This window comes from Lentzea sp. NPDC060358, from assembly GCF_042725365.1.
In the GTDB taxonomy this organism is placed as follows: Bacteria; Actinomycetota; Actinomycetes; order Mycobacteriales; family Pseudonocardiaceae; genus Lentzea.
Window position 1 is genome coordinate 1 of the sequence record NZ_JBHXCW010000042.1, and the last position, 44,199, is coordinate 44,199.

Here is a 44,199-nt window from a genome sequence, read left to right on the forward strand (position 1 = left end):
GGCGTCCTGTGGTCCAAGGCGCTCGCGCGGACCGTCGCGGCGGACGGCGTCACCGTCAACTGCGTGGCCCCCGGCCGGATCGACAGCGAACAGGTCCGGCTCGCGTACCCGACCGAGGAGTCACGCGCCGCCCTGGTCCGCGACCGCATCCCCGCCGGCCGGTTCGGCAGGCCGGAGGAGGCCGCCGCCCTCGTCGCCTTCCTGGCCTCCGGCCCCGCTTCCTACGTGACCGGCGAGTCGTTCAGCGTCGACGGCGGCATGCGCCGGTCCATCTGAGACCGGGTCAGCCGCCGACGATCTCGAAGTAGCGCCGCATGTCCTTCTCGTAGTTCTCGTCGCCGATGCGCGGCGAGACCACGACCTCGTCGATGCCGATCCTCATCGCCTCCTCGATGTAGGCGCGGTCGTCCTCCCAGTCCTTCTCCGTCTTGCCCTTGCTGCGCCGCCCGACCTTGAGCGACAGCTCGGACATGTCGCGGCCCGCGGCCTCCATCAGCACCGACAGCTTGTCGATGAAGACCTTGATGTCCTCGTGGGTGCGGCTGTACCCGGCCCAGCCGTCGCCGTAGGCCACGATCCGCTCCAGGGTGGCCTTGCTGTTGCCGCCGACGATCACCGGCAACCGCGGCTGCGCCGGCTTCGGGAAGCAGTACAGCGGCTCGAACTCCACGAACTCGCTGGAGAACGAGGTTTCTTCCTCTTCGGACCACAGGGCGCGCATCGCCCCGAGGTAGGCGTCCATCCGCGCGCCTCTGCGCTCGAACGGCACGTCCAGCGCGGCGTACTCCTCCTCCGACCAGCCGACCCCGACGCCGAGCTGGAACCGGCCGCCGGACAACCGGTCGACGCTCGACACCTGGCGCGCCGTGACGATCGGGTTGCGTTGCGGCACGACGAGGACGTACGTGCCGATCCGCAACGTCGTCGTCACCGCGGCGATCGAGCCCGCGAGCACGAGCGGGTCGTACACCCCCAGCGTCTTGTGCACCTCCTGCGCGCCACCGGACTCGTAGGGGTACTGCGAGGAGTAACTCGGGAAGAAGACGACGTGCTCGGGCAGCCACACCGAGTTGTAGCCGATCTCCTCGATCAGCGCCGCGGCGTCCATCGACCACCGCCCGTCGCGCGGCCCGGCCGCGGGGAACAGCTCACTGATGCCCAGCTTCACCGCTGGCCTCCTGTCGTGTCGATCGAGTCGGCCACCTGCTCCTTGAGCACGTGCTTCATCACCTTCATGGCCGCGTTGCGGGGCAGCGCGCCCAGGAAGAACAGGTGCACGGGCTTCTTGAACCCGGCGAGCTGGGACCGGGCGAACTCCCGGACCTCGTCGGCGGTCGTGGTGGCGCCCGGTCGCAGGACCACGGCCGCGGAGACCGCCTCGCCCCAGCGCTCGTCCGGCAGCCCGAACACCGCCGCCTCCACGACGTCGTCCATCAGCAGCAGGACGCGCTCCACCTCGGCCGGGTAGACGTTGGCGCCCCCGGTGACGATCAGCTCCTGCGCCCGGCCCGTGAGGTAGAAGTAGCCCGCCTTGTCGCGGTAGCCGAGGTCGCCGGTGTGGTAGGCGCCGTCGCGCAACGCCTCGGCCGTCTTGTCCGGGGCGTTGTGGTAGCCGGAGAACATCGTGTCGGCCTCGATGACCAGCTCGCCGATCTCCCCCGCCGGCAACGGTGTCCCGTCCGCGCCGGCGACCCACATCGACGACGTCGGCAACGGCCTGCCGACGGAGGCGAAGATGTCGTCCGCCTCGCCGCCCCCGCGCCAGTCCGCGCGGTTGGTGATCGTGATCGGCCCGACCACCTCGGTCATGCCGTAGGTCTCGACGAGCCGGTCGTCGATCAGCGCGACCAGGTCGGCGGCCAGTTCCGGCGGCAGCGGGCCGCCGGAGTGCAGCACCGACTGCAACGTGTCGAGGGCGGCCGGGTGCGCGCGCAACGCCGCCATCAGGCCGGGGATGAGCGGTGTGAGGCCGAGGGTGAACGTCGCCTTGTGCTCCACCATGTGCCTGCCCCACTCGTCGGGGGTGGCGCCGGGGATGAACGCGACCGTGCTGCCGGTGTAGAAGTGCGGGAAGATCACGCCCCACAGGCCGGACACGAAGGACCAGCCGCCGGGGAACGCGGCGTGCCCCCGCAGCGGGAACCGGTACGCGTACGGGACGAGCTTGATGCAGTTGACGACGGCGCGGTGGCTGACCAGGACGCCCTTCGGGAACCCGGTGGTGCCGCTGGTGTAGCCGACCAGCGCGGTGTCCTCAGGGAAGACGTCGGTGCGCACGGGCTCGGGGGACGCGGCCGACAGCGCCGCGGCGTAGGACTCGGCCCCCGCGGGCGGGTCGCCGCCGATCGCGAACCAGGCGGTGAGGCCCGCGGTCGTGGTGGCGGCCGCGGCCACCGCGGCGGGACCGTCGGTGTGCACGAGCGCGACCGCGCCCGAGTCGGACACGACGTGGTCGACCTCGGGCGGGGTCAGCCGGTCGTTGACGTGCACGGCGGTGTAGCCGCCGAGCGCGAGCCCGACGTAGACCTCGAGCGACTCGACGCGGTTCGCCCCGAGCATCGCGGCGACGGACGACCCCGGCTCGACGCCGCGGTCGCGCAGCGCGTGCACGAGCCGCCACCCCTGCTCGACCACCTCGCCGAAGGTCCGGCTCTGCCCGCCGGCCAGCACGGCGACGCTGTCGTGGAAGCGCCTGCCGGCGTTGGCGAAGAGGGTTCCCAGCACGTCGCTCATGCGAACTCCTTCAGATCGAACAGCCGAACCGCGTTGCCCGCGAGGAAGAGCTCCAGCTCCTCGCCGCTGAAGACCGCGGCGTCGCCCTGGTACGGGGAAGCCAGGTCGCGCACCATGCCGAGGAACCGCGCCAGGTCGGTCCCCTCGGGGTCCTCCCGCGGGCCCCGGCAGATGTCGGACCCGAAGATCAGCCGGTGGGCCCCGATCTGAGCGCGCATCATCCGCACCCTCCGCCGGAACTCACGGTAGTCCACAGTGGCCAGACGCTGCCACAGCGACAGTTCCAGATAGGCGTGCTGCCAGCCAGTCGCGCAGTCGAGCGCCTCGCTCCACCACGCCTCGATGCCCGCGTGGGCGAAGGAGACCCGCAGCGTCGGGTACGACGCCAGCACGGCGGCGACCTCGGCGGGCCGGCAGCGCACCACCTGCAGCGGGTCGCCGCCGAGCGGGCTGCAGTGCACGACGGCGGGCAGGTCGCGCTCCACCAGCTCCTCGAACAACCACGCGTGCGCGGGGTCGCGCAGGTCCCAGCCCGCGGCCGGGTAGAGCTTGAACCCGCGGCAGTGCGGGTGCGATGCCGCCTCCTCGAACAAGGTCCTGGCGTCGGGGTGCCGCGGGTCGAGGCCCGCCGCGAAGTAGAGCCGGCCCTCGTTGCGCGCGCAGATCTCCTCGTACCGGGCGTTGAGCGCAGCGATCGGCAGGTGCTCGCCGGCCGGGGCGCCCACGATGGTCCAGTCGACGACCGGGATCAGGCCGGCCGCGACGCCGACGCGGTCGAACGCCGCGATCGTCAGGCCCGCGTCCGGGTCGCTCTGGCCCACGGCGACGTGGCCGAGGACGTCCTCCGGGTCCCGCTCCGGCAGCCGCCGTCCCGCGCCCTGCCGGGCCCAGGCGCGCCGCAGCCCCTCCGGGAGCCAGGTGGCGTCCCACACGTGCATGTGGGCGTCTATGACGAGATCGGACACCGTCACCCCTTCCCGAGCACGTGCACGCTCGACACGGCGGTCAGCCAGTCGACGACACCGCCGCCGATCTGGACCACCGCCCGGCGCGGGCCGTCCAGTTGCAGGTCGCCCGCCTCGCCGCGCAGCTGCTGGACCACGTCGTGGACCTGGGCGAGACCGCTGGCACCGAGGGCGTGACCGCGGCCGACCAGCCCGCCGGACCGGTTGACCGGCATCGCGCCGTCCGCCGCCGTGACGCCGTTCATCGCCCAGCGCTGTTCCTCGCCCGGTACGCAGAGACCGACGTCGGTCCACGCCATCAGCTCGTACGCGACCGACGCGTCGTGCACCTCGGCCAGGTCCATGTCCTGCGGCCCGAGACCCGCCTGCTCGAACGCCGCACGCGCCGACGCCTCGACCGCGTTGGGGGCGTCGGGCCGGTCCGCGGGAGGACGGGTGGCCATCCGGGAGGCGAGGACGTCGACCGATCGGGCCGTGGGCTTGCTGGTCACCACCACGGCGGCGGCGCCGTCGCTGACCGGCGAGCTCATCAGCACGGTCAGCGGCTCGACCACCACGCGGGCGTTGAGCACGTCCTCGGGGGTGCCGCCGAACCGCCGGTGCGCGAACGGGTTGAGCCGCGCGCTCTCGAGCGACCGCGAGGTGACCCTGGCCAGCCCCTCCATCGTCACGCCGCGCTCGTCGAACAGCGTGGCGGCCAGGCGCGCCTGCCGGTCGACGAACGGGCTGCGTTCCTGTCCCGCGCCGTCGCCGGTCGCGAAGCCCTGCTCGACGTCCATGCCCGCCGCGTACGCGCTGAACGTGCGTTGCCGGTCCTCGTGGTTCGCCTTCTCGACGCCGAGGGCGAGCACCGTGTCGTACATGCCGGACGCGACGGCCATCCACGCGAGGTGCAGGGCGTTGCCGCCGGACGCGCAGGCGTTCTCGACGTTGTGGATCGGGATGCCGGCGAGCCCGAGCGGGTAGCCGACGACCTCTCCCCGGATGCACTCCTGACCGGTGATCAGCCCGGCGAGAGCGTTGGAGAAGAACATCGCCTGGACGTCCCCCACCGCGATGCCGGCGTCCGCGAGCGCGGCGTCGACCGCCACCTTGCCGAGGTCCTTCATGGACCTGTCGAGGAACTTCCCGAACGGGCTCATCCCGACGCCACTGACGACGACCTTGGTCATCTGCTGCTCCTGTTCACGAGAGGACCGGCGGAACGGGCCAGGCGGCGCTCACGCCGCCGTCCACGAGCAGGCTCTGCCCGGTCACGTACCCGGCGTCGTCGCTCACGAGGAAGGCGACCGCGCCGGCGGCCTCCTCCGGGCGGCCCTCCCGCCGCATGGGCACGACCGCCGCGCGGGCACCGCCGGGCGCGTCCCCGAACTCGCGGCGCACCAGCGCCGAGTCGATGTTGCCGAGCACCACCGCGTTGGCCCGGATGCCGCGGTCGGCGTACCGGACGGCGACGTGCCGCATCACGGCGAGCTGCGCCGCTTTCGTCGCCTCGTAGGACAGGGAACGCCTGCTGCTGTAGACCCCGGCCGTGGAGCCGACGAACGCGAACGCCCCGGACCCCTGCGCCAGCATGGGTCCGAGCGCCGCCTGCGCGGTCAGCCAGTGCGAGCGGACGTTGACGTCCGAGGAGAACTCCCAGTCCTCCAGGCTCTGCACCTTCAGCGGTTCCCGGCCGGACAGGCCGACGTTGCACACGACGACGTCGAGCCGGCCGCCGAACTCGGCCGCGGCGGCCACCGCGGCCCGGCAGGAGGCGGGATCGACGGCGTCGACCTCGACGGCGAGGCCGGGGACGGCGAGGTGCTCGACCGTCGCCTCGGCCCGTGCGAGCACCTTGTCGCCGACGACGACCGTCGCGCCCTCGGCCGCGAGGCGCAGGGCGATCGCGCGCCCGTTGCCCATCGGCAGGGCCTCACCCGGCCGCGCGGGGCCGTCGCTGCCGCCGCCGAGCACGTAGGCCACCCGCCCTTCGAGGCGGCGCTGTCCCGGTGCCATCAGTAGCTCCGCGGCAGGCCGAGCACCTGCTGGGCGATGAAGTTGAGCGACATCTCCTGGCTGATCGGCGCGAGCCGCATGATCCGGGCCTCCCGCCAGTAGCGCTCCACGTGGTACTCCTGCGCGTAGCCGAGCCCGCCGTGGGTCTGCACCGCGCGGTCGGCCGCGTCGTAGCCGGCCTCGGCCGCGAGGTACTTGGCCATGTTGGCCTCCGCACCGCAGGACAGCCCCGCGTCGTACCGGGCGGCAGCGATCATCGTCATCTCCCAGGCGGCTTCGAGCCGGGCGTAGGAGTCGGCGAGCGGGTGCGACAGCGCCTGGTTGCTGCCGATCGGGCGGTCGAACACCCGGCGCACCTTGGCGTAGTCGGTGGCCCGGCGCAGCGCGGCCTGCCCGATGCCGGTCGCCTCGGCGGCGATCAGGATCCGCTCGGGGTTGAGGCCCGCCAGGAGGTGCTTGAAGCCCTTGCCCTCCTCGCCGACGAGCCGCCAGCCCTCGACCGGGAGGTCGTCGTAGAACGTCTCGCAGGTGGCGACCGCGTTGCGGCCGGCCTTCGCGATGGGCTGGATGGCCACGTGGGCCGGGTCGAGGTCGACGAGGAAGAGGCTGAGCCCGTCGAAACGGCCGCGCTCGGTGTCGGGGGCGGGCGCGGTGCGGGCGAGCAGCAGCGCCACCGACGACTCGAGCGCCTTGCTGGTCCAGATCTTCTGGCCGCTGATCCGCCAGCCGTCGCCGTCGCGCACGGCACGGGTCTTGATCCGGGACGTGTCCGTGCCCGCGTCCGGCTCGGTGACGGCGAACGCGACGTGCAGCTCCCCCGCCGCGGCGGGCGGCAGGAACGTCTCCTTGAGACGGTCGTTGCCGTACTTGATGACCGGCTGGAGGCCGAACACGTTCATGTGCAGGGCGGTGCAGCCGTTCATGGCCGCGCCGGACGCCGCGATCTCGCGCAGCAGGATCGCCGCCTCGGTCACGCCGCGCCCGCCGCCGCCGTACTCCTCGGGGATGGCGAGCCCGACCCACCCGCCCTCCGCCAGCGCGGTGAAGAACTCCCAGGGGAACCGGTGGTCGCGGTCGCACGCCGCCCAGTACTCGTCGTCGAACTCGGCGACGCGCTCACGGATCGCCTTGGCGATGAGCTCGTGCTCGGGATCGCGCAGCTCACGCATCGTCGTCACCCCACAAAGGAAAGTCCATCTGAAATCTAGCGTTTGCTTTACTCATCTGACAGGTCCCCGCACCCCGGGAGGGTGCCGGGGTGACTCAGGCGTCGGCGCGGTCCGCGTCCAGCAGTCCGACGAGGACACTCATCTCCTGCTGGAAGGTCGTCATCACCTCGGCCGTCGCGGGGTCGTTCACCTCGTCCCAGCTGTCGCGCAGAGCCTCCGGCGTGACGTCACGGGAGAAGTAGCCGGGGGTCTGGGCGATCACGACCCTGGCCACCCGGCCGCCGCCCACGTTGTAGACCTCGCCGGTCGTCGCGCACTCCTGCGCGGCCAGCCAGAGCACGACCGGGGACACCAGACCCGGGTCGAGGCGGTCGGCCAGGTCGCCGAGCAGGTTCTCGGTCATCCGCGTGCGGGCACCGGGCTCGATCGCGTTGACCTGGATGCCGTTGCGGGCGCCCTCGATCGCGAGGGTCTTGGTGACGCCCCAGATCCCGGCCTTGGCGGCGGCGTAGTTGGTCTGACCGAAGTTGCCGAACAGGCCGGCCGCCGACGTCGTGTTGATGATCCGGCCGTACCCCTGCCCGACCATGACGGGCCAGGCGGCCTTGCTCATCCAGATGGTGCCACCGAGGTGCACGTCGAGGACCGGGCCGACCTCCTCGGGCGTCAGCTTCGCCATCGAGCGGTCGCGCAGGATGCCCGCGTTGTTCACGAGGACGTCGAGCCGGCCGAAGTTCTCGGTCGCCGTCGCGACGACCGCGGCCGCGTTCTCCGGGGTGCTGACGTCGTTGGTGTCGACGACCGCCTTCCCGCCCGCGGCCCGGATCTCCTCGGCCACCTGCTCGGCGGGCGAGGCCTCGCCGTCCGCGCCGCCGAGGTCGTTCACGACGACCGCGGCACCACGGGCGCCGAGCAGCAGTGCGTGCTCGCGGCCGAGTCCGCGTCCGGCGCCGGTGACGACGGCGACCCGTCCGTCCAGCCTGATCTCGCTCATGGTGGGTGGGCTCCTTCTGGTTCAGCCGGGTGGTTCAGCCGAAGAGGGCGGACATGACTTCCTCGCGGCCGCGCACGGCGTCCGCGGTGCCGTCGGTGACGATCCGGCCGCGCTGCATCACGTAGACGCGTTCGCTGACGGCCAGGGCGAGCTCGGCGTTCTGCTCGACGAGCAGGATCGTGGCCCCGCCGGTGTGCAGGGTCTCGATGGTCTGGAACAGGACGTCGACGATCGCCGGGGCGAGGCCCATCGACGGTTCGTCGAGCAGCAGCACCTTCGGGCGGGTCATCAGCGCACGCCCGAAGGCGAGCATCTGCTGCTCGCCGCCGCTCATCGACGCCGCGAGCTGACCGCGCCGGTCGGCGAGCCGGGGGAAGAGCTCGAAGACCTCCGCGAGCTGCTGCCGTTGCTGGGCCTTGGTGGCGCGCCCGCTGTACGCGGACAGCTCGAGGTTCTCCAGCACGGTCAGCGGTGGTGCCACCTGACGTCCCTCGGCGACCAGCGCGACCCCGCCCCGGACCACCTTGTGGCACGGCCACCCGGTGATGTCCCGGCCGTCCACGGTCACCGAGCCGCCCGCGGGCTTGTGCAGGCCCGCGATCGTGTTCAGCGTGGTGGTCTTGCCGGCGCCGTTCGAGCCGATGAGGGCGACCAGGGTGCCCTGGGCGACCTCGATGTCGACCTCACGCACCGCCTGGACCGCACCGTGCGCGGCGGAGAGTCGCGATACGCGCAGCATCGGATCGCTTGCCAAAGTAGGCCTCCTTGACCTCGTCCTGCTCCAGGCACCACGTCGGCGCGCCCTCGGCGAGCAGGGCGCCGGAGTTCATCACCGAGACGGTTTCGCAGTAGTCCTCGACGAGCCGCATGTTGTGCTCGATGAGGATGAGCGTCAGGCCGAGGTCGCGCAGCTCGACCAGCAACCGGCCGACCTCCTGGGACTCGGCGTCGTTCATGCCCGCGGTCGGTTCGTCGAGCAGCAGCACCCGCGGGTTGGTCGCCAGCGCCCTCGCGATCTCGACCCGGCGCTGGTCGCCGTAGGACAACGTCTCGGCCAGCGCCGAGTGCGACGCCCGGCAGCCGACCCGGTCGAGCAGCTCGGCGGCGCGTTCCCGGGACTCCCGGCGCTCCCGCCGTTCGGCCGGGTTCAGCAGCAGGGCGCCCGCGATCGTCGACCTGCGCTGCGCGTAGGCGCCCGCCACCACGGTCTCCAGCACGGTCAGGCCGGGGAACAGGCGGATGTTCTGGTAGGTCCGCCCGACGCCCTGCTGCGCGATGCGGAACGGCTGCATCCGGGTGATGTCCTGCCCGAACACCTCGATCCGGCCGGAGTCGGCCTGGATGAAGCCGCTCACCATGTTGAGCACGGTGGTCTTGCCTGCGCCGTTCGGGCCGAGGATGCCGTGGATGCGGCCGGGCGGAACCTGGATCGTGACGTCGTCGACGGCCTTGAGACCGCCGAACGCCTTGGTGAGGCCGGTGATGCCGACCGCCGTCCCGCTCACGAGTTCACCTCCGCACGCGCGGCGGGCCGGGAGTCCGGCTCGCCCTGTTCCGGGTCACCGCGCCGCCAGCGCGAGCGCGCCAGCCGCAGGCGCCGCACGTCGACCAGGCCTCGCGGCATGTAGATGATGATCACGACGAGGAGGACACCGGTGACGACGCCGTCGTACTCCCCCATCGGTTCCCGCAGCAGCTCCGGCAGGATCGTGAAGACGATCGCGCCGACGATCGGCCCGAGCCAGTGGAACGCACCGCCCAGCACGACCGCCGCGAGCGTGACGAAGCCCAGGTGGGTGTAGAAGGTGTCCGGCCCGATGTAGCGCAGGAAGCTCGACTGCAGGATGCCGGCGGCGCCGCCGAGGGCACCGGAGATCACCATGCCGACGAACTGGATGCGGCGCGGCGAGATCGCGAGCGTCTCCGCGACGGCGGGGTCCTCGCGGACCGCGTCGGCGGCGAGCCCGAAGCGCGAGCCGGCGAGCCGGGCCAGCACGTAGGCGGCGAGGACCAGGGTCCCGATCAGCCAAGCCCACGTGCCGAGGTCTCCCGGCACGAGGGTGCCGGTCGCGCCACCGGTCTGCTCCGGCAGGTTGAGGATCAGGACCCGCCCGATCAGCACCATGGCGATGGTGGCCATGGCGAGGTAGTGGCTGTCGAGCCGGATCAGCAGGCCCGCCGTCACGGCGCCGAGGGCGGCGCCCATCACGGCACCGAGCAGCAGGCCGAGCAGCGGCGGCATGCCCAGCACCCCGGCGAAGTAGCCGAACGTGAACGAGCTGACCGCACCGAAGAAGACCGGTGCGAGGCTCAGGACGCCCGTCCACAGCGAGGCGTAGACCGCCAGCGCGAAGAGCGCGTTGACCCCCGCGAACTGCAGGGTGGTCATCCAGGCAGTGATGCTCATGAGTCGTCTCCCCTCGCTCAGGCTCGGACGAGCTGTCGTTCGCCGAAGATGCCCTGGGGCCGGAACACCAGGACGATCAGCAGGACGCCGAAGGTGATCGCGTCCCGGAAGCCGGACGAGATGTACTGCGCGCTCATCACCTCGATCACGCCGATGCCGACACCGAGCAGCGCGGCACCGCGGATGTCGCCGTAGCCGCCGACGACGACCGCGGCGAACCCCTTGAGCAGCAGGGCCTCACCGATGCCGAACGACACGTTGTTGTCCGACAGCGCGGCGAGGACACCGGCCAGCCCGGCGATCGCGGCGGCGAGGAACGCGACCGCGATCAGCACCAGACGGGCGTTGACGCCGACGATGGTCGCCGAGCGCGGGTCCACCGAGACGGCGCGGACGGCCGCGCCGAACCGGCTGCGGGTGAGCAGGAGGTGCACTCCCGTCACGACCACCACGAGGGCGACCACGCTGATCAGCTGCGCGGGCAACAGCAGCAGCCCGGCGACCTGGATGCGCTCGGCGGGCACCGCCTCGGCCGGGTAGCCGGTGGCCGTGGGGCCCGCGAAGGCCTCGGCGAGGGTGAGCAGCACGATCCAGATGCCGATGCTCGCGATGATCGGGGCGAACGTGCCCGCGTTGCGCTTGCGCAGCGGCTCGAAGGCGACCAGGTCGGCGGCCACGCCCAGCGCTCCCGCGAAGACGACGCCGGCCACGAGCGCGAGCCAGAAGCTCAGCCCCAGTTCGGTCACCAGCCAGTACGACGACAGGGCGCCCCACGTCGCGAACGTGCCGTGGGCGACGTTCAGGATGCCCATCTTGGCGAGGATCAGTGAGAACCCGACCGCGAAGAGTGCGTAGATCGCCCCGAGCGCGATGCCGTTGAGCAGCTGTTGCATCAGCAGTTGCACGGAACGGTCCTCCTTTGGACGAGCGACGCCGGACCGGCCCTGTGCTGAATCAAGCGCTCGCTTTAAGCGAGTAACGCACTTCACAGCACGCCGTGTCAATGAGGTAAATCAAGCATTTGCTTAAATTGTCGGCAGAGGTTACGTTCGCCGCACGACCGCGCACGCAGGGGCAGCCGACGTGCACTTTCCGTGGCTGCGCCCGCACAGCGCGGCACCGTCCGACCAGGAGGTGATCTCGTGCCGCTGCCCTCCACCACCACACCGGGTGACGCCGTGCGCCGCGTTCCGCCCGGTGCCGCGATCGTCGCGTCACCCGGATGTGGGACGCCCGAGACGCTGCTGACGCACCTCGCGGCCGCCGCGGACCTGCTCGGCGGGCCGACCCTCTACTCCGGACTGCAGCTCGGCGCCTACCCGTTCCTCGGCGCCGCGGCCGAGGGGCTGCTCCGCTACCGCACCTGGCACCCCTACGGGCCCGCACGGGCGGCGCTGTCCCCCGGCCGGGTGGACTACGTCCCGGCCCGCGCGTCCGCCGTCCCGCGCCTGCTCGACCAGTGGGAGACGTCGGTCGCGCTCGTGCGGGTGTCCCCGCCGGACCGCAACGGCTGGTGCAGCCTCGGGCCGTCCGCCAGCTACGTGTGCCACGCGGTCGCGCGGGCGGCGCTGGTGATCGCCGAAGTCGACCCGGGCACCCCGCGCACGACCGGCGACTCGATGCTGCACGTGACGCAGCTCGACGTGCTGGTGGACGCGGACACGCCGATGTGCGAGTTCCCCGCCGCCGCCCGCGACGAGGTGAGCGACCGGGTGGCCGCGCACGTGCTCGGCCTGCTGCCGCCGGAACCGACGCTGCAGCTGGGCATCGGGGCCGTCCCGGAGGCGATCACCGCGTTCCTCGCCGAACGCGGCGCCGGGCCGGTGCGGGTGGTCGGCATGGCCAACGACGCGATGGTGGACCTCTTCACGCGCGGGCTGCTGCGGTGGACCGACGTCGGCGAGCACCCCGCGATCCGCGCCGCCGAGCTGATGGGGACGCGCAAGCTCATGGAGTTCGCCGACGGCAACCCCGCGGTGGTGCTGCGGGACAGCCGCTCCGCGCACGACCCGCGGGTGCTGGGCAGGATCCCCCGGCTGGTGACCGTGAACTCGGCGGTCGAGGTGGACCTCGCCGGCCAGGTCGGGTCCGAGCTGGTGCGCGGCCGCCAGGTGTCCGGCATCGGCGGTGGCGCCGACTTCGCCGAGGCGGGGTTCGCCTCGGACGGCGGCCTGTCGATCATCGCGCTGCCCTCGGCCACCCCGGACGGCCGGCACAGCCGCATCGTGCGCCGGCTCGGCGCCGACGTCGTGTCGCTCGCCCGCCACACCCCGGACGCCGTGGTGACCGAGCACGGCGTCGCCTGGCTCCGGGGCCGCACCGAGACCGAACGCGCCGAGGCCCTCGCCGCCGTCGCGCACCCCGGCCACCGCGCCGGCCTCACCGATCCCGAGGAGACCCCATGACCGTCCACACGCGACGCGGCCGCTACTACGAGGAGATGGTCCCCGGCGACGTGTTCAAGCACGAGCCGGGCCGCACGATCACCGAGGCGGACAACGTCCTGTTCTGCAGCATCACCCTCAACACCCAGACGCTGCACCTCGACGCGGTGAAGTCGGCCGAGTCCGAGTTCGGCCAGCGCCTGGTGAACAGCCTGCTCACGCTGGGCATCGTGTGCAGCATCGGCGTTCCCGACCTCACCCAGAAGACGACGATCGCCAACCTGGGCTTCGACAGGATCGCGTTCCCCGCCCCGGTGTTCATCGGCGACACGCTCTACTGCGAGACCGAGATCAAGGACCGCAGGCCGTCGAAGTCCCGGCCGGGGCAGGGCATCGTGACGCTCGAGCACCGCGGCCTCAACCAGGACGGCGTGCTGGTGTGCTCGGCGGTCCGCTCCGCCCTCGTGCGGTTCCTGCCCGAGGGCGAGACCGCCCTCCCCTGACCACGACGTGAGGCCGGCCATCCCGCGCAGGGGTGGCCGGCCTCGTGCTCGCCGGGGTCAGAGGGTGGCGGCGCTGCCCAGGACCAGGGTGCCGGAGCTCATGAACATGCCGCCGACACCCGTGCACACGCTCACGTCGACACCGTCCACCTGGGCCGGAGCGGTGCCGCGGACCTGCCGGACCGACTCCTGGATGGCGAACATGCCGTACATGCCGGTGTGCGTGTAGGACAGGCCGCCGCCGTTGGTGTTCATCGGCAGCCGGCCGCCGGGAGCGGTGTTGCCGTCCGCGATGAACGCCGGTGCCTCGCCGCGCCCGACGAACCCGAGGTCCTCCAGGCCGTAGATCGGGACGTGGGCGAAGGCGTCGTAGATCATCAGGTGGTCCACGTCCGCGTGCGCCAGGCCGGACTGGGCGAAGGCGCGTTCACCACCGATGCGGATCGCCCGCGACGACGTGAGGCTCTCCAGCCCGGAGACCACGGAGGACTCGCTGGACTCCCCCGCCCCCAGCACGTACACCGGCGGCGCCGGCAGGTCGAGCGACCGGGCGCGTTCGGCGGAGGTGAGCACCAGCGCGCCGCCGCCGTCGGTGACGAGGCAGCAGTGCAACAGGTGCACCGGGTCGGCGATCACGGGCGAGGCGAACACGTCCTCGACGGTGATGGGGTCGCGCAGCTTGGCCCGCGGGTTCCTGGCGGCCCACTGCCGTTGCACCACCGGCACCATCGCGAGCTGCTCGCGGGTCATGCCGTACTCGGCCATGTACCGCCGCACGCCCATCGGGAACAGCGACGGCGCGCCGACAGGGCCGTGCGGCACCTCCAGCTGCGCCATGAACGACTGCGGCGCCGGCGCCCACGGCACCATGCCCACCCGCGACCGCCCGGACTCGCCGTGGGTCACGAGCACGGTCTCGCACAGGCCGGCGCTGATCGCGGCCATCGCGTGCCGCACGTGCAGCATGTACGACGAGCCGCCGACGTTCGTGCCGTCCAGGTACTCCGGGACGATGCCCAGGTAGTCGGCGACGTCGACGGGCATCTCCCCCGCCGACGCGACGCCGTCGACGTCGGCCGGGGTCAGCCCGCAGTCGGCGAGCGCGTTGAGCGCGGCGTCGACGTGCAGCTGCAGGGCGGACATGTGCGGGATCTTGCCCAGTTCGGTGCTCTCGGCGGCACCGATGATCGCGACGGCTCCACGCAGGCTCACTCGGCCACCTCGAAGCAGACGACGCGGCGCTCGCCGCGTTCCTCGAACGCCACCCGCACCGCCGCGTCGACCTCCAGCGACTCGGGCCGGTCGGTGCGGATCAGGGCGGTCAGGTGCGGTCCCTCCGCGAGCCGCACGACGCCCAGCGCGTAGGGGGCCTCGAACCCGGCCGGGGCGCGGTGGTTGACCACGAACGACAGCAGCACGCCGTCACCCGCCGCCGGGACCAGCTCCACCGAGCGCGCACCGCACCGGGGACAACTGCTGCGCGGGTAGAGGAAGAACGACGCGCAGGCCGTGCACCGCGGCACCGTCAGCTCGCCGGCGTCGATGCGGTCGAACCACTCGCGGGTGTCCGGAGTGGACGTTGGAACGGGTTTCACGGGGTCCCTTCCCGGACGAGATCGGGCAGCAGGTGCTTGCGGAGCTTGCCGTTGGCACCGCGCGGCAGCTCGGCCACGACCTGGTACCGGCGCGGCAGCTTGAAGCGCGCGAGGCGCTCGGCGAGGAACGGCGCGAGCAGCGCGGCGACGTCCCCGGTCCACAGTGGAGAGCCGGGCGCGACCTGGAGGACCGCGCACGCCCGCTGTCCCCATTCGGGGTCGGGCAGGCCGACCACTCCGGCGTCCTGGACGTCGGGGTGCTCGAGCAGCGCGGCCTCGACCTCGGCGGGGTAGATGTTCACCCCGCCGCTCACGATCACCTCGGCGGTGCGGCCGAGCAGGTACAGGTACCCGTCCTCGTCGAGGTGGCCGAGGTCCCCGACCGTGACGAAGTCGCCGACGCGGGAAGCCCGGGTCTTGGCGTCGTCGCCGCGGTAGGAGAAGGCGTGCGCGCCCATCCGCAGGAACACGCGCCCGGTCTGCCCGGCCGGCACCTGCTCGCCGTTCGCGTCGAGCACGCGCACCTCGGCACCGGGCTGCGGACGGCCCACGCTGCCGGGGCGGTCCAGCCACTCGGCGCTGGTGATCGCGGTACCCGCCGCCTCGGTCGCGCCGTAGTACTCCCACACCACCGGCCCGAACCACGCGATGACCTCGCGCTTCACCGACTCCGGGCACGGTCCCGCGCCGTGCACGAGGTTGCGCATGCTCGACACGTCGTGCGCCGCGCGGACGTCCCCGGGCAGGCGCAGCAGCCGGTGCAGCTGCGTCGGCACCATGTGGGTGGTGGTGACGCGGTGCTCCTCGATCAGCCGCAGCACGCGCTCGGCCTCGAAGTGGTCCATCAGCACGACCGCGTGCCCGAAGTGCAGCGACGTGACCGCCAGCCCGCTCACCGCGGTGTGGCTCAGCGGTGACGTCACCAGGTGCACGCCGTCGTCGAGCGGCGTGATGCCGAACATGCCGAGCTGCCAGGCGGCACCGGCGGCGAACACGTCGTCCGGGTCGCCCTCCGGCAGCTTCCGCAGCACGCCCTTGGGCCTGCCGGTCGTGCCGGAGGTGTAGCCGAGGTACGAGCCCGGCGACCGGTCCTCGAGCGGACCCGCCGGCAGCCCGGCGATCTCGGCGGTGAGGTCGCGGAACCCCTCGGCGGGCCCGAACGAGAACCGCCGGTCCGCCGGGAAAGCAGCCGCGCGCAAGGTGTCCGCGTGTGCCCGCGAGCAGAAGACGGCCACCGGGGCGGCGTCCTCGACGATGTAGCCGACCTCGGCCGTGGTCAGCGCGGTGTTGACCGGCACGTAGTAGGCGCCGATCTGCTGGCAGGCGAGGACGAGCGCGAGCGCCCACGACTCGTTGGCGACCACCCCGACCACGCGGTCGCCCCGCTCCAGGCCCAGCCCGCGCAACAGGCGGGCGGTCGCGTTGGCGCGGGCCAGCAGCTCGCCGCGGGTGGTGCGGGTGCCGTCCGGTTCGACGACGGCCAGGGCGTCGGGTGTGGTGACGGCCAGCCGCCAGAACCCCAGCCCGCTCATCCGCGCCGCTCCTCGGTCACCCGCGCGAGCAGCTCGCGCGCCAGGTCGCGGCGCAACGCCTTCGTCGTGCCGTAGGACGCGGCGAGGCCCATGACCCGCTTGAGCCAGATGTGCAGGTGGTACTCCCAGGTGAAGCCGATCCCGCCGTGCAGCTGCAACGCGGTGACGTTCGCCCTCGCGGCCGCGTCACCGGCGTAGGCCTTGGCGGCCGCCGCACGGCGTGGTCCGTCCGGCTCGTCGACGGCGTCGAACGCGGACAGCGCCGCGGCCGTGGCCATGTCGACCACCACCGCCAGGTCGGCGGCCTTGTGCTTCACGGCCTGGAACGACCCGACCGGCCGGCCGAACTGCTCGCGGACGCCCACGTACTCGACGGTGAGGTCCAGCAGTCGTTGCGCGGCGCCCGCGAGCATGCACGCGGCACCGGCGATGGCGAGCGTCCGCGTCCTGGCCACGACCGCGCTGTTCTGACCCAGCGGTGTTCCCGAGCCGACGAGAACGACCCTCGCGAGTGGACGCAGCGGGTCCTGTGCGGGAACGGGGTCGACCTCGATCTCCTCGCGGGTGAACGCCCGGACGACGCCGTCCTCGGCGAGGTCCAGCAGCAGGTCGGCGTCGGCCGCGTACGGGAGGAACGGGGTCAGCGCGCCGAGTCGGACGACGGCGATCGCGTCGCCCGCGGCGATCCGGCCGAGCCACTCGTCCGCCACCGGTACCGGCAGCGCTCCCAGCACGGACGTGGCGAGCACGGCCGTCTCCAGGAACGGCTCGGGCACGGCGTGCCGCCCGAGGCTGTGCAGCACACCGGACAGGTGCGCCGGGGACAGTCCCGCACCGCCGTGCTCCTCGGCGACGAGCGCGGAGACGAGGCCCGTCTCGGTGAGCCTGCCCCACAACGCGGCGGTGTGCGCCGTGCCGTCGGCGAGTTGGGCCCGCAGGTGGTCGAGCCCGCAGTGGGCCGTGAGCACGTCGCCGGTGAGCTCGTCGAGCTGGCGGCGGTCCTGGTCCAGGGTGTCGGTCATCGTCGCGGCTCCATCGGCAGGCCCAGCACGCGTTCGCTGATGATGTTGCGCTGGATCTCGTTCGTGCCGCCGAAGATCATGGCGGCGCGGGCGTACCAGTAGCGGTGGTGCCACCGCGACCACGCGCGCAGCGTGGCGGGGTCGGCGTCCGGCAGCGCGCCCGGATCGCCGACGACGGCGCCGTCCTCGGCGAGCAGCCGGATGCCGGTGTCGAAGATGTCGTGCTGCATCTCGGTCCAGAAGACCTTGTTGATGCTGGCCGTGCTGTCGAGCTCGCCGCCGGCCTCGGCCCGCGCGGCCAGCCGGTGGACGTTGGCCCGGTAGACCTCGGTCTGCACCAGGACCCGGCCCAGCTCGTCGAGTGCCTGCGCGTCGTCGTCGAGGCCGCGGGCCGCGATGAGCGCGGCCAGGTCCGCGACGTCGCCGGAGAACTTGGCGTGGTCGCCGAACACGGCGCCGCGCTCGAACCCGAGCGTCGACATCGCGACCGCCCAGCCGTTGTCGACGCCCCCGACGACGTTCCCGACCGGGACGCGGACGTCGGTGAAGAAGACCTCCGCGAACCCGCGGGTGCCGTCGACCATCGTCAGCGGCCGGACCTCCACCCCCGGTGAGCGCAGGTCGATGCACAGGAACGAGATGCCGCGGTGCTTGCGCTCGCGGCCCGCCTCGGGGTCGGTGCGCACCAGCGCGAAGATCCAGTCGGCGAAGCCGCCCATCGAGATCCAGATCTTCTGGCCGTTGACCACGAACTCGTCGCCGTCGCGCACCGCGGACGTCCGCAGCGAGGCGAGGTCGGAGCCGGAGCCGGGTTCGCTGAAGCCCTGGCACCAGATCGTGCGGCAGGCCAGCAGGTCGGGGATCCACCGGGCGCACTGCTCGGGCGTGCCCCACTGCATCAGCACCGGCCCCAGCAGGTAGAGCCCGCCCATGTTGATCCGCTCCGGCGCACCGGCGCGGTAGTACTCCTCGGCGAACGCGATCGACCGGCTCAGACTCGCGTCGCGGCCGCCGTACTCCGACGGCCAGTCGACGGCGGCGTACCCGCCCTCGAAGAGCCTGCCCTCCCAGGCGCGGTGCAGGTCGAACCCCTCCTGCCCGGTCCACGCCGGCAGCGGTTCGGCCGGCACGTTCTCCGCGAGCCAGGCGCGGACCTCGGCGCGGAACTCCTCGACGCCGCCCGCGTCGGCGGCGCTCATGCCGCGAGTCCCAGCGCGTCGGAGACGGACTTCATGGTGTCGGCGTAGTCGTGCACCTGCATCCTCAGCGAGATGTTGACGCCGTCGGCACCGAGCTCGCGGTACCGGTCGACGACGGCCGGCAGCGCGGCCATCTCGCCGGTGAACCGGAGTCCGGCGATCACGTGCTGTTCCTCCCTGTCCTTCCCGGCCGCGTCGAGGTGCTCGCGGTAGGTCCGGTGGTGCTCGGCGAACTGCGACGGGGTGAGGTTCCAGGGGTACCAGCCGGTCGCGACCGTCGCGGCCCGGCGCAGCGCGGCGGGCGAGTGCCCGCCGACGAGCACCCTCGGCATCGGTGCGGGGGTGCGCGGGTAGACGCCGTCGGGGTCGTCCCACAGCCGGGTGAGCTCGGCGATGCCCTCGCCGCAGCGGCGGCCGCGGGTCTTGAAGTCCGTCTGGCAGGCCGCGAACTCCTCGGCCGACCAGCCCACGCCGACCCCGAGGTCGATCCGGCCGTCCGTCAGCTCGACCGCGGTCATCAGGTCCCTCGCGAACAGCCGCGGGTTGCGCAGCGGCAGCAGCAGGACCGAGCTGCCGATCCGCAGCCGGGTGGTCGCCGCGCAGACCTCCGCGGCGGCCTGGAGCACGTCGATCAGCCCCTGGTCCGCCGCGGCCTCCACGCGGGCCGTGCCGTCCACGGTCTTGTTGTGCCGCTCGACCTTCTCGGGATCGGTCGCGGACGGTGCCTCCGGGTACGGGTACGCGGAGGTGTACTCGTCGAAGAACACGATGTGCTCCGGCAACCAGATGCCGGTGAACCCCAGCTCCTCGGCCGTGCGGCCCAGCTGGGCCATGAAGTCCGGGTTCCTCTCGGGGCTGCCGTCGAACAGGTCGACCAGACCGATCTCCACGCCGTCCTCCTCTCGCGGCTCAGGCGAACGCCGCGATGGCGGCGATCTCGTCGTCGGTGGGCAGGTGGTCGAGCTCGGCGACGAGTTCGTCGACCCTCACCGGGAGCACGTCGACCGCCTCCCTGGCGGCGGGCAGGTCGGCGACCGGCACGCACCAGGTGCGGCGCACCCCGCCGGCGGCGTCGCCGAGCACGCCGGCGAGCACCGCGGCGGAGGCCACCAGGCCGGCGGCACCCTCGCGCCAGGTCAGCCAGCCGGCCGGCGCGCCGCAGGCGGCGACGTACCGCTCCAGGGCCTCGGTGGTCGTCGCGCGGAGGTGGGTGGCGGGCACCCGGTCCCCCGCGGGCTTCGGCAGCGCGATCGCGCCGTTGAACTGGACGTGCTCGCCCTGGTGCGATGCGCGCCGCTGCGTCCACAACGCGCGCATCGCACCGAGGTTGTCCAGTCCGCGGCCGAGGTGGTCGCCGGTGTCGCGGAACGGGTCGGCGAGGACGGCGGGCGGAGCGGCGAGGTCGAGCCCCAGCTCCAGCCGGCCGCCGGCGAACCAGTCGAGGCTCGCGATCTGCTTGGCCCTGACCGCCGCGCTGTGCAGGGCGAGGAGCTCACCGGACAGGCCGAGCCGGATCCGGCCGGTCGCCCCGGCCACCCGCTGCATTCCCAGCACCGGGTCGTGGGCCCGGTCCGCGGCGGCCTCGCGGTCACCGTGCGCCCACCAGGAGGCGAGACCCGCCTCCTCGGCGGACGCGGCGGCCCGCGTGATCGCCGCGCCGAGCGGCTGCCCGCCCGTTGTCCGGAAACCGCAGGCGATTCCGATGTCCATCGACGTCCTCTCCCTCATGCGGCGGTGGTCAGCGCTTCCACTCCACGAGCACGCCGTCCTTGCTCCACTCCAGGTACGCGCCCTTGCCGCTCAGGCTCGCCTGACCGTTCTTGTAGGACAGTTCGCCGTAGACGGTGTCCTGCTTGCTCACCTTCTGCAGCGCGTCCGCGACCTTGGACGGGTCCTTGTCGCCGGCCTGCTTGATCGCCTCGGCCATCAGCCACATCGCGGTGTAGCCCTGCGCCCCGTACATGTCGGGGTCCTTCTGGTACTCCGCCTTGTAGTCCGCGGTGAACTTGGTGGCGCGCTCGTTGGTCGTGAAGCCCGCCTGGAACGGCACCGCGAACAGGGCGCCCGCGAGACCGCCGCCGGAGGACTTGAACAGCTCGGCGCTGTCGACGCCGTAGCTCGTGAGGATGCGCTTGCCGTAGTCGCGCTCGCGCAACGACTTCGACAGCAGCGCGGCCGGGGTGCCGAGCATGCTGGCGACCACCGCGTCCGGGTTGAGCGACTGCACCTCGGTCGCGGCCTGCGTGTAGTTGGTGTCGGCCGCCGAGGTGTTGATCGTGCGGACCACGTTCACGCCGTTGCGCTCGAGCGCGGCCTTCCAGACCTTGGCGTCACCGACCATGCCGTCGTTGTCGGAGGTGACCACCATGACCGCGGTCTTGATGCCCTCCTTCGGCACGACCGTGTCGACGAACTGGTCGTAGAGGCCACCCGACTCCGCCGGCAGGACCACCGGGCGGTAGACGTAGGGCGGCTCGGCGAGGCCCGCGAGGATCGCGGAGGACACGATCGCGGGGACCTTGCTCTGCTTGATCATCGGGGCGAGCGCGCCGGCCTCGGAGGAGAGCCCGCAGCACAGGACGCCGGAGGCGCCGTCCGCGACGTACTGCCGGTAGAGCGCGATGGCCTTCGCCGGATCGCCCTTGATGTCGTCGATCTTGAGGTCGACGGTCTTGCCGTCGCCGAGGTAGCCGCTCGCGTTGATCTCCTTCACCGCGAGCTTGGCGCCCTCGGTGATCGGCACGCCCGCGAAGGCGGCGGGCCCGGAGAGCAGAGCGGGGAAGCCGACGAGGTACTTGGTGCCGGCACCCGCGTCCGCGGCGCCGCCGCATCCCGAGAGCGCGACGAGTGCGGCAGTGGTGGTGATCGCCGCTGTGACCGTGCGGAACCGGCGCCACTGCCGGCTGGTGGTGAGTCGAGACACGGGCGTCCCTTTCTGACCAACGGGTCAAGCAAGCGCTTGAGCCAAGTAAAGCAAGTGCTTGATATTAGGCACGGTGACTCCGGTCACGCAATGGTCTGAGCTGCATTTCCGCATTTCCGGACCGGTCGGTGACACACCGTCATGCAGTGCGGAGCCCGAACCTCCCGCGGTCGACGACCGCGTCGCCGGCCGGGGTCAGGACGCGGAACACGCCCGTGCCGCCGTCGTTCCACACGACCAGGCGCAGGGGGTCGCCGGGCAGGACGGGCCGGGTGAAGCGGCCAGCCATGGACCGCAGGCCGCTCGCGTCGCCGCCGGCGAGGTGGTTGACCAGCAGCCGGGTGACCCAGCCGTAGGTGCACATGCCGTGCAGGATCGGGCGGGCGAACCCGCCGCGGGCCGCGAAGGCCGGGTCGGCGTGCAGCGGGTTGCGGTCCCCCGTGAGCCGGTACAGCAGCGCCTGGTCCGGCCTGCTGGCGAAGTCGATCTCGAGGTCCGGCGCCCGGTCCGGCGCCGTCCACGCGGGGCTGGGGCCGCGGTCGCCGCCGAACCCGCCGGCACCGCCGAAGAACCCGCCGAGGCGGCTGCGCATCAGCCGCCGGCCGGTCTCCGCGTCGACCAGCTCCGACTCGGTCCACAGCAGCGCGTGCGGGTCCTTGTCCCAGATCTCGGTCACCGTCGTCGTCACGTGCGCCGTGCCCGCCGCCGGGATCGGTCCGTCCACTTCGAACTCCTGCTCGGCGTGCACCGCCCGCGCCGGGTCGAAGTCGCCGACGTCGGGCAGCCCGTCCGCCACGCTCAGCACCACGCCGAAGGACGGGATCACCTGCTGGGCGACGCCTTCGCTGTTCTCGGTGGTGTAGGCCAGCTCGGCGAGCGGGTCGTCCTGGCCCGCGCCGACGGCGAGCGCGTAGAGCAGCGAGTCCCGGTCGGTCCAGGTGACGGTGCGCGGTCCGGTGACCGTGCCGACGCGGGTCGGGTCGAGTGGCATCGCGGTTTTCCTTCGCTGGAGGGGTCAGGCGGACAGGCGGGTGCGCGGACCCGCCTTGAGCACCCTGGACGGCAGCTCCCGGCCGACGAGGCGCTGCGCGAGCGCGGCGACGCCGAGGAGGCGGTCCAGGTCGACACCGGTCTCGACGCCGAGCTCCTGCAGCAGGTACACCGCTTCCTCGGTCGCGATGTTGCCGCTCGCGCCGGGCGCGTACGGGCAGCCGCCGAGGCCGCCGACGCTCGCGTCGAACCGCTCCACACCCATCTCCAGGCCCGCCACGAGGTTCGCCATGCCGGTGCCGCGGGTGTCGTGCAGGTGCAGGGCGAGCGGCGCGCCGGCGTCGAGGTCGCGGAACCGGCCGACGAGGCGGCGGACCCTGGGCGGCGAGCCCATGCCGGTGGTGTCTCCGAAGCAGATGCTGTCCGCGCCGTCGCGGCGGGCCCTGGCGGCGTACGACGCGACGACGTCCTCGGCGATCTCGCCCTCGTAGGGGCATCCGAACGCGGTCGCGACGATCACCTGGCAGGTCGCCCCCGCCGCGTGCGCCAGGTCGATGACCTCGGCGATGCCGTCGAGCGACTGCTCCGGGGTGCGGTTGAGGTTGCGCAGGTTGTGGGTGGCCGACGCCGAGACGACGACCTCCAGGTCGCGGAAGCCCGCGTCGAGGGCACGGCGGGCGCCGAAGAGGTTGGGCACGAGCGCCGAGTACCGCACGTCGTCGCGGCGCTGCACGGCCAACCACACCTCGGCGGCGTCGGCCATCTGCGGAATCGCCCTGGGGTGCACGTAGGAGACGGTCTCGATCTCCGTCAGCCCGGTCGTGCCGAGCGCGTCGACGAGCTCGACCTTCCCGGCCGTGGGCACGGGCGGCTCGTTCTGCAGGCCGTCGCGCGGGCCGACCTCGCGGAGCACGACCCGCGAGGGCACGTCGCCCATCAGAAGCCCTGCTCGGTGGCGACGAGCGCCCGGTGGGCGGTCGGCGTCCCGTAGAGCGCGCGGGCGGTCGTTACGCGCCGGAAGTGGTGCGAGATCTCGTGTTCCCATGTGAACCCGATGCCGCCATGCACCTGGACCGCCTCGCGCAGCACGACCATCGCGGCGTCACCCGCGCGGACCTTGGCCGCGGACGCGGCGAAGCGCCAGTCGGCGGCGCCGTCCGACGCGGCGGCCAGTGCCGCGAGCACGGCGCTGGTCGCGGTGGTCAGTTCGGCGTACATGTCGACGAGCTTGTGCTTGATGCTCTGGAACGACGCGACCGGGCGGCCGAACTGCGTGCGGTCCACCGCGTAGTCGCGAGCGAGCCGGAAGGCCCGGTCGGCGGCGGCGAGGGCGTCGACCGCGGTGAGCAGCGCGCCGGTCAGCCACGCGTCGCGCACGGCGCCGGCCACGCCGTCGGCCACCAGCGACGCCGGGGCGCCGTCGAGGTCGAGCAGGGCGAGGCCCTGACCGGGGTCGACCGCCTCCATGGCCGTGACCCGCACACCCGGTGCCGTGGCGTCGACCAGCACCAGCTCGTCGCCCGACGTCGTCACCAGGAACGCGGCGGCGTGGGTCCCGCTGTGGACGAACGTCTTGCGCCCGCTCACCACCTGCCCGTCGAACCGCGTGGCGGCCTCCAGCGCGACGCCAGCCCCGTCCTCGTGCAGGGCCGGCACCACGACCAGCCCCTGCTCGGCGAGCGCCCGGCGCAGGCCGGTGTCGTCGGCGGGGTCGACGAGGCGCAGCAGGGTCACCGCGACTCCCGAGGCCGCGACCAGCGGGCCGGACCAGCCGCACCGCGAGGCCTCGGCCACCGCGGCGGCCAGTTCCGTGAGAGTGGCGCCCTGACCGCCGTGCTCGTCCTCGACGAGCAGGGCGGCGGCACCGACCTCCTCGACCAGTCCCGTCCACAGCTCGGGCAGGCCGGCGCCGCCGCGGCGGCTGACCTCCACCGGGCTGCGCTGGTCCATGAACCGGGCGAACACCGGCGACAGCTCGGCGCTGAGCATCAGACCCGACACGCCTCTCCTCCCGTTGTGAATCAAGCGCTTGCTATGCAGCGCTGACGGGGAGGCGCCGGTGGACGCCTCTCCTGGTTCAGGTGGTGCGGATCCCGTTGAGCAGGATCGCGGTCTGCACCTCGATGACCCGGTCGATGCCGACCCGGCCGCGGGGGTTGAACCAGCGGATGACCGCCTGGATCGCACCCATGATGGTCCGGTAGATCATCCGGGCGTCGATGTCGTCGCGGATGACGCCCGCGTCGATGCCCTGCTGGATCGTCTCCAGCCACACCTTCTCGACCCGGTGCTGGCGGTCGGAGATGCCCTTCATCGGCCGGACGTAGTGCCAGTCGTTCTGGAGGATCGTGACGTGCTGCCGGTTCTCGACCAGGCCGCGCAGGGCGCACTCGACGAGCTGTTCCAGCGCGTCGACGGGCCCCTCCGCCCTGGCGATCGCCGCGTCGTAGCCGCGGATGATGGTGTCGAGGTACTCGACGAGCACCTCCTCGACCATCGCCTCCTTGGAGTCGAAGTAGTAGTAGAGGCTGCCCGAGAGCATGTCGGCCTCGTCGGCGATGTCCCGCACGGTGGCGGCGGAGAAGCCCTTCTCCGCGAACACCTTCGCCGCGGCCCGCATGATCAGCTCCTTGCGAGCCACGCCCGTAGGGGAGCCGGTCGAGCGGCGACGGGTAGTACTCACACTGCGCTGCCTTTCTGTAACCGGTCGAAGTGTTCGGTCACCCTAACGGACCGCGTCACGATCGAGCGGGCACGGCGCGAAGAGCCGGTTCAGGGCTTGCGGTTGGAGAAGATGGTGACCGCGCTGACGAGGTCACCGGGGCTGCCGCCCTGGTTCTGCACGAGTCCGTAGCGCGGGTCGGCGACCTGCCGCTCCCCCGCCTCGCCGCGGAACTGCAGCCACATCTCGTAGATCATGCGCAGCCCGCTGGCACCGATCGGGTGACCGAAGCTCTTCAGGCCGCCGTCGGGGTTGACCGGCAGCGGGCCGTCGCGGTCGTAGCGGCCGTCGAGCACGTCGCGCCACGCCTTGCCGCGCTCCGAGAACCCCAGCTCCTCCATCAGGACCATCTCGGTGGGCGTGAAGCAGTCGTGCACCTCGGCCAGCGAGATCTGCGTCGCCGGGTCGGTGATCCCGGCCTGCGCGTACGCCGCCTTCGCCGACGCCGCCGCCTCGCCGAGGTCGGAGTAGTCGTAGTCGCTGTCGTTGCGGCCGGTGCCCGAGCCGGCGTCGAGCGCCAGCGCGTGCACGTACAGCGGCGTGTCCGTGTACTTCAGCGCGTCCTCGGCGCGGACGATCACGGCCGCGGCCGCCCCGTCGGCGACACCGGAGCAGTCGAAGACGCTGAGCCTGCCCGCGAGGGCGGGTGCCTGGGCGATGGTCTCCTTGGGCACCTCCTTGCGGAACTGCGCGCGCGGGTTCCTGGCCCCGTTGCCGTGGTTCTTCCAGGCGATGTGGGTCATCGCCTCCTTGACCTGCTCCTCCGGCACGCCGTAGCGGCGCGCGTAGGCGGGCACGATCATCGAGTACATCGCGGGGGCGCTGAGCACCGGCGGCGTGCCGTCGTTCGGGACGCTCGGCATCTCCAAGCCGGTGTAGCCCGCGTCCTTGAGCTTCTCGCCGCCGACCGCCATCACGACGTCGTAGGCACCGGAGGACACGGCGTAGCAGGCGTTGCGGAACGCCTCCGAGCCCGTCGCGCACATGTTCTCCACCCGCGTCACCGGCTTGTGCGCGATGTTGAGCGGACGGGTGAGCGTCAGCCCGGAGACGCCGGAGATCATCGAGCCGAGCCAGAACGCGTCGACGTCCCCGGCGCCGAGGCCGCCCGCCGAGAGCAGCGCGCCGTGCGTCGCCTCGACGAGCAGGTCGTCGACGTCGCGGTCCCAGTGCTCGCCGAAGTTCGTGCAGGCCATGCCGACCACGGCGACCGGCGTGGTGAGAGCGTGCGATCCCATCAGTCCTCCTCGAGGTGCGGGCGCACCTTCCACACGTAGTTGCGGACCCCGTTGCCCGCGACGCTCGCCAGCCGGAACGCCGGGGACACCCGGTCGCCGATGGCGAGCTCGCGGCCGGCCGCGTCGGTCATCTCGCACTCGAACCGGCCGCCGCCGTCGAAGTCGACCGCGACCACGCGAGCGGGGAGCTGGACCGACTCGGAGAGCCAGTCGTCGGTGAACGTCGCGATCCTGCCGGGCACGTCGACCATCGAGACCGGCTCGAAGCCCCCGGTCGCGGAGCACCGCAGGCAGACCTGGCGCGGCGGCAGGTTGCGGTAGCCGCAGGACCCGCACTGCGCGGCCACGAAGCCGAACTTCCAGGCCGCGGTGCGCCGCGAGGCGGGCGGCACGGGCGGCTTGACGTCCGGACGCCGGGCGGGCTCGCGCGGCAGCAGGCCGCGCCAGTTGAGGAAGTCGCCGTAGGACACGGGCTGCCCGGGCGGCGCGTCCTCCACCCCGCTGCGCGGGCCGTGGGCGTGCTTCTCCGTGACGCGGAAGACGAAGGCGTCGGCGCCGTCGGTGGCCGACACGGCCAGGACCACGTCGCCGGGGGACGCCGCGTCGAGCGCGAGCGCCAGGCCGACGGCGAGGTCTGCGGCGCCGGCGTAGCCCAGGTGCGCGACGTCCGCGGCGGCGAGCTGCTCCGCCTCGAAGCCGCGGCGCGCGGCGGTACGGGCTCGGGCGTGGGGCGTGCTGACGACGACGTGGGCGACCTCTTCGCGCTTGAGCCCGCACTGGCCGAGGACGTCCTCGACGACCCGTTCGACGAGGGGCACGTAGGCCTCCACGCCGAAGCGCTCCTCCCAGGTCCGGGTGCGGACCTCGCCGGGGACCCGCCACCGGTCGAGGAACTCGGTCGTCAGCGCGGCCGACCCGAGCAGCTCGGCGACCGGGTCGGGCCCGACGACGAGCGCGGCGGCGGCATCGGCCCCACCGGCCTCGTCCGCGGAACCGGGCAGGCCGTAGCGGAGGTCGCTCGCGACGACGACGGCGTCACCGGCGGACAGGCCGGCGGACAACGCGCCCGCGCCACCGCGCAGCGCACCGGACACGTCGTAGGCCGCGACCTCCTCACCGAGCCCGGACGCGGCGGCGACGGTGGCCGCGTTCGACTTCTCCAGATAACCGGGCCGCGTCGTGGCGAACCACAGGCTGCCGACGGCACCGGCGCCGCGCAGCGCGGCCCTGGCGGCCGCCACGCCCATCGTCGTGGCGTCCTCGTCGAACGACGCGACGGGACGTGCCCCCCTGCCCCGTCCCCCGAGCACGCGGGCGACGTCGGCGCGGTCCAGGCGCGGCACGGGCAGGTACACGGCATAGGACTGGATGCCGACCACGGCACCTCCTTCGACCTGGCTCGACGCACTTTAAATCAAGCACTTGCTTTGCTAGCTTAAGGACGCCGCCCCACCAGCGCAACAGTGCGCCGAGCCGGGGAGCCCCGATCGGAGGACATGTGAGCGAAGGGGATTTCCGGCAGCGCGTCGCCGAGGTCGTCGGCGCGTTCGCCCCGCGGCGGGCCGCCGCCGGGAACGCCTGGGGCCAGGGCGACGACCGGGTCTCGGTCGTCGCCGAACGCTCCGAGGGCGAGGCGGAGGAAATCGCGGAGCTGCGCCGCTACCGCGCCCACCTCGACGCCGGTGGACTGTCCTGGGTGGAGGGTCCCGAGACCTACGGCGGCGCGGGCCTGACCACGCGGCACGCCGAGCTCCTGCGCGCCGTCGAGGCCGAGCACGCCCTCCCCGACGACGCCTACCTCCGCTTCAGCGCGTCCACGCTCTGCCCGACGCTGCTCGAACACGGCACCGACGAGCAGAAGACCGGGCTGCTGCGCCGGCTGCGGACCGGCGAGGTCATCGCCTGCCAGCTCTACAGCGAACCCGGTGCCGGGTCGGACCTCGCGGGTCTGTCCACCCGGGCCGAACGCCGCGGTGACGGCTGGGTGCTGAACGGCCAGAAGGTCTGGAGCTCCGGCGCCCACTACAGCGACATCGGTCTCTGCATCGCGCGCACGGACCCGGCCAAGCCCAAGCACGCGGGCCTCACCACGTTCCTCGTCGACCTGACCGCGCCGGGCGTGGAGATCCGCCCGATCCGCCAGCTCACCGGCGGGGCGTCGTTCGACGAGGTGTTCCTCACCGACGTCCCCGTCCCCGACTCGGCCCGCGTCGGCGCGGTCGACGGCGGGTGGGGCGTCGTGATGACCTCGCTGCTGCACGAGCGGTCCGCCATCGGCCGCGAGGTCGGTGTGGACGCCGCGCTGGTCGACCGGCTGGTGGACCTCGCGCGCCACGCGCAGGAACCGGTCGACGCCCGCACCCGCGACCAGCTCGCCGACGTCGTGGTGCGCGCGTGGGCGGCGCGGCTGACCACGGACCGGTTGCTCGCCGGCGGCGGCACCCCCGGCCCCGAGCTGGCGATGACGAAGCTCCTCACGACGGACCTGCTGCGGCAGATGAGCGACGTCGCCGCGGACGTCCTCGGCGCGGGCCACGTGGCCGACACCGGCGAGTGGGGCACCTACGCGTGGTCCGAGCTCACCCTCGGGCTGCCCGGTCTCCGCGTGGGCGGCGGCACCGACGAGATCCTCAAGAACGCCATCGGGGAACGGGTTCTCCAGCTACCCAAGGACGCGCGATGAAGATCGACATGGGCATGATCGGTTCCTCGGCCGCCGGGTGCGGCCCGATCGCGGCGGACGCCGAGGCACGGGGGTTCGACGGCGTCTGGGCGAGCGAGAGCGTCACCGACGCCTTCCTCCAGTCCCAGGCGGCACTGCTCTCGACCGAGCGGGTCTCGGTCGGCACGGCGATCGCGGTCGCGTTCGCCCGCAACCCGATGTCGGTCGCCTACCTCGCGTGGGACCTCGCCGCCATGTCCGGCGGGCGCTTCGTGCTCGGCCTGGGCAGCCAGATCCAGGCCCACGTCGAGCGGCGCTTCAGCATGACGTGGAGCTCTCCCGTCGACCGGATGCGCGACTTCCTGCTGGCGATGGACGCGATCTTCTCGTCGTGGCGCGACGGCACCCGCCTCGAGTACCGCGGCGAGCACTACCAGCACACGCTGATGACGCCGGTGTTCACGCCGCACCACCACACGCACCGGATCCCCACGATGATCGCCGCGGTCGGCGCGAAGATGACCGAACTGGGCGCCGAGCTGTGCGACGGCCTGCTCCTGCACGGCATGACCACCACGGCGTACCTGGACCAGGTGACGCTGCCCGCCGTGGACCGCGGCCTGGCGGCGTCCGGCCGCGGCCGTGACGCGCTGGAGCTGTACGTGCCGCTGTTCCTCGTCATGGGCGACACCGAGGAGCAGATCGCCGAGACCTCCAGGAAGACCCGCGAGCAGATCGCGTTCTACGCCTCCACCCCCGCCTACTCGAAGGTCCTCGCGAGCATCGGCTACGACAACCTCCAGCCCGAGCTGCAGACCCTGTCGCGCGCCGGCAGGTGGGCCGAGATGGGCGACCTGATCGACGACCGGGTCCTCGGCGAGATCGCACTGATCGGCGCCCCGGAGGACATGCCGGCCCTGTGCCGCAAGCGCTTCGACGGCCGCGTGGACCGCGTGTCGTCGTACTTCGGCTGGCCCGTCGAGGATCCCGACCGGCTGCGCGAGATCCTCGCCGCCTTCGGCGACCCGACGACCCCGGAGGTGACCCGATGACCCGGCTGACCGCGGCGGACCTGGTGGCCCGCGCCGAGATCACCGACACGCTGCACGCCTACAGCCGCGGGGTCGACCGCCGCGACATCGACCTGCTGGCCGACCTGTTCACCGAGGACGGCACGTTCGACTACGGCCACGGCAACGTCACCGCGGGCCGCACCGCGCTGCGCGCCCTCTTCGAGGCGGCAACCGGTCGCTACACCGCGACCAGCCACCACGTGTCGACGGTGAGCTTCCTGCACGTGGGCGACGGCACCGCGCGGACCATCGCCTACGTGTACGCCTTCCACGACAACGCGGGGCAGGACCGGCACCTGCACGTGTGGGGCTGCTACGAGGACGAGCTGGCCGACGAGGGCGATCGCTGGCGGATCAGGGCCCGCAAGGTCCGGGTGGCAGGCGTGAGGACGACCGGCTCGGAGCCGCTGCCCGAACGCTTCGAGCGCTACGACCGCCACCCGCGCCGGTAGAGGAATGTCCTTGTACCGCTGAATTCCGTTGCCGAATCGACCATGGGCGAAGGCCGCTGGGGCGCGTCATCGCGTCCACAGCAGACCCCTCTTCCCGACCGGCCTTCATAGACATTCCGTTGGGCGCCGTCCGAGTGAAGTCGTTTGGACTCGTAGCGGCGGCCCGTGTGTCTCCGATCAGGTGAGCACGGCGGCGGAAAGTCGTTCGGTGAGAGGAAGAACATGAGACGAAGACTGATGGCCGCCTTGTCGGCGGCGGTGATGATGGCCGGGCTCGTCGTGGGACAGGGCTCCGCACAGGCCGCCACGACGGGGTGGGTGTACATCTCGTTCCCCACGTGGCTGGCCAACTGCGAGAGCGGTGGACGTGTCACCGCCATCCAGGCCTACACGGACTACTGGTCGACCAACTGGGACACCGGCGACGACCTGGTGTACGGCAAGGTCGCCCTCGGCCAGCGGAACAAGATCATCGCCACGGTCTTCTGCAGCAAGTGGCCGGCGGGCTACTACCGCTACGTGGCGCGCACCGACGTGGTGCCCACGCGGAACAACCAGACGCTCTGGGTCGGGCCTGCGGGCTGGAGCCGCAACTGACCGATCGCCGCCCGCGCCGGCACCTGCCGGGATGCCTCGTGGGCATCCCGGCAGTTCGCGCCTGTCTCCCCCGCCCGAGACGCGGGTGGATCGCCTACGCGGCGGTGCGCTGCTCCTTCTGGCGAGCGAGCTGCGCACGGGTCGCCTGCACCCCGAGGAAGACCGCGAAGGCGAGGGTGATCCACAGCGCGTAGCGGTCGATCAGCAGGACCACGTCCACGGCGTCCTGCCCGAGTCCGTACCCGAGACCGGCGACCAGTCCGGTCATGAGACCGGCGCCGATCACGTCCGCCAGCAGGAACGCCGGGAGCGACATCCCCGCCAGCCCGGCGAGCAGGAACGCGAGGATCGCGGGCACACCCGGCACCGACGCGCCGACGACGAGGCCGAACTTGCCCCACGCAGGCCAGGAGCGCAGTCGCGGGACGAGTCGCCGCGCGCTGTCGGTCGGGACGAAGAACCCCACGCTCTTCTGCCCCCACCGGCGTCCGGCCCACCAGTACAGCCAGTCGAACTTGACCTTGCCGATGATGCCGGCCGCGACGACCCACCACAGCTCGCCCTGCCCGAGGCGCGCGAACGCGGCACCCGCCCCGATGGCCGAGGAGCTGCCCGTGGCCGCCGCGGTCGCGATCGGGTGCGTCCCCAGGAGGAACGGGCGCAGCGGCAGGGACACCAGCGACAGCACGATCGAGGCGGTCAGCACGCCGATCAGCACCTTGTCCGCCCGCTCCATCGGACTCCCCCACGGCCGCAGCTCGCGCCACTGCCGCTGGGCCGCCTCGACCTCCCCGGCGCTGTAGGTGCGACCCCACCACGTCCGCCGTGCCGTGCCGCCCTCGGCGGGGTCCTCCGGCTTCGCGGCCGCAGGAGCATCCTCGCTGGATCCGGACATCCTGGTCATGGTTTTCCTCACGTCGGGGACGCCGATCTCTGACAGGACATCGCGTCACGACGTCCTCGCCGCGACGCGACTAGTACGATCCGAGAATATGTACTAGCACGATAGGCGTCAAACGTACCGGCACGTTTCACGCATCCGTACCGGTACACTCGGGGGCATGTCCACCCGCCAGGAGCTGGTCGAAGCCGCACTGCGGCTGGCGAGCACGAGCGGCTTCGGCGCCCTGAGCGTGCGCGGGGTCGCCCGGGAAGCCGGCGTGGGCGCGACCACGTTGCGCCACTACTTCCCCTCGCAGGCCGACCTCCACCTCGCGGTGACGACCGAGCTGGTCACGTCGCTGCTGCACGACCTGGACATCGAGGACGACACCGGCGACCCGGCCGGCCGCCTCTACGACTGCCTGGAGCAGTTCCTGCCGGACCCCGCCCGCGAGATCTCGTTGCGCGGCAGCTGGTTCGACCTCTACTGCACCGCCCTGGCCCCGAACGCGCCGGCCGCCCTGCGCAACGTCCTGCGCGCCGCCCACGAGGCGTCGGCCACCGCCGTGCGCCGCTGGCTGTCCGCGCTGGTCGCGCAGGGGCACCTGGCCGAGGAGGACGTCGAGGACCAGGCGGCGCACGTGCTGGCGATGATCAACGGCCTGCACCTCTGCGCCGTGATCGAACCGGAGCGCTACGACCTGCCGCGCGAGAAGCGCCTGCTGCGGTGGTACACCCGCCGGCTCCTGTCCGGGTGACCCGGCCCACCCGTGCGGCGAAACGGGTGTAACCGCAGCTCAGAACGGGAACCCCGGCCCGAACACCTCACCACCGCGAGGTCCGGCTCCCGAGGAACGATCATGAACACGTCGGTCATCCCGCCGCGAGCCGGCACCACCGCCGCCGATGTCGTTGCCGGACAGTGGTTCTGGCACGAGCCCTGGCCCGGCTACCGCGTGCCGCTGCACGTCGCCGCCGTCAGCCGGCACGGCCGCACCGTGCGCATCGTGACCACCGACCCGGACCGCGAGATCGTGCAGTACCGGTCCGACCGGCCCGTCCACCTGCTCCGGGACGAGGACTGGGGCATCTCGCTGAGCGGCGTCCTGCCGCTCAGCGACGTCGCCTGAGCGTGCGGCAGCGGCTATCCGTCGATCTTCGTCGCGGACAGCGTGACCTGCGTGGTGCAGTCGACGACCTTGCCGGCTTCCACGCTCTGCGCGACGGTCTTCCAGTTGCGGTCGTTGATCAGGAGGCGGCCCTGGCCGCTCGCGTCCTGCTCGCGCAGGAAGTACAGACCGGCTTTCTGCATCGTGTCCTGCGCGGTCTGGTGGACCATGCCGACGACGTCGGGCACCGTGCAGGTCTTCGCGGCGGGCACGGCGGGGGCGGTCGGCTGAGCCGGCGCGGTGGCTGACGGCGGAGCGGGCGTGGTCGTCCCGGCCGGGGGCGTCGCCGAGCACGCGGCGGTCGCGAGCAGTGCGGCGACGGCGACAGCAATGCGCATGACCGGCCTTTCGCAGTGAACCCGCGCCCACGTCGGGCGGCGGAGGACGCTCCCTCCACACTTGTTATCGGCTACCCGCCTCGCACGCTGAACAGGCTGAACCGTTCGGGTGGCGGCACTGGGCGGGGACCGGGGACCCACCGTCGCCGGGAAGCGGGCGCGCGACGACCTCCGCGGCGTCCTCGGCGGAGAGCCCGAGCATCCGCGGCACCACCTCCGCCATCCCGGCGGCCGCCCGGTCGCAGTCGGTGTCCGGGCGCGCGAACCGGCCGGCGGCGATGCCGTTCTCGAGGTCGCGCCTGACCCGCAGCCCGGCATCGTCCGCTGGCCGACCCGCATCACCGGCGGCCAGGTCAGCGGGACACCGGTGATGCGGGCCGGACTGGACCGCGACCGTGCTCGACGTGGCCGGGGCGCAACCGGTTCTGCCTCTCGAAGGCATGAGCCTCGCCGGGCACCTCCTCGGCGGCGAGGCCGCCCCGGCCCGCGATCTTCTCTGGCGCACCGAAACCCAGCGCGCGCTCGTCGCCGAGCTCAGGAGCGCGTGGAGTCGGTGAAAGCCGGCCTGCTCCCCTACCCGGCCTGATCCTCACCACGGCGCGATGGCCTTCGCCCCGCTACAGGCTCCCCGGATCTCACCCGCCGTCGCCGGCTTCACCGGGGTCCGGCACACCAGACGGTTCCCGCCGCACACGCGGAAAATCGGGCCCCACTGCGCTGAAGCCGAACAGCGCCAGTGCCTTCACATGGTCGGCAGAAGCCGCACTTGCCGGTCAGGTGCGGGTCGCGAAGATCCACCGGTTGCTCGCCAGCGCGTCGTCGGCCTGCGGCTCGGGGCCACGTCCGAACGACCGGGCGAAGTCGAACGGCGTCGTGACCTCCGTGGCCCAGCCCCTGCTCGCCAGGTACCCGGCGGAGTCGGGGCGCGGTTCGGCGTCGAACAGGCTGAGCAGGTCGACGCCGATGCGCTGCCTGGCCAGCGAGTAGACGGTGCTGGAACGCACCTGCGGCGACTCGCTGCCGAGCTTGACCTCGAAGGCGATGGAGCTGTCGCGCACGCCGAGCCTGTCCACGGCGTCGATCAGGCGCCGCTCGGCGTCGCTGGGCAGGTACAGCATCAAGCCTTCGGCCAGCCACACGCTCGGCGAGGTGGGGTCGAACCCCGCCGCGGCCAGCGCTGTCTCCCAGTCCTGCCGGAAGTCGACCGCGACGGGCACGCGCCGGGTCCGCGGTGTCGCGCCCAGGCGGTCGAGGACGTCCTGCTTGAAGCCGAGCACCGGGTCCTGGTCGAGCTCGAACACGACGCAGTCCCGCGGCCAGTCGAGCCGGAACGCCCGCGTGTCGAGCCCGGCGCCCAGCAACACCGCCTGCCGGGCCCCGGCGTGCACCGACCGCTGCACGAAGTCGTCGAGCACTCTCGTCCGCAGGCCGAAGTAGCGCCCGAGCCTGCCCCACAACGGGTCCTCGTCACCGGCCGGGACCTCGTGCGGGCGCACCGGCCAGTTCTCACAGGTGCCCGCGGCACGGACGAAGTGCTCGGCGTAGTCGTCCCGCGCGAGCGAGTCGTGCCGGTGCGTCTCGATGGCACGGGCCGCGGCGACCATGAGCGAGGTGCGCGCGACCCCGCGTTCCACCACCTGTCCCCCGCTGTCCGCTGTCTCCGGTGGGGTGGCGGGCACCGACCACACCTCCGGGTCGTCCAGCGTCATCAGCCGCGCGCCGTAGAGGGTGCTCATGAACGACAGGATCGCCTCGTCGGTCAGGTGCAGGCTCGTGGTGCAGTCGGTCAGCACGCTCACGTGGAAGCCCCGCTGGAACGCCGAGCGCGCCGAGGTGTCCACGCACACGTCGGTGTAGAGGCCCGCGAACACCAGGTGTTCGACGCCCTTCTCCCGCAGGTGGTCCTCGAACCCCTCGGCGAGGAACGCGTCGAACCGGGCGCGCTTGGTGAACACGCGTTCTCCCTCCACCGGCCGCACCCGGTGGAACTCGGCTCCCCAGCTGCCCTCCCGGCACTTGGGGGCCTTGCCGAGCAGCAGGTCGCGGCGCCGCCAGCTCGGCCCCTGGTGCTCGGCGTCACCGGTGAACCGGACGTGGACGAGCTCGACCGCCCGGCTCCGCGCCGCGGCCACGGCCCGGACCGCGTTGTCCGCCACGACATCCAGACCGGTGGGAGCACGCCGGTGCCTGCCGGCCGCGGCCGGGCCCGTGCAGAAGTCGTTCTGGAGGTCGATGACGACGAGCGCCGTCGCGGTCACGACCGCGCCGCGGACACGGCCGCCGTGCGACGGTCGCCGGAACCCGGCCGCTGCAGCTGGTCCACGACCGCGGCCACGACCTCGGTGGTGGAGTGCCGCCCGCCCCTGTCCGGTGTGGACACACCCTGGTCCGCCACCGCGGCGAGGGCGTTCTCCGTGCGTTCGACCGCACCGGCGCACCCGGCGTGCCGCTGCGCGATCGCGGCCGCGGCGCGGATCGTCGCCGTGGGGTTGACGGTGCCCAGGCCCTCCAGGTCGTCCGCGGAACCGTGGACCGTCTGGTACTCCACGAGATCGCTCACCGCGGGGTGCAGGTGGACGTTCTCGGTGCAGCGGTTCTCCTGGCGTTCGGAGCCCAGCCTGTCCAGCAGGACGACGTGCATGATGTCGGCCCACTCGTTGGCCCCGATGACGACGCTGCGCGCGGGCAGGCCGTGCTCGATGATGTTGCGGTTGACCGTGTCCGGCTGGGCCAGCCGGAGATCGACGCCGTGCCGGGCGCCGATGTCGGCGACCCAGTCGCCGAGCGCGCCGTCGAGCAGGTGGAACTTGTAGGCCATGACGATCTGCCGCACCGGCTCCCCCGGCCAGTGCCGCTGGGCCTGCCGGAGGGCGGCGACGACGATCTTCTCGGTGATCTCCCGGCTGAAGGTCGTGACGCGGTGCACGACACCGGGCGCGTGGCGGTTCTCGCCCGTGTAGAAGCCCTGCGCCTCGTCGCGGACCAGGAGCAGCTCCGTGTCACCGTCGCCGATGAGGTCGACCTTCACGGCCTGGAGCCGTTCGCGCACCAGGTACAGCGACTGGGCGTTGATGGCGGTGCGGAAGACCGCCGTCGTGCCCGAGCGTGCCAGGGTGCGGCAGAACTCCTCGTAGTGGTCGGCGTCCTGCCTGGTGAGCCGGCCGACCTCTTCCACTCCCGCGGCTTCGGCCGCGAGCGAGAAGTACGAGTGGTAGAGCCGGGGAGATCGGGCGAGTCCGATGGACACCGACGACGCGTTTCCCAGCGTCGTCAGGACGCGTTCGAAGACGTCGGCCAGCTCCTGGCCGGTGCCACGGCCGACGGCGAGTCCGATGGTGGGGAACAAGGTGCTCCTCTCCTGCGCGTGCGCCGGTCAGACGCTGCCGCTGACCAGCTCGTCGCCGGGGATGCCGACCTTCGCGGGGCTGTAGAAGTCCTTGATCCCCTCGACCCACGTGGACACGGTGATCTCGTCGGCCGGGGAGGGGTCGAACGCGTCGAAGAGCGCGTGGATGGCGTCGTCGTCGAAGCCGATCGCCGACATGAGCGACACGAAGACCGGCCGTTCGATCAGCCCGTCGCCGTCCGGGTCGCCGAGGGCGGCGAGCGCCACGGCGAACTCGCTGACCGTGTCGTCGAACCGTTCCGGCGCCAGCACGCAGGCCGTGAACTCGTCGAGGGAGATCGTGCCGTCGCGGTCGGTGTCCAGTTCGGCGACCAGCGTGCGCCAGTAGCGCTCGAACGCGTCACGCATCACGATCTTGGCCTGCTCGCCGGACTGCGGAGCCGCCCGCACGACGTCGCCGGCCATGCTCTCGAAGTCCTCTTGCTCCAGGCGACCGTCCCCGTCGCGGTCGAAGAGCCTGAAGATGACCGTGACGCGCTCGAGTGCGTTCCGCTGCATGCGCTGACCCCGTGCCTTCCGGATGAATGCGAGCAAGTTCAAGGACTTTGGCCGACCGCCGACAACCATGGCATCGGCACCAGGACAAAGCCATGACCGGGAATCGGAGACACCTCAAAGTGTGAACCTGCACCTCGACTCGCGGTGACGAGCTCGCTGCCCGTGTCCGGTGAGCGACTTCCCCCATTCGACGTGAGCGGGAACAGCAGCGCCGACGAGTGAACCTGGAGATTCCCAGCCGTTCGGGCAATGGTCGGGATTTGGCTTTTCCGGCCTGTTCATCACGTCCGGTGTCGTGCCGTTCGTGCTGCGCGAGGCTCTGTGCGCTGCCGACCAGCGCGCCCTGGTGGAGCATGGACGACATCAGCGTCTGCTGGGAGAGGGCTCGGATGACGTCGGAGCACGGTGATCGAGATCTGTCCCGCGATCGGCTGGTCGGTGACCCGCACCTGGTGCGCAGGGTGTTCGACCAACTGCCGTTGCTCGTGCTCGTCCTGCAGGGCGCGGAGCTGCGGGTGGTCGCGACCACGGAGGCCTACCGCTCCTACGCGCGGCGGACGGAGATGATCGGCACGCCGATCCGCGAGGTGTTCGCGGACCTCGACCAGCAGCACATCGTGCAGCTGTTCGAACGCGCTTACACCACGGGTGAGCCGGTCGAGGTCCGCGAGTTGCGCGCGTACGTCGAGGTCCCGGACGTGGGCCTCGTCGACTACCTCGTGGACTTCACCGCCACGCCCTGGCGCGACGACGACGGCGAGATCGCCGGGGTCACCATCACCGCGACCGACGTCACGGGGCGGGTCCGCGAGCGGGAAGCGGCGCAGGAACGCACCGCCGCGGCGGAACGCCGTTACGCCGCGGCGCGCGACGTCATCGACGCCCTGCAGCGCGAACTGCTGCCCGCCGGGGTTCCCGTTCTGCCCGGTGTGCAGCTCGCGGCGAGCTACCTGCTCGCCGATGCCGACACCGCCGCCGGCGGCGACTGGTTCGACTCGGTCGTGCTGGCCGACGGACGGGTCGGACTCGTCGTCGGGGACGTCGTGGGGCACGGTGTGGCGGCCTCGGCCGCGATGGGTCAGCTGCGGGTGCTGCTGACCGAGTACCTGGCCGCCACCGGTGACATCGTGGCCGCCCTGCGCGCCGCCGACGTGGCCACCGACCGGATCCACGGCGCCCGTGCCGCGACGGTGTGCGTCGTGGTGCTGGACACCGTGACCGGGGTGGTCGAGTACTGCACCGCCGGGCACCCGCCACCGCTGGTCGTTCCCGTCGGCGACCAGGCCCGCTACCTGCCCCCGACGGGCACCGCTCCGCTCGGGGTGGGCGCCGAGCGCGGCCCGGCGGTCGTGCGCACCGACCGGCTCGGCCGGGGTGATCTGGTGCTGCTCTACAGCGACGGCGTCCTGGAGCGACCCGGCCGCTCGCTCGCCGAGAGCACCGTCGAGCTCGCACAGGTCGCCGCGGACGCCACCGCCGACCGGATCATGCGGGGCGGCTCCGCGCTCGCCGTGGAGCGCGCGTGCACGCAGACCGTCGAGGTGCTCACCAGGGCCACCGGGCACAGCGACGACATCACCCTGCTGGCTGCGCAGCTCACCGCCGCACCGGCCGCGCTGGACGTGGTCCTGACCGCCGACGAGCAGGCCCTGCGGACCGCCCGCGTCACCCTCGACGACTGGCTGGCCGGCATCCCCGCCGGCGCCGACGATCGTGACGCGGTGCGGCACGCCGTCGTCGAGCTGATCACCAATGCCACGGAGCACGCCTACGTCGACTCCGCCGGGCAGCACACCTGCACCCTGACCGCCTCCCTCGCCGGCAACGGCAGCCTGTCGGTCCGCGTCACCGACCGCGGACGGTGGCGCTCCCCCGCACCGTCCACCGACCGGGGACTCGGGCTGCAGATGGTCGAGCACCTGATGGACTCGCTGCGCATCGACCACGACGAGCACGGCACGACAGCCGAGACCGTGCGGCGGCTGACCCGGCCCGCCAAGCTGATCACCGCCGGGAACGGCGCCTCCGGCACCGCGGGCAAGCGCGCCCAGTCCGACCCGCTGCTGGTGCTGGACCAGCCGAGCGCGCCGACGCCGCGCATCCGGCTCGACGGTCCCGTCGACGCGGCGACGACCTCGGTGGTGAACAAGGAGATCCTCACCGCCGGCTCGACCGGCGCACGGTCGCTGACCGTGGACCTGACCGGGGTGACCCACCTGGCCAGCTCCGGCGTCGCCGCCCTGCACCGGCTGGTCGCCCTGCACCGCGCCAACGGCACCGAGCTGCGCCTGCTCGCACCGCCCGGCTCGAACGCGGGCATGGTCCTGTCACTGGTCGAACTGGACCACCACACGGCCGACCCCGACTACCCCGAGGTGGACTGAGCACCGCCACCGGCGCAGGCTCGATCGGGCAACGGTGCCGAGGTGGCCCGGTTCCGCCGGATCTCGCAGCAGTGGCATCGCCCGGTCAGAGCCCGGGCTTGAGCAGCACCTTGGTCCAGCCGTCCTCCCGGTTGTCGAAGTGCGTGTAGCCGTGCGCCGCCTGGTCGAGCGGGAGCTCGTGCGAGACGATGATCGACGGCGTCGCGCGGCCGGCGATGATCAGGTCGCGAAGCTGGCGGTTGTAGCGCTTCACGGGTGCCTGGCCGGTGCCCATGCGCAGGCCCTTCTGGAAGAAGGTGCCGTAGTCCCAGCCGACGCGCCCCTCCTTCGCGCCGTCGTCGGCCGCGCCGGGGTCCTGCGGCACGTACACGCCGACGACGCCGAGGCCGCCGGTGGTGCGCACGCACTTCACGAGGTTGTCGAGCACCAGCTCGGGGTGTTCGTCGCCCTGGTCGTCGTGTGCCTGGTAGCCGACCGCCTCCACGCCGCAGTCCGCCCCACGGCCCTTCGTGGCCTCCATGACCTGCTCGACCGGGTCGGCCTGCGAGAAGTCGACGGGGACGGCGCCGAAGCGGCCGGCCAGGGCGAGCCGGTCCGGCCGGCGGTCGACCACGAAGACCCTCGCGGCGCCTCGCAGGACCGCGCTGTGCGCGGCCATCAGACCGACTGGCCCGGCGCCGAACACGACGACGTCGTCACCTGGGCGTTGACCCGCCAGCTCCGTGCCGTGCCACCCGGTGGGGAACACGTCCGAGAGCATCGTGAAGTCGTTCTCGAAGTCGTCGCCGGGAGGCAGCTTCAGGAGGTTGAAGTCGGCGTAGGGCACCCGCAGGTGCTCGGCCTGCCCTCCCGCGTACGGGCCCATGTTCGCGTAGCCGTACGCCGCGCCGTCGACACCTTCGGTCGGGTTGGTGCGCAGGCAGAACGAGGTCCAGCCCTGCGTGCAGTTGCGGCACGAGCCGCACGCGATGTTGAACGGAGCCGAGACCCTGTCCCCCACGGCGATCCGCGTGACGCCGGGCCCGACTTCCTCGACGATCCCCATGTTCTCGTGGCCGAGCACGGTCCCGCTCTCGACGTTCGTCCGTCCCTCGTACATGTGCAGGTCCGAGCCGCAGATGTTCGTGGTGGTGATCCGGATGACCGCGTCGGTCGGTTCCTCGACGCGTGCGTCCGGGACGTCCTGCACGGCGATGTCCTTGCTACCGCGGTAAACGACGGCCTTCATGTCAGTTCTCCTCCAACAGGAACCGGATCAGTCTCTGCGGGACGGTGGTCGTTCGCCGTCAACGGCACCGCACGGGAGCGATGTCGACGACCAGCGCCCACGCCACCAGCTCGATTCGCAGGTCGTTGCGGATCAACGGGATCCACCGCAGGTGTGTGCGCGGGTCGACGATCTCCGGACCGATCGCGATCGCGCGGCGGAACACCGGTTCAGCGGTCGGAGAGGGGTCGAAGAACGTGACGACGGCACCTCGTGCGAGGTGCTCGGTGACGGTGGTTTCACTTGCGACAGCTGGATTCTGTTCTTCCGGCGCCCGGAACGGGTCTCCACGGGGTGCCGGCGCTGAGGTGGCCATTGCCCCAGATACCCCTGCCACAGGCGGATAACCGTCGAACCGAGGACGTCGTCGTCCGCGACCAGAACGATGGTCATCGCCGTGAAGGGGAATGCGGGCGCTCAGAGCTGGTCGAGCTCGGTGTGGCGAGCCGTCAGCGTGCCGGCGAGGTCGACCAGTTTCACGTTGAGCTGCTGCGAGGTCCGGCGGAGCAGGTCGAACGCCTCGGCGGCGCCGATGCCCTGGCGCTGCATCAGGATTCCCTTGGCCTGACCGATGACGTCCCTGCTGTCGATGGCCCGCCGCAACTGGATCTGCGTCAGGTCCGCGAGCTCGGTCGCCCGCGCGTGGGCCAGGGCCAGCGAGCCGTGCGTGGCCAGCAGCAAAGCTGCGTGCCGGTCCGCGGCGTCGAGGCCGTTCGCGTGACGCGAGTAGATGTTCAGGGCGCCGGACAGCTGGTTCCTCCCGCCGGCGGGGAGCAGCTCGCTCGACAGGATCGCGCGGAAGCCGTGCCCTGTTGCCGCGGTGGCGAACTCGGGCCATCTCGCCTCGTCCGTCAGGTCACGGCTTTCGACATAGCCCGGGCTTTCGGTGCGCGCCGCGTCGAGGCACGGCCCCCGCCCCGAGCGGTACTGCACCTGGTCCAGCTCAGCCGCGACGTCGTCGGTCTGCACCGGCGTGTGGAACGTCCCGTCCGGCGTGCGGACCGTCACGCTCACCATGTCGGCACCGGGCACCACGGTGCCCACGGCCTCGACGACCTGCTGCAACGCCCCGGCCACCGTGGAGGTGTGGAGCAGCCTCCTGGTCAGCTCCTCGAAGTGGACCACTTCGGCGTCGGCGACGTCGTCGGCGTTCTCGGTCCTGGCAATGCCGTGCCTCCCCGAAGTGGTGGTGGATGGTTCGTCGTCCAGTGCACCAGTGCGGGCAGGCGGGGCGATACCCGCGGGTGCGAAGTCCGAAGTAGCGGAAATACGAACGAACCCCGTGTCCTCTCGCAGGGTCTGCGAGGGAGATTCGCCGTAGGCACCGCGGTACTGCGCGGCGAAGGTGCTCGCACTGCCGAAACCCCACCGGGTTCCGATCCGGGTCACCGTCGTGCCGGCGGGATCGGAGGCCTGCAGTTCGGTCCGGGCGGCGTCGAGACGCACGCGCCGCAGGTAGGCGATCGGTGTCATGCCGAGGTGGCGGCGGAACGCCAGCTGCACCGAGCGGACCGTCACGCTCGCGGCGACGGCGATGTCCGCGGCGCCGATGTCCCGGTCCGCGTTGGACTCGATGAACGCCATCGCCCGCCGCAAGGTCCGCAGGTGGGCGTCGTTGTCGTCCGTCGCCGTCAGCGGTGAGAGCGCTGTGTTCGGAAACGCCCGCAGCACCGACGCGGCCAGGTACCTGCACGCCGTGGAGACGAGCAGCGAGTCGGCTTCGGGCGCGGCCAGCACGGTGTCGCGCACGTGCGTGATCGCCGCCCGCAGCCGCCCGCTCGCGGCGTCGTCGAACGGGCGGTGGCTCAGCAACCGGACCTCCCGCCCCGGACCCACCACCTGGGAGAACAGCTCGGGTGTCACCAGCGTGACCACGGCCCGGGCAGCGCTGACGCGGCCTGTGACCGGTAGGTCCGGTGGCGCGAGGGAGAACAGATCGCCTGGTCCGAACGCCTGGGGCTCCTTCTGCCCTGCGACCAGGTGGTCCTCGACCGTGCCCGACCGGAGGTCGACGAGGCAGATCCTGCCGACGGGGCCGGCGTCGAAGCCGAATCCCGCCCGCACGTCCAGGTCGTCGACGCAGAGCTCGGCGGTGGCGAGTCTCGTCAGGTGCACCTGCGGCCGGCCCTCGGCGCCGACGATCCGCATGGAGGCGTACGAGGTGCCGAGCACCGCTTCCACGTCTTCGTGCCCACCGGCGAAGAACGTCGACCTGGTCACCACCGACGCCTGGCCGCGTGGTGCGGGCAGATCCCCACCCCGGCGGCCGGCCAGTGCCTGTTCCAGCGCGGTGAACCGCGGCACGGCGCCATTCGGGTCGACGACGTCGAGCACAACCGATGCGGACGTGCTCGCCGGATCGTGCACCACAGCGCAGGCGACGCCACGTTCAGCATAGCCGTCGGCGAACGCGACGAGGGTCCTGGCGGTCTGCACCGACATGATGTCGACACCGCGCACGTCGAGCACGATCAGCACGGCGGACGGGACCACGGCGGCTACCAGCGCTTTCGCGAGCAACGCCGAGCGCACGTCGCCGACGGAGCCGGGGAGCGCGAGCACCAGCGCGTCGCCGACCTGCGCGGGGTCGATCGTCACGTGCTCCACAGCTCAGCCCTTCGCAGCCGGGAACGATGTACCCGGGACGAAGGTAGCGCGCCTGCCGCCTCACCACTCGCCGGTGCTCGTTCTCGCTCGCAGGGCACCTCCGGCACGCTCACGATCAGTCCCGGAGGAAGTCGGCCACCGCCGTGCGGAAGCCGGGGCTGCTGCCGACGATCCCGTGATCGCCGGCGACGAGCACGAGGCGGGCGTCCGGGATGGCGTCGGCGAGCACGCCGGGCCGGGCTGCGAGCGGGTCTTGATCGCCGGCGATGACGAGTGTCCGAGCGGTGATGCGCACGAGGTCGACTCCGCCCGTGTGCACCGCCCGTGCCTGCGCCGCCAGGGACGGCAGGTCCGCGCCCACCGTCTGCGCGAACGTGCGCATGCCGGCGACCTCCGGCGGGAGGGAGCCGGGGTGGGGGGGGCGGCGCGGCGGGGCGGGGGGCGGGGTTGGGAAAACCCCCCGGGGGCCCCCCCCCCCCACCAAGCACCC

At 72.3% G+C, this 44,199-nt stretch carries 45 protein-coding genes; 11 read left to right on the forward strand and 34 right to left on the reverse strand.

What is annotated here, in order from left to right; translation table 11 throughout:
* Positions 1 to 276, forward strand: a 276-nt coding sequence (locus tag ACFWGZ_RS12235; RefSeq protein ID WP_382451529.1) for an SDR family oxidoreductase, incomplete at its 5' end; no start/stop codon positions are given.
* A 7-nt stretch (positions 277 to 283) separates the two neighbouring features.
* Here the strand turns inward: ACFWGZ_RS12235 and ACFWGZ_RS12240 are convergent.
* The 11 genes from ACFWGZ_RS12240 to ACFWGZ_RS12290 form a co-directional block, all read right to left on the reverse strand.
* Positions 284 to 1,168 (reverse strand): LLM class F420-dependent oxidoreductase, encoded by an 885-nt coding sequence (locus ACFWGZ_RS12240; RefSeq protein WP_382451530.1) that lies wholly within the window; start codon positions 1,166 to 1,168, stop codon positions 284 to 286.
* Complete coding sequence (locus ACFWGZ_RS12245) at positions 1,165 to 2,733, reverse strand: class I adenylate-forming enzyme family protein (protein ID WP_382451531.1); 1,569 nt, start codon at positions 2,731 to 2,733, stop codon at positions 1,165 to 1,167. The genes ACFWGZ_RS12240 and ACFWGZ_RS12245 overlap by 4 nt, the downstream gene beginning before the upstream one ends.
* Entirely contained in the window at positions 2,730 to 3,698 is a 969-nt protein-coding gene (locus tag ACFWGZ_RS12250) for an amidohydrolase family protein (RefSeq protein ID WP_382451532.1), read from the reverse strand. The genes ACFWGZ_RS12245 and ACFWGZ_RS12250 overlap by 4 nt, the downstream gene beginning before the upstream one ends.
* Before the next feature lie 2 nt (positions 3,699 to 3,700).
* Positions 3,701 to 4,870: a thiolase family protein gene (locus ACFWGZ_RS12255; protein ID WP_382451533.1), complete on the reverse strand. Its 1,170-nt coding sequence runs from the start codon at positions 4,868 to 4,870 to the stop codon at positions 3,701 to 3,703.
* Positions 4,871 to 4,883: 13 nt separating this feature from the next.
* Entirely contained in the window at positions 4,884 to 5,696 is an 813-nt protein-coding gene (locus ACFWGZ_RS12260; RefSeq protein ID WP_382451534.1) for an SDR family NAD(P)-dependent oxidoreductase, read from the reverse strand.
* Positions 5,696 to 6,865 carry an acyl-CoA dehydrogenase family protein gene (locus tag ACFWGZ_RS12265; RefSeq protein WP_382451573.1) on the reverse strand — a complete coding sequence of 390 codons (1,170 nt, stop codon included), beginning with the start codon at positions 6,863 to 6,865 and terminating at the stop codon, positions 5,696 to 5,698. Before ACFWGZ_RS12265 ends, ACFWGZ_RS12260 begins: the two co-directional genes overlap by 1 nt.
* Before the next feature lie 94 nt (positions 6,866 to 6,959).
* Positions 6,960 to 7,859, reverse strand: a complete 900-nt coding sequence (locus ACFWGZ_RS12270; RefSeq protein ID WP_382451535.1) for an SDR family NAD(P)-dependent oxidoreductase — start codon at positions 7,857 to 7,859, stop codon at positions 6,960 to 6,962.
* Between the two features lie 34 nt (positions 7,860 to 7,893).
* A complete protein-coding gene (locus ACFWGZ_RS12275) occupies positions 7,894 to 8,550 on the reverse strand; it encodes an ABC transporter ATP-binding protein (RefSeq protein WP_382451536.1) in 657 nt (218 codons plus the stop codon).
* Positions 8,543 to 9,364, reverse strand: coding sequence for an ABC transporter ATP-binding protein (locus ACFWGZ_RS12280; protein WP_382451537.1), 822 nt, complete (start codon positions 9,362 to 9,364; stop codon positions 8,543 to 8,545). The genes ACFWGZ_RS12275 and ACFWGZ_RS12280 overlap by 8 nt, the downstream gene beginning before the upstream one ends.
* Positions 9,361 to 10,266: a branched-chain amino acid ABC transporter permease gene (locus ACFWGZ_RS12285; protein ID WP_382451538.1), complete on the reverse strand. Its 906-nt coding sequence runs from the start codon at positions 10,264 to 10,266 to the stop codon at positions 9,361 to 9,363. The genes ACFWGZ_RS12280 and ACFWGZ_RS12285 overlap by 4 nt, the downstream gene beginning before the upstream one ends.
* Positions 10,267 to 10,283: 17 nt before the next feature.
* Complete coding sequence (locus ACFWGZ_RS12290) at positions 10,284 to 11,171, reverse strand: branched-chain amino acid ABC transporter permease (RefSeq protein WP_382451539.1); 888 nt, start codon at positions 11,169 to 11,171, stop codon at positions 10,284 to 10,286.
* Positions 11,172 to 11,408: 237 nt separating this feature from the next.
* Here ACFWGZ_RS12290 and ACFWGZ_RS12295 point away from each other — a divergent pair, with 237 nt between their 5' ends.
* Positions 11,409 to 12,671: an acetyl-CoA hydrolase/transferase family protein gene (locus ACFWGZ_RS12295; protein WP_382451540.1), complete on the forward strand. Its 1,263-nt coding sequence runs from the start codon at positions 11,409 to 11,411 to the stop codon at positions 12,669 to 12,671.
* Positions 12,668 to 13,153 (forward strand): MaoC family dehydratase, encoded by a 486-nt coding sequence (locus tag ACFWGZ_RS12300; RefSeq protein WP_382451541.1) that lies wholly within the window; start codon positions 12,668 to 12,670, stop codon positions 13,151 to 13,153. Before ACFWGZ_RS12295 ends, ACFWGZ_RS12300 begins: the two co-directional genes overlap by 4 nt.
* Positions 13,154 to 13,210: 57 nt before the next feature.
* On the opposite strand, the gene ACFWGZ_RS12305 is transcribed toward ACFWGZ_RS12300, so the two are convergent.
* The 14 genes from ACFWGZ_RS12305 to ACFWGZ_RS12370 all read right to left on the reverse strand — a co-directional run bounded on the left by ACFWGZ_RS12305 (position 13,211) and on the right by ACFWGZ_RS12370 (position 27,753).
* Entirely contained in the window at positions 13,211 to 14,365 is a 1,155-nt protein-coding gene (locus tag ACFWGZ_RS12305) for a thiolase (protein ID WP_382451542.1), read from the reverse strand.
* Entirely contained in the window at positions 14,362 to 14,748 is a 387-nt protein-coding gene (locus ACFWGZ_RS12310) for a Zn-ribbon domain-containing OB-fold protein (RefSeq protein ID WP_382451543.1), read from the reverse strand. The genes ACFWGZ_RS12305 and ACFWGZ_RS12310 overlap by 4 nt, the downstream gene beginning before the upstream one ends.
* Positions 14,745 to 16,280 (reverse strand): AMP-binding protein, encoded by a 1,536-nt coding sequence (locus tag ACFWGZ_RS12315; protein WP_382451544.1) that lies wholly within the window; start codon positions 16,278 to 16,280, stop codon positions 14,745 to 14,747. The genes ACFWGZ_RS12310 and ACFWGZ_RS12315 overlap by 4 nt, the downstream gene beginning before the upstream one ends.
* Positions 16,277 to 17,302 carry an acyl-CoA dehydrogenase family protein gene (locus ACFWGZ_RS12320; RefSeq protein WP_382451545.1) on the reverse strand — a complete coding sequence of 342 codons (1,026 nt, stop codon included), beginning with the start codon at positions 17,300 to 17,302 and terminating at the stop codon, positions 16,277 to 16,279. The genes ACFWGZ_RS12315 and ACFWGZ_RS12320 overlap by 4 nt, the downstream gene beginning before the upstream one ends.
* Entirely contained in the window at positions 17,299 to 18,501 is a 1,203-nt protein-coding gene (locus ACFWGZ_RS12325) for an acyl-CoA dehydrogenase family protein (RefSeq protein WP_382451546.1), read from the reverse strand. The genes ACFWGZ_RS12320 and ACFWGZ_RS12325 overlap by 4 nt, the downstream gene beginning before the upstream one ends.
* The gene (locus ACFWGZ_RS12330) at positions 18,498 to 19,391 is read right to left on the reverse strand and encodes an LLM class flavin-dependent oxidoreductase (protein ID WP_382451547.1); all 894 of its coding nucleotides are present in this window, start codon (positions 19,389 to 19,391) and stop codon (positions 18,498 to 18,500) included. The genes ACFWGZ_RS12325 and ACFWGZ_RS12330 overlap by 4 nt, the downstream gene beginning before the upstream one ends.
* Before the next feature lie 19 nt (positions 19,392 to 19,410).
* The gene (locus ACFWGZ_RS12335; RefSeq protein ID WP_382451548.1) at positions 19,411 to 20,211 is read right to left on the reverse strand and encodes an LLM class flavin-dependent oxidoreductase; all 801 of its coding nucleotides are present in this window, start codon (positions 20,209 to 20,211) and stop codon (positions 19,411 to 19,413) included.
* A 28-nt stretch (positions 20,212 to 20,239) separates the two neighbouring features.
* Positions 20,240 to 21,424, reverse strand: coding sequence for an ABC transporter substrate-binding protein (locus tag ACFWGZ_RS12340; protein WP_382451549.1), 1,185 nt, complete (start codon positions 21,422 to 21,424; stop codon positions 20,240 to 20,242).
* A gap of 139 nt (positions 21,425 to 21,563) precedes the next feature.
* Positions 21,564 to 22,415 (reverse strand): MaoC/PaaZ C-terminal domain-containing protein, encoded by an 852-nt coding sequence (locus ACFWGZ_RS12345; RefSeq protein ID WP_382451550.1) that lies wholly within the window; start codon positions 22,413 to 22,415, stop codon positions 21,564 to 21,566.
* 24 nt (positions 22,416 to 22,439) lie between these two features.
* Positions 22,440 to 23,351, reverse strand: coding sequence for a hydroxymethylglutaryl-CoA lyase (locus tag ACFWGZ_RS12350; protein ID WP_382451551.1), 912 nt, complete (start codon positions 23,349 to 23,351; stop codon positions 22,440 to 22,442).
* Positions 23,351 to 24,415, reverse strand: coding sequence for an acyl-CoA dehydrogenase family protein (locus ACFWGZ_RS12355; RefSeq protein ID WP_382451552.1), 1,065 nt, complete (start codon positions 24,413 to 24,415; stop codon positions 23,351 to 23,353). The genes ACFWGZ_RS12350 and ACFWGZ_RS12355 overlap by 1 nt, the downstream gene beginning before the upstream one ends.
* 76 nt (positions 24,416 to 24,491) lie before the next feature.
* Entirely contained in the window at positions 24,492 to 25,055 is a 564-nt protein-coding gene (locus ACFWGZ_RS12360) for a TetR/AcrR family transcriptional regulator (protein ID WP_382451553.1), read from the reverse strand.
* 131 nt (positions 25,056 to 25,186) lie between these two features.
* Complete coding sequence (locus ACFWGZ_RS12365) at positions 25,187 to 26,374, reverse strand: acetyl-CoA acetyltransferase (RefSeq protein ID WP_382451554.1); 1,188 nt, start codon at positions 26,372 to 26,374, stop codon at positions 25,187 to 25,189.
* Complete coding sequence (locus ACFWGZ_RS12370; RefSeq protein WP_382451555.1) at positions 26,374 to 27,753, reverse strand: hydroxymethylglutaryl-CoA synthase; 1,380 nt, start codon at positions 27,751 to 27,753, stop codon at positions 26,374 to 26,376. The genes ACFWGZ_RS12365 and ACFWGZ_RS12370 overlap by 1 nt, the downstream gene beginning before the upstream one ends.
* A 119-nt stretch (positions 27,754 to 27,872) precedes the next feature.
* Between ACFWGZ_RS12370 and ACFWGZ_RS12375 the strand changes: the two genes are divergently transcribed.
* The 4 genes from ACFWGZ_RS12375 to ACFWGZ_RS12390 all read left to right on the forward strand — a co-directional run bounded on the left by ACFWGZ_RS12375 (position 27,873) and on the right by ACFWGZ_RS12390 (position 31,158).
* Positions 27,873 to 29,057: an acyl-CoA dehydrogenase family protein gene (locus ACFWGZ_RS12375; protein WP_382451556.1), complete on the forward strand. Its 1,185-nt coding sequence runs from the start codon at positions 27,873 to 27,875 to the stop codon at positions 29,055 to 29,057.
* Positions 29,054 to 30,088 (forward strand): TIGR03617 family F420-dependent LLM class oxidoreductase, encoded by a 1,035-nt coding sequence (locus tag ACFWGZ_RS12380; protein ID WP_382451557.1) that lies wholly within the window; start codon positions 29,054 to 29,056, stop codon positions 30,086 to 30,088. Before ACFWGZ_RS12375 ends, ACFWGZ_RS12380 begins: the two co-directional genes overlap by 4 nt.
* Entirely contained in the window at positions 30,085 to 30,561 is a 477-nt protein-coding gene (locus ACFWGZ_RS12385) for a nuclear transport factor 2 family protein (protein ID WP_382451558.1), read from the forward strand. The genes ACFWGZ_RS12380 and ACFWGZ_RS12385 overlap by 4 nt, the downstream gene beginning before the upstream one ends.
* Positions 30,562 to 30,783: 222 nt before the next feature.
* Positions 30,784 to 31,158, forward strand: coding sequence for a hypothetical protein (locus ACFWGZ_RS12390; RefSeq protein ID WP_382451559.1), 375 nt, complete (start codon positions 30,784 to 30,786; stop codon positions 31,156 to 31,158).
* Positions 31,159 to 31,252: 94 nt separating this feature from the next.
* Here ACFWGZ_RS12390 and ACFWGZ_RS12395 read toward each other — a convergent pair whose 3' ends face one another.
* A complete protein-coding gene (locus tag ACFWGZ_RS12395; protein WP_382451560.1) occupies positions 31,253 to 32,053 on the reverse strand; it encodes a DedA family protein in 801 nt (266 codons plus the stop codon).
* A 166-nt stretch (positions 32,054 to 32,219) separates the two neighbouring features.
* On the opposite strand from ACFWGZ_RS12395, the gene ACFWGZ_RS12400 reads away from it, so the two are divergent.
* Positions 32,220 to 32,798 carry a TetR/AcrR family transcriptional regulator gene (locus tag ACFWGZ_RS12400; RefSeq protein WP_382451561.1) on the forward strand — a complete coding sequence of 193 codons (579 nt, stop codon included), beginning with the start codon at positions 32,220 to 32,222 and terminating at the stop codon, positions 32,796 to 32,798.
* 102 nt (positions 32,799 to 32,900) lie between these two features.
* Positions 32,901 to 33,170 (forward strand): hypothetical protein, encoded by a 270-nt coding sequence (locus tag ACFWGZ_RS12405; RefSeq protein ID WP_382451562.1) that lies wholly within the window; start codon positions 32,901 to 32,903, stop codon positions 33,168 to 33,170.
* Positions 33,171 to 33,184: 14 nt separating this feature from the next.
* Here ACFWGZ_RS12405 and ACFWGZ_RS12410 read toward each other — a convergent pair whose 3' ends face one another.
* Positions 33,185 to 33,547 carry a PASTA domain-containing protein gene (locus ACFWGZ_RS12410; protein WP_382451563.1) on the reverse strand — a complete coding sequence of 121 codons (363 nt, stop codon included), beginning with the start codon at positions 33,545 to 33,547 and terminating at the stop codon, positions 33,185 to 33,187.
* Positions 33,548 to 33,942: 395 nt separating this feature from the next.
* Between ACFWGZ_RS12410 and ACFWGZ_RS12415 the strand changes: the two genes are divergently transcribed.
* Positions 33,943 to 34,104: a hypothetical protein gene (locus ACFWGZ_RS12415; RefSeq protein WP_382451564.1), complete on the forward strand. Its 162-nt coding sequence runs from the start codon at positions 33,943 to 33,945 to the stop codon at positions 34,102 to 34,104.
* Between the two features lie 216 nt (positions 34,105 to 34,320).
* Here the strand turns inward: ACFWGZ_RS12415 and ACFWGZ_RS12420 are convergent, their stop codons facing one another.
* The 3 genes from ACFWGZ_RS12420 to ACFWGZ_RS12430 are packed head-to-tail and all read right to left on the reverse strand — an operon-like array spanning position 34,321 to position 37,451.
* On the reverse strand, positions 34,321 to 35,805 hold the full coding sequence (locus tag ACFWGZ_RS12420) for an SAM-dependent methyltransferase (RefSeq protein ID WP_382451565.1): 1,485 nt from the start codon (positions 35,803 to 35,805) through the stop codon (positions 34,321 to 34,323).
* Positions 35,802 to 36,893 carry an isocitrate/isopropylmalate family dehydrogenase gene (locus ACFWGZ_RS12425; RefSeq protein ID WP_382451566.1) on the reverse strand — a complete coding sequence of 364 codons (1,092 nt, stop codon included), beginning with the start codon at positions 36,891 to 36,893 and terminating at the stop codon, positions 35,802 to 35,804. Before ACFWGZ_RS12425 ends, ACFWGZ_RS12420 begins: the two co-directional genes overlap by 4 nt.
* 27 nt (positions 36,894 to 36,920) lie before the next feature.
* On the reverse strand, positions 36,921 to 37,451 hold the full coding sequence (locus ACFWGZ_RS12430; RefSeq protein ID WP_382451567.1) for an EF-hand domain-containing protein: 531 nt from the start codon (positions 37,449 to 37,451) through the stop codon (positions 36,921 to 36,923).
* Between the two features lie 353 nt (positions 37,452 to 37,804).
* Here ACFWGZ_RS12430 and ACFWGZ_RS12435 point away from each other — a divergent pair, with 353 nt between their 5' ends.
* Positions 37,805 to 39,835, forward strand: a complete 2,031-nt coding sequence (locus tag ACFWGZ_RS12435) for a SpoIIE family protein phosphatase (protein ID WP_382451568.1) — start codon at positions 37,805 to 37,807, stop codon at positions 39,833 to 39,835.
* 85 nt (positions 39,836 to 39,920) lie between these two features.
* On the opposite strand, the gene ACFWGZ_RS12440 is transcribed toward ACFWGZ_RS12435, so the two are convergent.
* The 4 genes from ACFWGZ_RS12440 to ACFWGZ_RS12455 form a co-directional block, all read right to left on the reverse strand.
* Positions 39,921 to 41,063 carry a glutathione-independent formaldehyde dehydrogenase gene (locus tag ACFWGZ_RS12440; RefSeq protein WP_382451569.1) on the reverse strand — a complete coding sequence of 381 codons (1,143 nt, stop codon included), beginning with the start codon at positions 41,061 to 41,063 and terminating at the stop codon, positions 39,921 to 39,923.
* A 58-nt stretch (positions 41,064 to 41,121) separates the two neighbouring features.
* Positions 41,122 to 41,268 carry a hypothetical protein gene (locus tag ACFWGZ_RS12445; RefSeq protein WP_382451570.1) on the reverse strand — a complete coding sequence of 49 codons (147 nt, stop codon included), beginning with the start codon at positions 41,266 to 41,268 and terminating at the stop codon, positions 41,122 to 41,124.
* Between the two features lie 251 nt (positions 41,269 to 41,519).
* Positions 41,520 to 43,700, reverse strand: coding sequence for an ANTAR domain-containing protein (locus ACFWGZ_RS12450; protein WP_382451571.1), 2,181 nt, complete (start codon positions 43,698 to 43,700; stop codon positions 41,520 to 41,522).
* Between the two features lie 124 nt (positions 43,701 to 43,824).
* Positions 43,825 to 44,091 (reverse strand): alpha/beta fold hydrolase, encoded by a 267-nt coding sequence (locus tag ACFWGZ_RS12455; protein ID WP_382451572.1) that lies wholly within the window; start codon positions 44,089 to 44,091, stop codon positions 43,825 to 43,827.
* Positions 44,092 to 44,199 lie beyond the last annotated feature (108 nt).

Bases quoted from the DNA above. Each gene is read 5' to 3' on its own strand.
- ACFWGZ_RS12405 (WP_382451562.1), top strand. From the start codon at position 32,901: ATGAACACGTCGGTCATCCCGCCGCGAGCCGGCACCACCGCCGCCGAT.
- ACFWGZ_RS12245 (WP_382451531.1), bottom strand. From the start codon at position 2,733: ATGAGCGACGTGCTGGGAACCCTCTTCGCCAACGCCGGCAGGCGCTTC.
- ACFWGZ_RS12455 (WP_382451572.1), bottom strand. From the start codon at position 44,091: ATGCGCACGTTCGCGCAGACGGTGGGCGCGGACCTGCCGTCCCTGGCG.
- ACFWGZ_RS12265 (WP_382451573.1), bottom strand. From the start codon at position 6,865: ATGCGTGAGCTGCGCGATCCCGAGCACGAGCTCATCGCCAAGGCGATC.
- ACFWGZ_RS12395 (WP_382451560.1), bottom strand. From the start codon at position 32,053: ATGTCCGGATCCAGCGAGGATGCTCCTGCGGCCGCGAAGCCGGAGGAC.
- ACFWGZ_RS12320 (WP_382451545.1), bottom strand. From the start codon at position 17,302: ATGACCGACACCCTGGACCAGGACCGCCGCCAGCTCGACGAGCTCACC.
- ACFWGZ_RS12430 (WP_382451567.1), bottom strand. From the start codon at position 37,451: ATGCAGCGGAACGCACTCGAGCGCGTCACGGTCATCTTCAGGCTCTTC.
- ACFWGZ_RS12315 (WP_382451544.1), bottom strand. From the start codon at position 16,280: ATGAGCGGGCTGGGGTTCTGGCGGCTGGCCGTCACCACACCCGACGCC.
- ACFWGZ_RS12400 (WP_382451561.1), top strand. From the start codon at position 32,220: ATGTCCACCCGCCAGGAGCTGGTCGAAGCCGCACTGCGGCTGGCGAGC.
- ACFWGZ_RS12335 (WP_382451548.1), bottom strand. From the start codon at position 20,211: ATGGACATCGGAATCGCCTGCGGTTTCCGGACAACGGGCGGGCAGCCG.
- ACFWGZ_RS12380 (WP_382451557.1), top strand. From the start codon at position 29,054: ATGAAGATCGACATGGGCATGATCGGTTCCTCGGCCGCCGGGTGCGGC.
- ACFWGZ_RS12350 (WP_382451551.1), bottom strand. From the start codon at position 23,351: ATGGGCGACGTGCCCTCGCGGGTCGTGCTCCGCGAGGTCGGCCCGCGC.
- ACFWGZ_RS12410 (WP_382451563.1), bottom strand. From the start codon at position 33,547: ATGCGCATTGCTGTCGCCGTCGCCGCACTGCTCGCGACCGCCGCGTGC.
- ACFWGZ_RS12300 (WP_382451541.1), top strand. From the start codon at position 12,668: ATGACCGTCCACACGCGACGCGGCCGCTACTACGAGGAGATGGTCCCC.
- ACFWGZ_RS12285 (WP_382451538.1), bottom strand. From the start codon at position 10,266: ATGAGCATCACTGCCTGGATGACCACCCTGCAGTTCGCGGGGGTCAAC.
- ACFWGZ_RS12260 (WP_382451534.1), bottom strand. From the start codon at position 5,696: ATGGCACCGGGACAGCGCCGCCTCGAAGGGCGGGTGGCCTACGTGCTC.
- ACFWGZ_RS12255 (WP_382451533.1), bottom strand. From the start codon at position 4,870: ATGACCAAGGTCGTCGTCAGTGGCGTCGGGATGAGCCCGTTCGGGAAG.
- ACFWGZ_RS12325 (WP_382451546.1), bottom strand. From the start codon at position 18,501: ATGAGCGCCGCCGACGCGGGCGGCGTCGAGGAGTTCCGCGCCGAGGTC.
- ACFWGZ_RS12385 (WP_382451558.1), top strand. From the start codon at position 30,085: ATGACCCGGCTGACCGCGGCGGACCTGGTGGCCCGCGCCGAGATCACC.
- ACFWGZ_RS12270 (WP_382451535.1), bottom strand. From the start codon at position 7,859: ATGAGCGAGATCAGGCTGGACGGACGGGTCGCCGTCGTCACCGGCGCC.
- ACFWGZ_RS12345 (WP_382451550.1), bottom strand. From the start codon at position 22,415: ATGCCACTCGACCCGACCCGCGTCGGCACGGTCACCGGACCGCGCACC.
- ACFWGZ_RS12365 (WP_382451554.1), bottom strand. From the start codon at position 26,374: ATGGGATCGCACGCTCTCACCACGCCGGTCGCCGTGGTCGGCATGGCC.
- ACFWGZ_RS12440 (WP_382451569.1), bottom strand. From the start codon at position 41,063: ATGAAGGCCGTCGTTTACCGCGGTAGCAAGGACATCGCCGTGCAGGAC.
- ACFWGZ_RS12435 (WP_382451568.1), top strand. From the start codon at position 37,805: ATGGACGACATCAGCGTCTGCTGGGAGAGGGCTCGGATGACGTCGGAG.
- ACFWGZ_RS12390 (WP_382451559.1), top strand. From the start codon at position 30,784: ATGAGACGAAGACTGATGGCCGCCTTGTCGGCGGCGGTGATGATGGCC.